The organism is Falseniella ignava, from assembly GCF_002847645.1.
Lineage (GTDB): Bacteria > Bacillota > Bacilli > Lactobacillales > Aerococcaceae > Falseniella > Falseniella ignava.
Genome location: NZ_PKHE01000012.1, coordinates 1 through 53,739 on the forward strand (window position 1 = coordinate 1; position 53,739 = coordinate 53,739).

48 protein-coding genes and 2 other annotated features are annotated in these 53,739 nt (G+C 38.7%); of the genes, 4 read left to right on the forward strand and 44 right to left on the reverse strand.

The window, feature by feature from the left end; translation table 11 throughout:
- Positions 1–112: 112 nt before the first annotated feature.
- The 11 genes from CYJ57_RS05075 to CYJ57_RS05125 form a co-directional block, all read right to left on the reverse strand.
- Complete coding sequence (locus CYJ57_RS05075) at positions 113–313, reverse strand: cold-shock protein (RefSeq protein ID WP_006701084.1); 201 nt, start codon at positions 311–313, stop codon at positions 113–115.
- Between the two features lie 143 nt (positions 314–456).
- On the reverse strand, positions 457–1,152 hold the full coding sequence (gene radC / locus CYJ57_RS05080) for a RadC family protein (protein ID WP_006701083.1): 696 nt from the start codon (positions 1,150–1,152) through the stop codon (positions 457–459).
- A gap of 51 nt (positions 1,153–1,203) precedes the next feature.
- Positions 1,204–2,529 (reverse strand): bifunctional folylpolyglutamate synthase/dihydrofolate synthase, encoded by a 1,326-nt coding sequence (locus tag CYJ57_RS05085; RefSeq protein ID WP_101954330.1) that lies wholly within the window; start codon positions 2,527–2,529, stop codon positions 1,204–1,206.
- A gap of 22 nt (positions 2,530–2,551) precedes the next feature.
- Entirely contained in the window at positions 2,552–5,185 is a 2,634-nt protein-coding gene (locus CYJ57_RS05090) for a valine--tRNA ligase (RefSeq protein ID WP_101954331.1), read from the reverse strand.
- A gap of 40 nt (positions 5,186–5,225) precedes the next feature.
- Positions 5,226–5,422: a binding site (T-box leader), on the reverse strand.
- A 61-nt stretch (positions 5,423–5,483) separates the two neighbouring features.
- Positions 5,484–6,701, reverse strand: a complete 1,218-nt coding sequence (gene thiI, locus CYJ57_RS05095) for a tRNA uracil 4-sulfurtransferase ThiI (RefSeq protein WP_101954332.1) — start codon at positions 6,699–6,701, stop codon at positions 5,484–5,486.
- A 1-nt stretch (position 6,702) separates the two neighbouring features.
- Positions 6,703–7,851, reverse strand: coding sequence for a cysteine desulfurase family protein (locus CYJ57_RS05100; RefSeq protein ID WP_006701079.1), 1,149 nt, complete (start codon positions 7,849–7,851; stop codon positions 6,703–6,705).
- A 97-nt stretch (positions 7,852–7,948) separates the two neighbouring features.
- Entirely contained in the window at positions 7,949–9,673 is a 1,725-nt protein-coding gene (locus CYJ57_RS05105; RefSeq protein ID WP_101954333.1) for a septation ring formation regulator EzrA, read from the reverse strand.
- 240 nt (positions 9,674–9,913) lie between these two features.
- On the reverse strand, positions 9,914–10,519 hold the full coding sequence (gene rpsD, locus CYJ57_RS05110; protein WP_006701077.1) for a 30S ribosomal protein S4: 606 nt from the start codon (positions 10,517–10,519) through the stop codon (positions 9,914–9,916).
- Between the two features lie 213 nt (positions 10,520–10,732).
- Entirely contained in the window at positions 10,733–11,434 is a 702-nt protein-coding gene (locus CYJ57_RS05115) for a 5'-methylthioadenosine/adenosylhomocysteine nucleosidase (protein ID WP_006701076.1), read from the reverse strand.
- A 21-nt stretch (positions 11,435–11,455) separates the two neighbouring features.
- The gene (locus tag CYJ57_RS05120; protein ID WP_101954334.1) at positions 11,456–11,731 is read right to left on the reverse strand and encodes a hypothetical protein; all 276 of its coding nucleotides are present in this window, start codon (positions 11,729–11,731) and stop codon (positions 11,456–11,458) included.
- Positions 11,731–12,297, reverse strand: a complete 567-nt coding sequence (locus CYJ57_RS05125) for an NUDIX hydrolase (RefSeq protein ID WP_101954335.1) — start codon at positions 12,295–12,297, stop codon at positions 11,731–11,733. Before CYJ57_RS05125 ends, CYJ57_RS05120 begins: the two co-directional genes overlap by 1 nt.
- A gap of 129 nt (positions 12,298–12,426) precedes the next feature.
- On the opposite strand from CYJ57_RS05125, the gene CYJ57_RS05130 reads away from it, so the two are divergent.
- From CYJ57_RS05130 to CYJ57_RS05140, 3 genes are all read left to right on the forward strand, one after another.
- On the forward strand, positions 12,427–13,395 hold the full coding sequence (locus tag CYJ57_RS05130) for a 5-bromo-4-chloroindolyl phosphate hydrolysis family protein (RefSeq protein ID WP_006701073.1): 969 nt from the start codon (positions 12,427–12,429) through the stop codon (positions 13,393–13,395).
- Positions 13,396–13,415: 20 nt separating this feature from the next.
- On the forward strand, positions 13,416–14,609 hold the full coding sequence (locus CYJ57_RS05135; RefSeq protein WP_101954336.1) for a toxic anion resistance protein: 1,194 nt from the start codon (positions 13,416–13,418) through the stop codon (positions 14,607–14,609).
- A gap of 116 nt (positions 14,610–14,725) precedes the next feature.
- Positions 14,726–16,291, forward strand: a complete 1,566-nt coding sequence (locus tag CYJ57_RS05140; RefSeq protein ID WP_101954337.1) for an AbgT family transporter — start codon at positions 14,726–14,728, stop codon at positions 16,289–16,291.
- Between the two features lie 70 nt (positions 16,292–16,361).
- Here CYJ57_RS05140 and ileS read toward each other — a convergent pair whose 3' ends face one another.
- From ileS to CYJ57_RS05295, 30 genes are all read right to left on the reverse strand, one after another.
- Positions 16,362–19,145 (reverse strand): isoleucine--tRNA ligase, encoded by a 2,784-nt coding sequence (ileS, locus tag CYJ57_RS05145; RefSeq protein WP_101954338.1) that lies wholly within the window; start codon positions 19,143–19,145, stop codon positions 16,362–16,364.
- Between the two features lie 262 nt (positions 19,146–19,407).
- Positions 19,408–20,172, reverse strand: a complete 765-nt coding sequence (locus CYJ57_RS05150; RefSeq protein WP_232217653.1) for a DivIVA domain-containing protein — start codon at positions 20,170–20,172, stop codon at positions 19,408–19,410.
- A gap of 15 nt (positions 20,173–20,187) precedes the next feature.
- Positions 20,188–20,970, reverse strand: coding sequence for a YlmH family RNA-binding protein (locus tag CYJ57_RS05155; protein WP_101954339.1), 783 nt, complete (start codon positions 20,968–20,970; stop codon positions 20,188–20,190).
- Complete coding sequence (locus CYJ57_RS05160; RefSeq protein WP_006701067.1) at positions 20,967–21,242, reverse strand: YggT family protein; 276 nt, start codon at positions 21,240–21,242, stop codon at positions 20,967–20,969. Before CYJ57_RS05160 ends, CYJ57_RS05155 begins: the two co-directional genes overlap by 4 nt.
- A gap of 62 nt (positions 21,243–21,304) precedes the next feature.
- On the reverse strand, positions 21,305–22,600 hold the full coding sequence (gene ftsZ / locus CYJ57_RS05165) for a cell division protein FtsZ (RefSeq protein WP_101954340.1): 1,296 nt from the start codon (positions 22,598–22,600) through the stop codon (positions 21,305–21,307).
- Between the two features lie 32 nt (positions 22,601–22,632).
- A complete protein-coding gene (ftsA, locus tag CYJ57_RS05170) occupies positions 22,633–24,210 on the reverse strand; it encodes a cell division protein FtsA (RefSeq protein ID WP_101954341.1) in 1,578 nt (525 codons plus the stop codon).
- Between the two features lie 138 nt (positions 24,211–24,348).
- Positions 24,349–25,437, reverse strand: a complete 1,089-nt coding sequence (locus tag CYJ57_RS05175; protein WP_180764399.1) for a cell division protein FtsQ/DivIB — start codon at positions 25,435–25,437, stop codon at positions 24,349–24,351.
- 32 nt (positions 25,438–25,469) lie between these two features.
- Complete coding sequence (murG, locus tag CYJ57_RS05180) at positions 25,470–26,591, reverse strand: undecaprenyldiphospho-muramoylpentapeptide beta-N-acetylglucosaminyltransferase (RefSeq protein WP_101954343.1); 1,122 nt, start codon at positions 26,589–26,591, stop codon at positions 25,470–25,472.
- Positions 26,592–26,594: 3 nt separating this feature from the next.
- Positions 26,595–27,992: a UDP-N-acetylmuramoyl-L-alanine--D-glutamate ligase gene (gene murD, locus CYJ57_RS05185; protein WP_101954344.1), complete on the reverse strand. Its 1,398-nt coding sequence runs from the start codon at positions 27,990–27,992 to the stop codon at positions 26,595–26,597.
- An 18-nt stretch (positions 27,993–28,010) separates the two neighbouring features.
- Positions 28,011–28,964, reverse strand: a complete 954-nt coding sequence (gene mraY / locus CYJ57_RS05190) for a phospho-N-acetylmuramoyl-pentapeptide-transferase (protein WP_101954345.1) — start codon at positions 28,962–28,964, stop codon at positions 28,011–28,013.
- Between the two features lie 8 nt (positions 28,965–28,972).
- Positions 28,973–30,484 (reverse strand): UDP-N-acetylmuramoyl-L-alanyl-D-glutamate--2,6-diaminopimelate ligase, encoded by a 1,512-nt coding sequence (locus CYJ57_RS05195; protein ID WP_006701060.1) that lies wholly within the window; start codon positions 30,482–30,484, stop codon positions 28,973–28,975.
- Positions 30,485–30,505: 21 nt separating this feature from the next.
- On the reverse strand, positions 30,506–32,200 hold the full coding sequence (locus CYJ57_RS05200) for a peptidoglycan D,D-transpeptidase FtsI family protein (protein ID WP_101954347.1): 1,695 nt from the start codon (positions 32,198–32,200) through the stop codon (positions 30,506–30,508).
- Positions 32,187–32,591 carry a hypothetical protein gene (locus tag CYJ57_RS05205; protein ID WP_040442826.1) on the reverse strand — a complete coding sequence of 135 codons (405 nt, stop codon included), beginning with the start codon at positions 32,589–32,591 and terminating at the stop codon, positions 32,187–32,189. Before CYJ57_RS05205 ends, CYJ57_RS05200 begins: the two co-directional genes overlap by 14 nt.
- A 30-nt stretch (positions 32,592–32,621) precedes the next feature.
- On the reverse strand, positions 32,622–33,569 hold the full coding sequence (gene rsmH, locus CYJ57_RS05210; protein ID WP_101954348.1) for a 16S rRNA (cytosine(1402)-N(4))-methyltransferase RsmH: 948 nt from the start codon (positions 33,567–33,569) through the stop codon (positions 32,622–32,624).
- Positions 33,570–33,582: 13 nt separating this feature from the next.
- The gene (gene mraZ / locus CYJ57_RS05215; RefSeq protein ID WP_101954349.1) at positions 33,583–34,014 is read right to left on the reverse strand and encodes a division/cell wall cluster transcriptional repressor MraZ; all 432 of its coding nucleotides are present in this window, start codon (positions 34,012–34,014) and stop codon (positions 33,583–33,585) included.
- Positions 34,015–34,555: 541 nt separating this feature from the next.
- Complete coding sequence (locus tag CYJ57_RS05225) at positions 34,556–34,753, reverse strand: DNA-directed RNA polymerase subunit beta (protein ID WP_006701054.1); 198 nt, start codon at positions 34,751–34,753, stop codon at positions 34,556–34,558.
- 20 nt (positions 34,754–34,773) lie between these two features.
- Positions 34,774–35,838 carry a rod shape-determining protein gene (gene mreB / locus CYJ57_RS05230; RefSeq protein WP_101954350.1) on the reverse strand — a complete coding sequence of 355 codons (1,065 nt, stop codon included), beginning with the start codon at positions 35,836–35,838 and terminating at the stop codon, positions 34,774–34,776.
- A 9-nt stretch (positions 35,839–35,847) separates the two neighbouring features.
- Entirely contained in the window at positions 35,848–37,158 is a 1,311-nt protein-coding gene (murA, locus tag CYJ57_RS05235) for a UDP-N-acetylglucosamine 1-carboxyvinyltransferase (protein WP_101954351.1), read from the reverse strand.
- Positions 37,159–37,223: 65 nt separating this feature from the next.
- Positions 37,224–37,454 (reverse strand): DUF1146 family protein, encoded by a 231-nt coding sequence (locus CYJ57_RS05240; RefSeq protein WP_006701051.1) that lies wholly within the window; start codon positions 37,452–37,454, stop codon positions 37,224–37,226.
- Between the two features lie 139 nt (positions 37,455–37,593).
- The gene (locus tag CYJ57_RS05245) at positions 37,594–39,426 is read right to left on the reverse strand and encodes a heavy metal translocating P-type ATPase (RefSeq protein WP_101954352.1); all 1,833 of its coding nucleotides are present in this window, start codon (positions 39,424–39,426) and stop codon (positions 37,594–37,596) included.
- Positions 39,427–39,523: 97 nt separating this feature from the next.
- Positions 39,524–40,684 carry a hydroxymethylglutaryl-CoA synthase gene (locus CYJ57_RS05250; RefSeq protein ID WP_101954353.1) on the reverse strand — a complete coding sequence of 387 codons (1,161 nt, stop codon included), beginning with the start codon at positions 40,682–40,684 and terminating at the stop codon, positions 39,524–39,526.
- An 8-nt stretch (positions 40,685–40,692) separates the two neighbouring features.
- The gene (locus CYJ57_RS05255) at positions 40,693–42,066 is read right to left on the reverse strand and encodes a hydroxymethylglutaryl-CoA reductase, degradative (protein WP_101954354.1); all 1,374 of its coding nucleotides are present in this window, start codon (positions 42,064–42,066) and stop codon (positions 40,693–40,695) included.
- Positions 42,035–42,673 (reverse strand): uracil phosphoribosyltransferase, encoded by a 639-nt coding sequence (gene upp / locus CYJ57_RS05260; RefSeq protein WP_006701047.1) that lies wholly within the window; start codon positions 42,671–42,673, stop codon positions 42,035–42,037. The genes CYJ57_RS05255 and upp overlap by 32 nt, the downstream gene beginning before the upstream one ends.
- Before the next feature lie 24 nt (positions 42,674–42,697).
- A complete protein-coding gene (locus CYJ57_RS05265; protein WP_101954355.1) occupies positions 42,698–43,924 on the reverse strand; it encodes a serine hydroxymethyltransferase in 1,227 nt (408 codons plus the stop codon).
- Positions 43,925–44,037: 113 nt separating this feature from the next.
- Positions 44,038–45,060, reverse strand: a complete 1,023-nt coding sequence (locus CYJ57_RS05270) for an L-threonylcarbamoyladenylate synthase (RefSeq protein ID WP_101954356.1) — start codon at positions 45,058–45,060, stop codon at positions 44,038–44,040.
- A complete protein-coding gene (prmC, locus tag CYJ57_RS05275; RefSeq protein WP_101954357.1) occupies positions 45,053–45,931 on the reverse strand; it encodes a peptide chain release factor N(5)-glutamine methyltransferase in 879 nt (292 codons plus the stop codon). Before prmC ends, CYJ57_RS05270 begins: the two co-directional genes overlap by 8 nt.
- Positions 45,921–46,994, reverse strand: coding sequence for a peptide chain release factor 1 (gene prfA, locus CYJ57_RS05280; protein WP_101954358.1), 1,074 nt, complete (start codon positions 46,992–46,994; stop codon positions 45,921–45,923). The genes prmC and prfA overlap by 11 nt, the downstream gene beginning before the upstream one ends.
- A gap of 13 nt (positions 46,995–47,007) precedes the next feature.
- On the reverse strand, positions 47,008–47,586 hold the full coding sequence (locus CYJ57_RS05285; RefSeq protein WP_101954359.1) for a thymidine kinase: 579 nt from the start codon (positions 47,584–47,586) through the stop codon (positions 47,008–47,010).
- Positions 47,587–47,721: 135 nt separating this feature from the next.
- The gene (locus CYJ57_RS05290) at positions 47,722–48,408 is read right to left on the reverse strand and encodes a DUF554 domain-containing protein (protein WP_006701041.1); all 687 of its coding nucleotides are present in this window, start codon (positions 48,406–48,408) and stop codon (positions 47,722–47,724) included.
- An 18-nt stretch (positions 48,409–48,426) separates the two neighbouring features.
- Positions 48,427–49,593, reverse strand: coding sequence for an AI-2E family transporter (locus tag CYJ57_RS05295; RefSeq protein ID WP_101954360.1), 1,167 nt, complete (start codon positions 49,591–49,593; stop codon positions 48,427–48,429).
- A gap of 198 nt (positions 49,594–49,791) precedes the next feature.
- Here CYJ57_RS05295 and CYJ57_RS05300 point away from each other — a divergent pair, with 198 nt between their 5' ends.
- Positions 49,792–50,631, forward strand: a complete 840-nt coding sequence (locus CYJ57_RS05300; RefSeq protein ID WP_006701039.1) for an undecaprenyl-diphosphate phosphatase — start codon at positions 49,792–49,794, stop codon at positions 50,629–50,631.
- Positions 50,632–50,710: 79 nt separating this feature from the next.
- Here the strand turns inward: CYJ57_RS05300 and serS are convergent, their stop codons facing one another.
- The 3 genes from serS to CYJ57_RS05315 all read right to left on the reverse strand — a co-directional run bounded on the left by serS (position 50,711) and on the right by CYJ57_RS05315 (position 53,527).
- Entirely contained in the window at positions 50,711–52,012 is a 1,302-nt protein-coding gene (gene serS / locus CYJ57_RS05305) for a serine--tRNA ligase (protein ID WP_101954361.1), read from the reverse strand.
- A 43-nt stretch (positions 52,013–52,055) separates the two neighbouring features.
- Positions 52,056–52,266, reverse strand: a binding site (T-box leader).
- A gap of 37 nt (positions 52,267–52,303) precedes the next feature.
- On the reverse strand, positions 52,304–52,831 hold the full coding sequence (gene trmL, locus CYJ57_RS05310; protein WP_040443010.1) for a tRNA (uridine(34)/cytosine(34)/5-carboxymethylaminomethyluridine(34)-2'-O)-methyltransferase TrmL: 528 nt from the start codon (positions 52,829–52,831) through the stop codon (positions 52,304–52,306).
- Between the two features lie 75 nt (positions 52,832–52,906).
- A complete protein-coding gene (locus CYJ57_RS05315) occupies positions 52,907–53,527 on the reverse strand; it encodes a 50S ribosomal protein L25 (RefSeq protein WP_101954362.1) in 621 nt (206 codons plus the stop codon).
- Positions 53,528–53,739 lie beyond the last annotated feature (212 nt).

Genomic DNA, 53,739 nt, shown 5'->3' on the forward strand with positions numbered 1-53,739 from the left:
GCATTTTAAATTCGTAACTATATTTTTTAGACATAAAATGACCCCCATAAAGTTAGTTTTTAACTCTAACTTTCGGGGGTCACCTCAGTTTAAATGTTTAATGTTTTTAAAATTATTGTTTTACAACGTTTGCAGCTTGAGGGCCACGTGCGCCTTCTTCAATATCAAAAGTCACTTCTTGACCTTCTTCTAAAGTTTTGAATCCTTCACTTTGAATTGCTGAGAAATGAACGAATACGTCATCTCCATCTTCACGTTCAATAAATCCAAAACCTTTTTCTGCATTAAACCATTTTACTTTACCTTCTGCCATGGGCTAATTCCTCCTATTCATGCAATGCATGTTCTTTATTGATATTCTTGCATAGTATGAATTGGAGTTAAACCTCTAACAATCAATCTAATACAAAAACACATTATTATTGTAGCATACTGTCAAATAATTGCAAGTTAAAGCTATTCATCAAATACGTTTGTCTTTTCACGTAAACTTAAATATTTGTCATGTCCGATAATTAAATGATCTAATAACTCAATCCCCATCAGTTCACCGCATTGAATTAACCGCTCGGTAAAATAAAGGTCTGCCTGGCTTGGCATAATATCTCCGGATGGATGATTATGGGCCACAATCATCCGTGCTGTTGGATACTTACATGCTTCTTTAAAAATTTCCCGTGGATGTGCTACGGAACTATTGACGGTTCCAATAAAAATAGTTTTTTTACGAATAATATGATTTTTAGAATTTAGAAAAACAACACTTAAATGTTCTTGGTGCAAATCACCCATCTCACTAATAAACCACTTCCCAGCATCTTGCGTTGATAAAATATGCCCTAACTTAGGTAGTTCTGCGCGGTGAATTCGACCACCTAACTCGATTGCGGCTTTTAATTCCACCGCTTTTACAGGTCCTATCCCAGACACTTCTTGCAACTCTTCGAGACTGGCATTTTTAAGGCCATATAGATGCTCGAAATGATGTAATAATTTCATTGCTAAATGAAATACATTCTTTTGTCGCGTCCCAGTTCGAAGTAAGATTGCAAGCAATTCATGATCAGCTAGGGCTTTCTCCCCATAAGCTAATAACCTTTCACGCGGTTGTGAATTGATGGCAACTTCTTGAATATAATTTTGTTTAAACATATTTTCCCCTCCTGCATAATAAATACACTGGAGGGGAGATAAATACTTATTTTAATTTAAAGTTTCTAAAATAAATTTTCGGACCGCTGAGATAAAGTACAATGAACCTGTAATCAACAACAACGAGTCCTGTTTATTTTCAGTAACAAATTGTTGAATTAATTGTCGCCAATCCGCTACTAAGTGAAATTGTTCGCGCGGTAAGTGATGTGATTTAATAAGCGCATCGAATTGTTCAAGCGACATCGCTTCGAAGTGATCAAACGTCGTTAAATCAACTTCTTCGCTTGAAAATTGTCGTAATATTTCCAGTTGTGCTTCTTGATTTTTTCGTTCAAGTCCCGCATAAAGAACGCGGATATGTTTATCTGAAAAGTTCTCCTCAATCAACTGTTTAACTGCTTCTAAGCCTTGTACATTATGGGCTCCGTCAATATAGATTAATGGCATTTGATGCACGCGTTCCATCCGACCGATCCAATGGGTTTGACTCAACGCTTGTCGTGCGGCATCCCAATTGATAGCACGTTGATGCTGTTGCATCCACTCATAGAACGCGGTTAACGCTACTGCACTATTATCTACTTGATAAGCGCCAAGCATCGAAATGTGCCAATCTCTCCAAGCTTGTCCTCCAAATTGATAAGTGTATTCAGCACCTTCGCCAGGGTTAACTTGGATATCTATTGCATCAAAGTCTTCGTGATAGACACGTAATGTCGCATCTTGCTCGTTAGAAAATTGCTTTATCACACTGAGCGCTTCAGATGGGACATCTCCAACTACCGCAATGGCTCCTGGTTTGATAATACCCGCTTTTTGGTAAGCGACTTCTTCAAAGGTATTACCTAAACGATCTGCATGATCAATACCCACAGTCGTAATAACTGCAACTTCACCATCCATAATATTGGTCGAATCATGTAAGCCACCAATCCCTACTTCGACGATGACAATATCTGGCTGCACTTGTTGGAAATATAAAGCCATCATCACGGTATAATTTTCAAAAAACACCAATCGCCCATATTCAGTAGTCGATAAATATTCATTCACATCATACATCTTTTCAATAATCGCCAATAAATCTTCGTCTGAGATAGGTTGTCCGTTCACCGCAATCCGTTCGTTGATTCGTTCGATATGTGGTGAAGTAAACGTCCCTACTGTAAGTCCTTGACTCATCAGTAAGTCTCTTAAATAACTAGTAACAGAACCCTTACCATTTGTTCCAGTTACATGAATAATTGGAAAAGTTTCGTGTGGATTATTAAAAAAATCCATCGCGACTTTTATTTTTTCGTTGAATCGTTTGGATTCGTTATTATGCTGTGACTCTAACCATTTTAATCCTGCTTCTAACGTCTCAAATTTCATACTTTACTCCTACTGCTTGTTTTTATAACATCGCTTGTAATTTTTGAATTTGTTGAACCACGCCCGCTAACCGAGTCTCATAGTTTTCAAGTTTTTCTCTTTCTTGATTCACTAACTTTTCTGGCGCATTTTGAACAAATTTTTCATTGTTCAGCTTACCTTGTGCTCGCTTCACTTCTTGCTCTAATTTTTGTTGTTCTTTTGTTAATCGCTTAATTTCATCCTCTAAAACAACTAATCCCTTCAGGGGCATATAAATTTGAGCAAAAGCGAGACTTTGAGTAACGACTTCTTCAGGCGTTTCTACTTCAAGGGCAATTTGTAGATCATTTGGATTACAGAATCGGCGAATATACTCTTCATTGGATGTTAAAATTGCTAGACTCTCTTCATTTTTAACTTGTATCATCATATCAACCGGTTTACTCAATGGGGTATTCATTTCATTACGAATTTGACGAACAGCAATAATGACATCCATCAATTGTCCCATCGCTTTTTCACTCGTTTGATCGATAAATTCTGATTGAACTACCGGATAATCTGCGACCACAATCGAACGATCATCACCTGCTAGATGCCCCCAAATTTCTTCAGTTACAAATGGCATAATCGGATGTAGTAGGCGTAAAAATTGGTCTAACACATAAATTAAAATACTTTGTGTCGTTGTTTTGTCAGCTGTCTCACTTTGTAAGACTTCCTTAGTCATCTCAATATACCAATCACAATAGTCATCCCAAATAAAGTGGAATAATAATCGACCCGCTTCACCAAATTCAAATTTTTCAAATAGTCGCGTAACAGATTCAATGGTTGACTGAAGTCGCGATAAAATCCAACGGTCAGCTAATGTTTTCTCACCCGAAAGATCAATTTCATCGATTGTTTTTCCGTCGACGTTCATCAATACGTAGCGGCTCGCATTCCATATTTTATTGATAAAATTCCAAGCAGAGGACAATTTTTCAGGCATATAACGCACGTCTTGCCCTGGAGCGGAACCATTGGCTAAGAACCAGCGCAATGCATCAACGCCATATTCTTCGATGACGTCCATTGGGTCAATTCCATTACCTAACGATTTACTCATCTTACGGCCTTCGCTATCACGAATTAATCCGTGAAGCAGAACATTTTTGAAAGGTGCTTTATCTGTAAATTCCAGCGATTGGAAAATCATTCGGCTAACCCAGAAGAAAATAATGTCATAACCCGTCACTAACGTGTTCGTTGGGAAATAACGTTGATAGTCAGCTGCTGATTCATCTGGCCAGCCCATCGTTGAAAATGGCCATAGTGCACTAGAGAACCAAGTATCCAATACATCCGGATCTTGAGTGTACTCTTCAATATTAGTAGGAGGTTGCTCACCAACGTAGATTTCACCAGTTTCATTATGATACCATGCCGGAATTTGATGTCCCCACCATAATTGACGTGATATTACCCAATCGTGTACATTTTCCATCCATTGGCGGAAAGTATCTTCAAAACGTGGTGGATAAAAATCGACTCGATCGTCTGTCATTTGATTTTCGAGAGCTTGTTTTGCTAATGGCTCCATCTTAACAAACCATTGCGTTGATAAATATGGCTCCACCACTGCGCCAGATCGTTCAGAATGGCCAACACTATGGACCATCTCTTCAATCTTAATAAGGTACCCTTGCTCTTTAAGATCTGCTACCACTCGTTTTCTAGCTTCAAAGCGATCAAGATTTGCATAAGGACCTCCGGCTTCATTAATCACTCCCGCTGTATCCATAATATTGATGCGCGGTAAGTCATGACGATTTCCAACTTCAAAGTCATTCGGATCATGAGCTGGTGTAATTTTAACGACCCCTGTTCCAAATTCCATGTTGACATAAGTATCCGCCACGATAGGAATTTCACGATTGACGAGTGGTAATAAAACTTTCTTACCAATCAAATGTTGATAGCGTTCATCATCTGGATGAACCGCAATCGCTGTATCTCCGAGCATCGTTTCTGGACGCGTTGTTGCGATTTCAACTCGCTCATCTGAATCGACAATTGGATATTCAATATGATAAAAAGCCCCTTGAATATCTTTATAAATTACTTCAATATCCGATAATGCTGTTTGAGCTTCAGGATCCCAGTTAATAATATATTCCCCACGATAAATAAGTCCCTTGCGATATAATTCAACAAATACCTTATTAACTGCTTTATTTAAGCCCTCATCTAAAGTAAATCGTTCACGGCTATAATCTACTGAAATCCCCATTTTTGCCCATTGTTCGCGGATTGTTGCAGCATATTCATTTTTCCATTCCCAAACTTTATCGAGGAATTTTTCGCGACCTAAATCATATCGGCTAATTCCTTGTTCACGTAAACGTGCCTCAACACGCGCTTGGGTCGCAATTCCTGCATGGTCCATCCCTGGGAGATAAAGTGTGTCGTAACCTTGCATACGCTTTTGACGGATAATCATATCTTGCAATGTCACATCCCATGCGTGACCTAAGTGCAACTTACCTGTCACGTTCGGCGGTGGAATAACAATCGAATACGGAGCGGCTTTGACATCTCCTGACGGTTTAAACACATCTTGGTCAACCCATTTTTGATATCTACCTTTTTCTACATCATGCTGATTATATTTACTGGCCATTTCAACCATTGTATCGCCTTCCTTTCTCAATAAAAAAACGTCCTACATAACATAGGACGCTGTGAATCGTGGTACCACCTAATTTAATGACATCTGTCATTCTCAATGTTGATAACGGAAATCTATCCGTAATGCACTCAATTATTCGTACACTATTGCTCCGAGCTACATTCGTCAACGTAAAGACTTTCACCATCCGTCTTCTCTCTAATATTTGTTAACTACTCTTCTCTTCTTCGCTTCAATTATATACGCCTAGTTTAGCAGATGTCACCTCAATAGACAAGTAAGTTTTAAACGGGTGTAATTATAAGAACTGATCGTATTGCTCTATTTGTCTCGCTTGATAATGCTCATCAATAACTTCAATCGTTAAATTATTAATCGCATCTTCAACGAGCGCTTCAATCGGCAATCGTGATTCCAGTTCTTCAATCTTCTCAATTCTCGGCTTAGTATGTGGAGATGCTGGAGCAAAAACTGTACAACAATCTTCAAAAGGCTCATTTGAAATATCATGCGTCCCGATATTTTGGGCAATATCGATAATGTCATTTTTATCATAAGCAATTAAAGGCCTTAAAATCGGTGTGTGTGTCACTTCATTAATCACTCGCATACTTTGAATCGTTTGAGAGGCTACTTGTCCGAGGGATTCCCCATTCACAATCGCATCAGCTTTTCGTAACACAATTAAGCGATCCATAATTCGTAACATCATTCGCCGCATGACCGTCATCGATGCTTGGTCATGAACATGCGCTTTAATCGACTCTTGAATCTTAGCAAAGGGGATATTAATAAATTGGATCGGCATCCCGTAATGTGCTAAAGTGCTCGCTAATCTCTTTGCTTTATCTAATGCTTGTGGACTCGTATAAGGTGGACTACTAAAATGAACGGCTTCAATCTCAAGGCCTCGCTTCATCATCAGATACCCTGCCACCGGTGAATCAAATCCACCTGATAACATCAGTAGACCACGCCCACTGGAGCCGTATGGCATTCCTTGCAATCCTAGATAAGTCACTAAGCTTAAATAAGCATGGTTCCCTTGATCAATTTGAACGGCTAAGCGATAAGTCGGTTGGCGCATTTCAACTTTGAGTTGTGGAAAAGTTTCTCCGATGACATGCCCAACTTCACGCTGTATATCATAAGTATCGTAAACAAAATTTTTATCCGAACGTTTTGCTACAACTTTAAAGGAATCTCCTGGTTCAATAGATAATTCGTTAAATAATTCTACTGCACGTGATTGAATAGCTCCCAGATTTTTTTCGACTTGATAAACCGGTTCAAATCGAGCAATTCCAGGAATTGTTTTAATAATTTCAATGATTGATTCATAAGGTGTTGTTTCCCACTCTAAATACATAAAATCAAAATTAGCTATGATTTTAATTTTTTCGAGTGATTTGGTCTTATAGCGAATTTGTTCGGCTAATTTCTGCTGAAACATTCGACGATTTTTTCCTTTAGTTGACAATTCCCCATAATGAATTTTAAGTCGTTTGGTTGTCATTCTATGACTCCTTCCTGAGCTGTAATTGTTGACTAACTTTCGCAATCGCTTGAATAAGTGAATCCACCTCTTGTGGTGAAGTGTGTTGTGATAGACTAATACGAATAGCCGATTGACTGATTACATCGTTTACACCCATGGCTCTTAGCGTAGCATGCGGTTGATGTTTACGACTTGAGCAAGCGCTCGTAGTAGAAAGGTAAATTTCGTTTTCTTCAAAAGCATGCACTAAAACTTCACCAGGAATTGGTGGCAATGCTGCACAAATAATATGTTCACTACTATGCGTTGGATTAAATAGTTGCCAGCCATACTGAGATAATTGGTGTATAATTTGGTCTTTAAATTGTACCAACGTAGCCTTTGCCACTGCTTGTCTTTCAGCAGTGAGGCGAAGAGCTTTGGCAGTTGCGACAATGCTGGCTAGGTTTTCAGTACTACTTCGCATCCCCATCTCTTGACCTCCCCCGTCCAAGAAAGGTAGGAGATTTACCCGTTGTCGACAAGCTAAAATTCCGGTGCCTCGCCCACTATGGAACTTATGCCCTGATAAAGTTAACATATCAATTCTTGGGTGAAGGATTGAATCTAATTGGGTCGTCAAACATTGGACCGCATCCACATGCCAAATCACTTGCGGATACGGCTCTAGCAACTTCGCAATTCGATCAAAATCTAGTAGGCTGCCTACTTCATTATTGACGCCCATCGTTGATAACATTCCAATCGGTTTATCGGTTAACAACTTTTCTAACGTTTCATAATCACAAGCACCGCTAGAATCAATCGGTAAGTATTCAATCGAGTGGCCCGATGATTGCAAATATTGGACGGATTCACGAATCGATGGGTGCTCATAAGACGTTGTAATTAGAGTTGCTTTTTTTGCACCACTTATATAGGATGGCGCAATCGCTTTAATGACCCAATTATTTACTTCCGTTCCACTTGAAGCAAAGTAAATTTCATCGCTACGATACGATAGTATTTCAGCAACTTGCTTGCGAGCTTGTTCTAATAATTGACGAGCCCTTTGCCCTAGTTCATGCGCACTCGATGGATTGGCGAAAAACTGGGTAGCTACTTGCTGATACGTTCCCATCACTTCAGGTAGTGGCTGAGTCGTGGCACTATGGTCAAAATAATTCACGATGATCCCCTCTTTTCAATAAAAAATTGAACAAAACAGGTGTCTTGTTCAATTTAAAATATTTAATATCAAATTGTCCGAAAAAATGTGCTTTAATTTAATAAATTCGATGTTGTTTTTCTTGTTGATACATACGACGAACTTGAGTTGGTCCTTCTCGATCAACACGATAAAGTGCTTTTTCAATTACATTTAAAGCTTCACCGTAGCGGAATTGCTCATAAAATAGAAACTCTGCTTCACGAATCGCTTGTTCCATTTCTGGAATATCATAACGGAATCGGTTACTATGTTGAATCATATATTCCGTGAGTGTTGCATTATCAATGTATTCTTCCGCCATCTCTTCTAATGTCGCCATATTTTCGGCCAAATCTTGTTCTAATGCTTCTACTTCATTCATATCGACTTGGACCCGATTAAGTTCTTTAGACATATACTCGATTTGATCAGTCACTAAGTAGAACTTATCGTAAAATGATTGCGACAATCCAGGTAGATGTTGTTTTTCCAAACGTCGCTTCATATTTCGTAAATCAAGTTCAAATAAATCTAAATTGCTCTTTGCATCTTTTTCGCGTTGACTCAACGAAGCAAGACTTTGGATAATTCCTTGTTGTTGTGTGAGATATTCATCGATTCTCTTTTCAATACGCTTAAGCCGTTGTAATACCTTAGTATAAATCGCTTCATGTTCTTTAACTTCTTGGATTAATTGAGCAAATTCTTCCTGATCACGTTGGATATTTTCGGTAATATTCGCAATCCGGTCTTCTTGATTATCATGCAAAACATAACTTTGCGCAATCCGATCTACTTCAATAGTCGTATAGCGATTATCATCTTTAATTTGAGCTAATGATTGAGTTAATTGATGCATTAATCCCTGTACAGCCTCTTTAGCATCAATTTCCGCTTGTAAGAAATCATACATGGCATTAATATCACGTTCAGATTTATCCATCAATGTCTGTGCTTCAGCTAAGTCGGCATTCTTAATATGCGTTTTTGCTTCATTCAAACGTTCTTGAATCTCATCTACACGTTCTAAGACATGGACATCATCAAATTTGAACTTGCTCTCTTCCATGCGCTTATAGCCTTGGGCAATATCTTCTAGATTTTCCTCATACTCACTTGTAATCTTCGAATACATCTTAGGTAATTTTTCTAAAATTTCCTCTAGCGTAGACAGATCTGAATCAGTTTTGCCAAGCATATCTTGCGCCTCAAGATAATCTCCTTCACTCATTAATTCATTGTAACGAGTAAAGTTCAACTCTAAATACTGTAAATTCTTTTCTAATGTCTCGATCGCTGGACCGTAGTCGAAAGAATGGTTCATAATATTTTTGCGGGATGTATTGTATCGTTCAAGTAAGCTTTCATAGCGAACTTGATTTGATTCCGTCACATCAATTAACTTCGTCAATTCATCATGCAACTCATTGACTTCAATTTCCGTCGATTCGAGTAAATCGGTTGCTTCATTCATTGCATTTTTGGCTTTAATTAATTTCATTTGATCAATGTACTGTTCAGCAATAATAATCGTAGATTCTATCTCAGTAAATTGATAATTGGTTAAAGTTTGCCATGTCGCTACTAAACTTTCATATTTCCGTTTAGTCTGACCGGATAACTCCATATTTTTTAAGGTAAATAATTGATCCGCTATTGAAACTGTCATCATCTCATCTTTTCGATTCTCTAACTCACGAACTTCTTTTGTTCGTTGAGTTTTCATGAAAAAGACAATTCCTGATATGACCAAGAAGATAACAACAATCGCAAATAGGATATCTGTGAAAGTCACACTCATTGTCTACGTCCCTTCTAACACTCGTACATAATGATTATATAATTCCTTTTAAAGTATACCATTGACCATCGCTAAATAAAAGTATTTCTCATTAATTAAACGTATTTTACCCTAGCTGAGCCTACTTATACCGTATTTTTTGATGATTTTTGACACACAGCGTTTTTCATTCGAATTAACTCAGAAAAAAACCACTTAGAAATCTTGAAACCAACATTTCTAAGTGGTGCGTTTTTGTAATTAACCTAATTTGTTGTAGTATTCAACAACGAATGATTCGTCGATTTCAGCGTTTAATTCGCTACGTTCAGGTAAACGAGTCATTTTACCAGATTTAGAATTTTCATCAAACTCGATAAATTCTAAACGAGTTACTGTGTTTTCTAAGTTATCTTTAATCAATGCTAAGCTTTCTGAACGCTCACGTAAACCAATCACTTGACCTGGTTCTACTAAGTAAGATGGAATATCAACACGTGATCCATCAACTTGAATATGACCGTGGTTAACTAATTGACGTGCTTGACGACGTGTGTTCGCAAATCCTAAACGATAAACTAAGTTATCTAAGCGTGTTTCAAGTAAGATAAGGAAGTTTTCACCATGTTTCCCTTCCATCTTACCTGCACGGTCGTATAACTTACGGAATTGACGTTCGTTAATACCATACATAAAGCGAAGTTTTTGCTTCTCTTGAAGTTGTAATGCGTATTCTGATAATTTTTTACGTTGGTTACCATGCTGTCCTGGTGGGTAGTTGCGTTTTGCAATTTCCTTTCCAGTTTCTGTTAAAGAAATACCAAGACGACGTGATTTTTTCCATGCTGGTCCTGTATAACGTGCCATATTTAAATTCCTCCATTAATTTCATTTTGGAGTAAAATAATTCGATGAAAATCCGAATAAGTACATTCTTCTTATAAGCTTTCACATTTAGCAGCCGCAGTTACTCACTCTCCGTATGGATTCCGAATGAAAGCCTTACTCTATCTTCAATGCTGCATTATTTTACACAATCGCTATTGTATCAGATATATTCAAGTCTTGCAACTTTATTTCTTATTTTGTTAAAGTTCCTATTTGTTCCACTAAATACATAACTAGCGTAGCAGAAGATTGACTCGCAACCTCCAGAAATTCATCAAAGCTGAGATGCGCTTGTCCATCTGCTTGATCTGAAATTGCCCGAATAATAATAAATGGAATATCAAATCGATAGCACGCTTGCGCAATGGCAGTGGATTCCATTTCACAGGCTCGAGCAAAAGGCAGTTTCTCAAGAATTGCTTGACGTTCCTCGGCACCAGCCACAAATTGATCGCCAGAGACGATCATTCCAACATAAGGCTCGATTCCAATATGATGACTCGCTTCTTTCGCTAAGGATTGTAGCTGAGAATCCGGATAATACGCTTCAGGCATCCCAGCCATTTGTCCATATTTATAGCCGAAACTCGTGACATCCACATCATGATATACGAGTGAATGAGCGATGACGACATCACCTATACTTAAAGCTGAATCAAGTGCTCCGGCACTTCCAGTATTAATAATATAATCGACTTCAAAGAGCATCTTGAGTAGCGGAACGACGATGGCTGCATTAACTTTCCCAATCCCGGATTGAACCACTACCACCTCTTGTTCTCCCAATTGTCCTGTATAAAATTGATGCTCGTAATGTTCAATCAATTGACGGTTTTGTAACTGCTCCTTTAATATTGCAACTTCTTGGGCCATTGCCCCAATAATTCCAATCATCTCTATAAGTAACTCCTCTCGTTAAATTAAAAATGCTATTACTAATACTAAAATTAGAAGTACCGCTGTAACGACAATGCTATTGTTTAAAAAGTAATCAATCTTCGCACTATAGTGAAGTCGTTGCTCCGGAAGCTCCTCTTCAAAGTCTTCTTGCAATGGGATTTCCCCCCGTTCTGATTGGGGGTTTGAATCCATTGAGTATGGCATTTCATCTAACGGCGGTTCTGATGCATTCGATTGGTAATCCAAATAATCTTGGTACAGTGAATCTGATTTTTTTTGATTCAATGGCATTATATCCCTCCTAATAGCCATAGTTTAAGAATTAGATGTGTCTTCATATCTGAAATAAGTCTCTCATCCAACATAGATTGAATAGTTGAGCGAGAATATTTTTTAACCGTAATAAACTCATCCTCGTCCCCTGCTATCGGATGTGGAACTCCTTTAACATCTCTAGCAATATAGAATTCCATCGCCTCATTACAAAAACCCGGTGAGCAATCTAACTTGCCATAATACTCCCAACAATCGGATTGCATCCCAGTCTCTTCTTCGAGCTCGCGTTTAGCCGCTATCAATGGATCTTCAGCTGCCAACTGATGAATATCAATCAACCCTGCAGGTAATTCGAGTAATACTTGATCTACTGCTGGACGATACTGTGAGACTAAAATAATTTCATCGGTGTCGGTAATAGGAAGAATTACTACCGCGGTCTGATGGTTAACCAATTCACGCGCCACCACAACTTGCGGATGAATTTCAACTTGATTACGATATAGCTGAATAATTTGCCCGTCATAAATCAGTTCACTCGCACGTAAACGGTCACTTTTCATAAACTCTGCTTCTAACATACTCTCTCACATCCACTCTTATTTTTTAGAATATCAGCCTTGAGTCCGATAACCAGCACCCAAAGCTATGCTACAATTATTATACAATAACTAAGATTATCTACCTACTCGAATAGGAGGAATTTCGATATGGATACAATTATTCTAATGCTAGCGTTAGCATGCTTCATTTACCAAGGATATTACTATGTCCGACTTAACGCCACTTACCCATTAAGTCTATTTGTTCTACAACACTATGGCGCCTACATTATTATAGCATTGATGTTTACTTTTCTAACGGGTCTTTCAGCAGCTCATATTACTGTTTGGTTTACTGGCTTTATCTTTTTAGACTTACTTGCCCATGTTTACCGAAAATATTTTAAAAAAAGCAACGTAAGATTGCGACATCTAATCTACGGAGGGATGGTAGGTGTCGTGACGCTAGCCACGCTATTAGCGATTGAGAATACCCCCTACATGGGCACTGGCCACCTTATGAGTTTAATAATAACCTACGGTACCATCGCTATCCCAACACTATTGATTTTGTGGCTCAACCAAAAAGGTTCAATCGACTTTAATCGTCTGTTTAAACATAACACAGCTAGTTCCTTTAAGAAAAATTCGACATTAACCAAACATTATCACGATGCTGGATTAAGCGATGAAGATATTCAGTATTTCCGACAAGAAATGTCTGTCCTACGAGATTTAATCATTCAATTAGAAGATGAGATGAATCAAGCAGCTAAATTAAAAGCAGTCAATGTACGTCATAATACGATTGATGTTGCGCAAAAATTCTTTCAAGCAATTGTTAAAGACCCAACGCGCATTGTCAATGCTAGTAATACAATTTACCGAACCATTCCATCATTAGCCGATTTAGCTGCAAAATACAACGAGATCAATCATCATATTGCTAAGACTAAGCAGACTTATTTACTACTTGAACGCACCGTTCAAACAATTGAAGAATTATCCGAACAATTGACCGAAGAATATCTAGCTTTCCATCAAGAAATGATTAATGATCTTGATGATGAGATTAAGTTTGCTGAAAAAAATATTCATCGCTCTCAACATGATTTCAACGACACGTCGAACTTATAAAATATTTAGGAGGGGTTCTTATGACACAACCTACATCTAATTCACCTCAAACCATTGAAGATTTAATCCAAAATCCTTTTATCGATCCAACCCACGAATCATCTCAAAAATTTGATGATTTAGGAGTCATTTCAAATAAAGTCATCACAAACCATCAGTTGATTCAACAACTGCCTGAACATCGACAACAACAGGCACGAGAATTAGCGAAACAAATTAATGAAGAAGATATGCAATCCATTATTACTTATGGTGCCAATGCTCAAAGTCAACTGAAAGATTTTTCAAATGCGATGCTAGAGCACATTCAAGTAAAAGATGTAACCGGGATTGGTGATGCAATTGTCGATTTAATGACTCAATTGCAGCAAAACGACCCAAAAGAGTTAAGTGCTCGTCCAAATTTACTGCAAAAGGTATTCGGTAAAGTGAAAACGTCAATCTCTGAGACGACATTGCGGTATCAACAAATTAGTACCCAAATTGATCGCGTGGCGATTCGATTAGAGCGCGATCAAAATGAGCTCCTTAATGATAATGTGATGCTTGAGTCCTTTTATGAGAAAAATCGGGATTATTTTGAAGCACTCAATGTTTACATTGCTGCGAGTGAAGTAAAAATGCAAGAACTCCAAGAAAAAACAATCCCAGCTGCTTTGGAAAAAGCGCAAGCAAGTCAAGACGCGATGGATATTCAAAAAGTCAATGATCTCAATCAATTTCTTGAACGATTGGATAAACGGACCCATGATTTGCGCTTAACACGACAACTGACAATCCAACAGGCCCCACAAATTCGGATGATTCAAAATACAAATCAGCTCCTAGCTGAAAAGATACAAGCTTCTATTATGACGGCTATCCCACTGTGGGAGAACCAAATAACAATTGCATTAGCCATCTTGAGACAGCAAAATGCTGCAGTATCACAACAAATGGTGTCAGATACTACGAACAATCTCTTGCTTAAAAATTCAGAGATGTTAAAACAAAGTACCATTGATGTTGCTCGCGAAGCAGAGCGCGGCGTGATTGATATTGAAACTTTACGACAAACACAAAACAATCTTTTGTCTGCCCTCTCTGAAACATTACAAATCCAGCAAACGGGTCGCCAACAGCGAATCCAAGCTGAAACTGAATTGATTGAAATGGAAAATGATCTGCGTAATCAACTGCTATCGATTACTCAAAATAAACAAGCAAACCATTAAATATAATCTCCTTTGCGATTCGCGCAGGGGAGACTTTTTTTCTACTTTACATTCTTGTTTGAATTAAATATACTGAAAGAGTATAGATTATACAATTTTTTGCAAAGGAGAATGATATGAAAGAAAAAGAGAAAAAAAGCTTTGTCCAGCGCGGTTTAGACTTTATCGAACGCGTTGGGAATAAGTTGCCACACCCTGTCTTTATTTTTATTATTTTAGCACTGATTACCATAGTGGTATCAGAAATTATTTATCGCCTCGGCGTGACAGTGAGTTTCTACGATGCGAAAGAAGAAGCTGAACGAACGGTTGCTGCGATTTCATTAATGAATGCGGAAGGATTACGGCACATTTTTAACACAGCCGTTAAAAACTTTACCAATTTCGCACCTTTAGGTACCGTGATTGTCGCGATGCTAGGGGTAGGAATTGCTGAATGGGGCGGATTAATTGCGACTTCGTTAAAGAAATTAATTACGCGTGTTCCACACTCATTACTAACGACGGTGATTGTTTTTGCAGGTATTATTTCCAACATCGCTAGCGATGCTGGATATGTTGTGGTCATTCCTTTAGGTGCTTTAGTTTTTGCTAGTGCAAAGCGTCATCCAATTGCAGGATTGGCAGCAGCATTTGCCGGTGTATCTGGTGGTTTCTCAGCCAACTTAATATTTGGTCCAACGGATGCCATGCTAAGTGGTATTACCAATGCAGCTTTAGCGGGAACAACGTCAGGGTATACGGTTGATGTGAGTGGAAACTGGTACTTCTTAATTGTATCCACCTTCATTTTAACCATAGCCGGTACGCTTGTGACCGAATGGGTGGTAGAACCTTTCCTTGGAACTTATGAGGGAGATTATTCTGAGCATGAACAAGAAGATATCACTCCATTAGAGAACGAAGCTTTAGCGAAAGCGGGTAAAGCTTTATTAGTGACTTTAGTAGTTTTTGCTATTTTGATGAACCCATGGTTTGGGCCTTTACAAGAAATTGATCCTGAAACACAACAAAAAACGATTCAACCATTTATGAATAATGGATTAATTTTAATGGTATTCTTCCTCTTTGGTATACCAGGCTATGTTTATGGTAAAACAGTTGGAAAATACCAATCAACAAATGATATTGTTGAAGGCTTAACACAAGCTGTAAAATCATTAGCTGGATTTATTGTTTTAGCGTTCTTTGCTTCTCAACTCATCGCCTACTTTAACTACACCAACTTAGGCGTTTTACTTGCCAGTTCAGGAGCAGACTTACTCGAACGTGCTAACTTTACAGGTATTCCACTTGTCTTAGTCTTTATTATTTTATCAGCCTTTATTAACTTATTTATTGGTTCTGCTTCCGCGAAATGGGCTATTTTAGCTCCGATTTTTGTACCAATGTTTATGGCTGTCGGTCTATCACCTGAAATGACTCAAATGGCCTACCGTGTAGCGGACTCAGCAACGAATATTATTTCACCGTTAATGACATATTTTGCAATGGTTCTTGTCTTTATGCAACGCTATGATAAGAAGAGCGGGATGGGTACACTGATTTCAGTGATGTTACCCTACTCAATGGCATTCTTAATTATTTGGAGTATTCTATTAATCATTTGGTTTGCTCTAAACCTTCCATTAGGACCTGGAGCACCCGTATCGATGCAAGCGATTATCTCTATTTTGTTATAATCCATATTGATTCTTATCAAAATAATCAACGCCAGTCACATTAAAATGACTGGCGTTTTTATTGAATATTTTATTGGAAAAACTCTGGCGTTTCTTCTTTAACGATATCGTAGCAGCGTTGACAGAATTCAGGTGCTGCTTCAATTGTTCCTACTTCAGGACGTACCGCACGGCAGCGATCGCAAATATGGCCCTTCGCTGGTTCAACTTTCACTGCAAAATCATCAAAATCAACTGCGGATGTGTCACGTTCACTGAATGGCTGAATTTCCAATTCTGACACAATCAATAATTGATCTAAGTGCTCACTATATTGCTCTAATGCTTGGGCTAGATCTGTATCACAATACAAGGTAACTTTCGCTTCAAAACCTTTTTTAACTGGTGCATGCTCATCGTCTTTCGCTAATTCTTTCGCTTTATCGACACCTTCTTTAACTTTGAAGAATGTTTCCCATTGATCAACAAGCTCTTGATCTGCATCAACATTAACAAAATGTGGCATCTCTTGAAGTTGAATATAATTCTCTGCTCCTGGAATAAATTGCCAAATTTCTTCCATTGTATGCAGTAAAATCGGTGTTAGCATGCGAGTTAAACCAGATAATATTTCATAAAAGACGGTTTGAATACTGCGACGCTTACGATTATTCATTTGTTCAATATAGACAATATCTTTTGCAATATCGGAATAGAAAGCCGATAGATCGACTGTCACGAAATTAATTAATCGTTTATAAACTCGGTTAAATTCATAATGCGTATAGGCTTCATGCATGTCGTGAACCAATAGGCGATATTGACTCATCATATAGCGATCGACCGGTTCCATCTCCTCTTCTTGAACACAATCAACCGCTGGGTCAAAATCAGCTTCAATATTCGATAAGATAAAGCGGAAAGTATTACGAATTTTACGATAAGCCTCAGCAACTTGATTTAATATATCACGCGAAATACGTACATCATTTTCATAATCAACACTTGAGACCCAAAGACGGATAATATCCGCTCCAAGATCTTGCGTAATTTCCTCTGGCGTAATCACATTACCGATAGACTTACTCATTTTTTGAACTTTACCATCCATTACAAAGCCTTGTGATAAGACTGCCTTATAAGGTGGCATATCGCGCGTTGCAACGGAAGTCGTAAAGCTTGAGTTAAACCAACCACGATATTGGTCAGACCCTTCAAGATATAGGTCCGCTGGATAGCTTAATTCTTCGCGCGTCTCTAACACACCCGACCAAGAACTACCAGAATCGAACCACACATCCATAATATCTAATTCTTTAGTAAATTGGCCGTTCGGGCTTGATGGATGTTGGTAGCCTTCTGGTAATAAATCCTTTGGTTCCCATTCGAACCAAATATTTGAGCCATGCTCTTCAACGAGGTCCGCCACATGATCAATCACTTGTCGATCAATAATTGGCTCGCCATCTTCACCATAGAAAATTGGTAGTGGCACACCCCAAACGCGTTGTCTTGAAATAACCCAGTCCCCACGATCACGAATCATATTATAAATACGGCGAAGACCTGATGGGTGATACCACGTTACCTCATTTTCAACTGCATCGAGTAACTGATCACGGAATTTATCAATTGAAGCAAACCATTGTGGTGTCGCACGGAAAATAACCGGTTGCTTCGTACGCCAATCATGTGGGTAGCTATGTTCAATTTCACTTAAATAAAGTAAAGTGCCATTTTCTTCAATGATTTTTAAGACTTCTTTTTGCCCTTTTAGGTAGAACATTCCTTCAAAACCTGGTGCTTCATCGGTAAAATGGCCACGATTATCAACTGGACTTAATACTTCCAAGCCATAACGTTGTCCAATAATAAAGTCGTCTTCCCCATGCCCTGGTGCGGTATGAACTAAGCCAGTCCCAGATTCTAAGGTAACATGATCTCCAACCATAACTAATGAATCCCGGTCGTAGAATGGATGTTTTACTTTAAGCCGATCAAATTCTGCTCCTTGGTACTCTTTGACAACTTGGTAATTTTCCCAACCAATTTCATTTGCAATGGTTTCTAATAAATCTTTAGCAACAATAAATATTCTCGTGCCTACTTCAACTGCGACATAGGTTGCTTCACCCAAAACAGAGATTCCTAAGTTAGCAGGTAATGTCCATGGTGTCGTCGTCCAAATAACAAATTCTGCATGATCAGGTACAACACCAGAACCAGATCGAACTGGAAATGCAACGTAGATTGATGGAGACTTCACATCTTTATACTCAATTTCAGCTTCTGCGAGCGAAGATTCACTCGATGGCGACCAATAAATCGGCTTTAATCCCTTATAAATATACCCACGCTCTGCCATCTTACCGAAAACACGTAGTTGTTGCGCTTCATACTCTGGCGTAAGCGTTAAATAAGGATGGTCCCAATCTCCTGTGACTCCGAGACGTTTAAAGTCTGCTTTTTGATTTTCAACTTGTTTTAAAGCATAGGCTTCACATAGTTTTCTAAATTCTGCCGTCGATAAGCTTTTACGATCTACTTTATCAGAATTAACTAGCGCTTGTTCGATTGGCAATCCATGTGTATCCCAACCTGGCACGTACGGTGCACGATGACCATTCATCGAATAATAGCGCACAATAAAATCTTTAGAAATTTTATTTAACGCGTGCCCCATATGTAACTGGCCATTCGCATATGGAGGACCATCATGAAGAATAAAGGTAGGTTTCCCTTCATTTTTTTGTTGGATTTTTTGATAGATTGATTCTTTTTCCCATTCTTCTTGCAAAGCGACTTCTTTTTGCGGTAAATTAGCTCGCATATCAAATTTTGTTTGACCTAAATGTAATGTGTCTTTTACTTTCATACTCTTCTCCTTTAAATCATCCTGAAAAATAAAAAAACGCCCCGAAAAATCGGGACGCAGTCGGCGTGGTACCACCCAAAATTAATAGAATTAACCATTCTATTCACTCATCTTTGATAACGCTCGTTAGAGCGACTTCACTTAGAAGTGTTTAAATAAAGGTGATATGACCCCTACGAGTAACTATTGAGCTCGCACCCATCTCAATTCGCTTGGAGTATCCTAGGAGGCACTGGTCCTTCATCATCATAATTTATATTATTTAATTTTTTGGATTGATTTGAATTGTTTCGCCGAGTAAATCCTCATCGTCGTGTTCTTGTGAATATTCTTCTTGCAATTTCGTAGCCACTTCCTGCGCTGGATCTACTGCTACATCTTCAAAATTATAAAGTTCAGTTTGCTGATCTTCTTTAATTTGTTCAGCAATTTCATTGATTTGGTTGAACCCTTCAGGGTCTTGTTGTTCCAAATAATCAACACGATCGATTGCACGTTGATTTGCTTCTTTCAGATGCTCATCGTCATAAGTGGTGTCTAATTCTTCATCAAATAGACGGTGGTATTCTGAGCTTGTTACTTCTGCTAATTGTTCACGGATGATTTGTTCTAACTTAGCTCGATAGCTTTTACTTGAGCGGCGTAATACATCTGATTCTTTGACAATATCTTTTGCCGTAGTCGAAGCGCGATCAATAATTAAATCTGCTTCACGCTCTGCTTCAAAAAGAATTAATTCTGCTTCTTTACGTGCATTTTGTTTTAATCTTTCAGCAGCTTCTTGAGCTACTAAAATAGAACTATTTAATGATTCTTGTAATTGAGCGAAGTAAGCATTTTTCTCATGCGCTTGTGCTAATTGTTCCTTTAATCGCTCACTCTCTACTATCAGTTGATCGTAATCTGCCACAATCATATCTAAGAAATCATTAACTTGATTCGCATCATATCCTCTAAAACGTGAATCAAATTCTTTAGTTAAGATTTCATTCGGTGTAATCGCCATACTATCTCCCTTTCTATTCAAACTAAGTCCTTCTAATTATCGTTTCAATACATTAACCGTTAAATGGACATTATCCTTTTTTGTTCTTCCATTAATACTCTCAATCCAGAAACGGCCAAATTTACGTACTGAGATAATATCTTGTTCACTGACTTCAATATCTGGTCGTTCCGTCAACGTAAAGTTAACTTTTATATTTCCTTGTTGAATCAAATCTTTTGCACGCTGTCTAGAAAAATTATAGACATTGCTAATTAAAGTGTCAAGGCGCATCGAGCTCACAACAATGGACTCCGTTTCCCATTCTTCTTGGGATATCAACATTGATTCAGCAGGCATCTCTTCCAATCGAACTCCTACATTGCTAATTTTATCAATTGAATGGATTAAATACGTGCTTATTTCATGTTCAACAACGACTTGCCATTGCTCACCATCACTTATAATATCTCCAATACGGTTGCGATCAACTCCTTGAGACATCAATGTTCCCAATATTTTTCCGTGAGAAATATCTGCAAACTTCACAGGATAATGTAACTGTAAAAGTGTCAAACCGTAATCAACATCGGTTGGTTGATAATAATCTGGATAAATAAGACCTCGACGCCGTTCCGTCGCATGAATTCCACCGTAAAAGGCAATTTTAAAATCGCCATACTCTTCAACAATTTGTTGCGCAATCATTTGCTCGCGTGGTGTTAAAAAATGTAACAAGACAGGAACATAATGGTTATCTACTCTGTGTAACCCATCGTAGACCAAATCAATAAATTCGGCTTCTTCCGGCCGGTAATGTTGATAGACTTGTTCGTTCATCGAATCGACCGACTCACCAAGTTAAAGACCAACGTGATAAAGCCGCGTTGAACTAAATTTAAAACGAACAAGGCAATAATTACGTTAAAACTAATGCCACCAATTGATGGAATATAACGATCGAATATCCCGATATAAGGTTCAGCTAACTTCGATATTAACTTCCCTAAACTACTCTCTCTCGCTCCAGGTAACCATGATAATAACGCATATAAAACTAAAACCATGGAGTACGCTCTAAACAAATAATTAATTATGATCACTAGTTTCATTCGTAACTCCTTTCATTCCATATAAAATGAGGAGGAAGCGAATGCTTCCTCGCTAAGTTAAATTAATTACGGTGACGTTTTCTGAAAAATGGCGGAGTATCTAATTCTTCGGAATCATTCACTTCGCTCGGTTGTTGGTTTACATGAGATGGAGTAGATTCAAACTGGCGCTCTGTTGGTGCTTCAGCTTCAATATCACTAATATCTCGTGTACTTTGCTCTCGGTTAATTTCCCAGTCGCTGAATAAATCACGTTCGGGACGTTTTTCACGAGTATAATTAGTATTCGCATTAGATTCACGTTGTCCTGCTTCACTTGTGCGTTGAGGTTGGCCTGTTGCTTCTTTTGAACCAAATGTTCGACGAGGCTGTTTTATAGAATGACTCGTATCAGACTTTTCATGCTCAATACCCGTTGCGATGACTGTGACAACAACTTCATCTCCGAGTTCTTCGTTAATTGACGTACCAAAGATAATGTTTACATCACTACTTGACGCATTTGCAACAATTTCACTTGCATCCTGTGCCTCATATAGACTTAAGTCTGCGCCGCCCGTAATATTTAATAGAATTTGCTCTGCTCCATCGATTGATACTTCTAATAATGGAGAAGAAATAGCTTTTTTCGTTGCTTCAGCTGTACGATTTTCACCAGAAGCTTGACCAATTCCCATTAATGCGGTGCCTTGATCTTTCATAACAGTTTTGACGTCAGCGAAGTCTAAGTTAACGTAACCTGGTGAAGTAATTAAATCAGAGATTCCTTGTACACCTTGACGCAGCACGTTATCTGCTTCACGGAATGCTTCAAGCATTGGGGTCTTGCGATCAACAATCTCTAACAAACGATTATTGGAGATAGTCACCAGTGTATCAACATTCTCTTTTAAGTTCTTAAGACCTTCTGCAGCTGCACGACCACGTTTTGGTCCTTCAAATGTGAATGGACGTGTAACAACTCCGACCGTCAATGCGCCTAATTCTTTAGCAATTTTCGCTACAACGGGTGCGGCACCTGTCCCAGTACCACCACCCATTCCTGCTGTAACAAAGACTAAGTCTGCGCCTTCAAGTGATTTGCGAATTTGCTCTTCACTTTCTTCAGCCGCTTTCAGACCGATTTCTGGTAGCGAACCTGCACCCAGTCCTTTTGTAATTTTTTGACCTAATTGAATTTTAGTATCCGCATTGGATAAATTTAATGCTTGTGTATCGGTATTCGCTACAATAAACTCGACACCTTGGACGTGTTCTTCAATCATACGGTTAACCGCATTGCCGCCTGCTCCACCGACACCAATTACTTTAATATTTGCGCCATCGTGATTTAATGTTGTATCGAACGATAATTCCATCTCAATAACCTCCTATGTAGTTACTTAACTTATTAATCAAAAAATGTATTGAAATAATTACGAATTCGTGCCATAAAATTATTTTCATCTTTCGGGTAGGATTCTTCTCGGTAGTAGTTATCTCGATAATCATTTGATTCTTCCACCGGACCTCTTACTGAAGATGACGGATAAGCATTATAATCTTGATATGGGTACTGCTCATCTCTAACTTGATTCTTTTCTCGTTGACCAAATAAATTAGGGAAACGATTTGTCAATTGCGAACGGTTATCCTCAGCTGAGTTTCGTTGTTCATATTCAGATTCCGCAGAGAAATAATCATCATCACGCCATGTTTGAGCGTGAGACTGTTGGGAAGATGCCGCTGGTGTCGAACGCCCTACAGGCCCTTCCATTTGTCTACTTTGCGCATAAGGTGGGTGCATCTCTTGGTTTGAGTATGCAAGATTTGAATAAGTTCCTTGAGCGATTCGATGAATATCATCAAGTTGAGCTACGTAATTAATCAACCCTAGGCTCGTTGCATAAATTGGATTACGCATTCCCATCTCATCAGGAATAAAGACGCGAATTTGATTGCCGAAGTAGCGTTTCGCTAACTCAACGACACCAGGTAGACTTACACCACCACCGGTCATTACAAACCCTCCTGGCAAATCTAAGCCATCTACGCGTTGAAGTTCGTCATGTAGCGTTTCGAAGATTTGAACCATACGTGCCTCAATAATTTCAGCTAAGAAATGTTCATCGACACGTACCGGCTCTTTCTTTCCGACCGTTTCAACAGGAAAATACTCTTGATCTGAGGTGTCAGCACTGACTGCATAACCATATTCACGTTTAATGCGTTCAGCACTTTCAATTGAGGTGTTTAAAATAATTGAGATATCTTTGGTAACGAAATCCCCACCCTCTTGATCTACCATCGTGTATTTTAATTGGTTATCATGAATAATCGATGCAGTGGTCTGTCCACCACCCATATCAATAATTACCGTACCGAACTCACGTTCATCGCGTGATAAGGCAACGGATGCAATGGCTTGGGGTTGAACTACCAATTCTGCAATCTCAAGTCCTGCTTTTTGTACACAGCGTCTAATATTATGAATAATTGTGCGGGGTCCTGTTACAAGTCGAGCATATAATTCTAATCGGACACCGAGCATACCTCTTGGGTCTTTAATTCCATTGAAGCCATCCACAATAAATTCTTCTGGAATAATTGAAATAATATCGCGCTCAGGCGGTACTGAACGTACCTTTGCTGCTGAAATAACATTATCCACATCACGATTGGTGATTTCACGGTTTTCGCTAGCCACTGCAACCATTCCATGACATTCTTCAATCATAATTTGGTTACTTGGTACACCTACAATCACTGAACGAATTTGATAATTCGCTTTGCGTGATGCTTGATCTACTGCCCTTTGAATGGAATAGACAGTTTCATCTATATCAACAATAACACCTCGGCTTAACCCGCGAGATTTTTCATTGCCGACACCAATGATGTTAACAGATCCATTAATATATTCCGCTACAACTACTTTAATTGAAGTTGTCCCGATATCTAAGCTCACAAAAGTCTCATGTTGTCGCATCGAGGGAGCCTCCTTAATCTAGTTCATATTCTTATATATCTTAGCATAATCAACATTCCATTAGAAGAAGAAACCATTATCGACATAGAAATCTAATAATAGTTATCTTTATTAATGGAACTTTAGTGTTAATTGGTTTTATTCGAACGGTGTAAAATAAGCGCCCACTTCTAAATTAATAATTCCCGTACGACCTTCCAATTGATTTAAAATTTTGGGGTAATGTTGTACTTTTTGAGCAAACGTTGAAGCAATAGCCATAATGATATTGCCATCTTTCATTTGAACTTCAATCCCCTGAGGTTTATTAATATCCGTGGATGCACGAATATTTTGCATTTGCGCTAAAATTTCTGGCGGTATTTGTTCTAAACTCTCAGCAATTGTTCGTAATTCACCAGTATTATTAAATCCCTCAAGTATCGGTAACTTATCAGCAGCAACGGCTAAATCCAGTTCCGGTCTTTCTGTGCTGATTACCTCGCCACTCGAACTCACTGGATAGAAATTAGAATTAATCTCTGTTAACCCTACGAAACGATGTTCACTTACTTTTATATTTAATGCCGATCCATTAGGACGTTCAAACGTGACGGATTCAACCATTGGATTTTCCGAAACAATGACCCGTTCAATCGCTTCACGTTGACGGAATACTTCTTTCACCCGATCAAAAGGTTCAATTCGTGACGATTGTTGAATTAATGCATCAACAACTAATTCATTACCCGATACCGTGACTTGATTAACAAATTGATAAGGGTTTATTTTAATTCCATTTATCATAATCATTATTAATAAAAATAGGTAAACTGCACCTGCTTTTACAATCCCTTTTGGATAGGGGTCTCGTCGTCCTCGTTCTAATTCTGAGTCGAACCAACGCTTCAACTTTTCTATTTTAGAAATACGTTGCACGTGTGAATGTGGGGTCTTTTTTCGAGAGTTAAACGATGTTGACCTAAAACCTTGCAATGATGCTTCATTGCGCCAAGGTTGAAAATCATCGAAATGATAATGCGTGCGCTCATAAGGATTAAAATTTCGTTCTCGAGGCTGTTGAACACGCATATCCCATTCTTGTCTGCGTGCAGGGTGTCGCATTGAAATTACCTTGTTTTGCGAAGGGCCAGAGGTATTCAATGAGGTACGATGGCCAAAAATAGAGTGATTTCCTTGATTATTGGACGTATTAAAATTAAATCGTTCTTTTGAATCGTACCTCATCTCTATACCTCCTCTCATACTTTCGCATCATTCTACTTAACTAATTTTTCAATTTCAACTACTAGTGCATCAATCGCATCTGGTTTCCCCAAGTTTTTGGCTTTTTCAGACATTTGTTTGAGCTGACTTGGTGATGCCATTAATTCATCAATTTGCTCCTTAAGTGTTTGAGCCGTTAAATCTTTTTCCTCAATCATTACGGCGGCTTGCTGATTGACTAATGCTAAAGCATTTTTTACTTGATGATTATTTGTTACATAAGGACTTGGGATTAAGATACTCGGTAGACCCAAAGCAGTAATCTCCGCTAAAGTTGTTGCGCCACTTCGTGATACAATCAAGTCAATTTGATTCATCAAGCTCGGCATTTGGTCGATATAGTTTATAATTTTAACATTCGCTGGCACCGTCACCTTACGCTCAGCTAAATATTGGATCCATTCATCATAATGGACTTTCCCAGTCCCAATAATGACTTGATATGGTGCAGAAGCAAAAGCTTCTACTGATTCGATTGCTGCTTGGTTAATTGCGGGTGCACCCCGACTTCCACCAAAGATTAAGACCGTGGCCAAATCCGGGTTCAACCCAAATTGTGAGGTTAAACGATCTATTTCACTCACTTTATCCAATACCTCTTGTCCTCGTGGATTTCCAGTATAGACTAATTTTTGCGGATGCTGAGCAAAATCTCGGTGTACTTCTTTAAAAGAAGTCGCGATTTTATCAACTTTACTCGCTAAAAATTTATTTGTCACACCCGCAACACTATTTTGTTCATGAATTAAGGTTGGGACCTTCAGCTGAGTGGCTGCCCAGAGTACAGGTCCACAAACAAATCCTCCAGTTCCAATCACAACGTCGGGATTAAAGTCGCGAATCATTTTTTTAGCTTTATGCGTACTGTTGAGCATTTGGAAAATAACCTTAAAGTTGCTCAATGTTAATTTACGTTTAAACCCAGAAATCTCAATCGTTTTAAATTGAATATCTGGATGTTGTTTTAAAATCTCAGATTCGAGTCCTTTTGCTGTTCCTATAAAAAGGCACTCTAATTCTGGGTAACGTCGTTTAAGTTCTTGATAAACAGATAGACCAGGATAGACGTGTCCTCCTGTTCCACCGCCACTTAGTACAATACGTTTTATTGTCATAAATTAATTCTCCTTTTTATAAGGCTGTTGCTTTAGTAAAGCCTTGACTGTTTTTACAAAGCAATCCCCTCTTTGTTCAAAATGATCGAATTGATCCCAACTCGCACAGCACGGAGAAAGTAAAATAACCTCTCCCGCTTGCGCATCATAGTAAGCTTGTTCTGTTGCTTGTTCAAGGTTATCAAAAAGGCGCACTTTAACCCCTGGGAGTTTATCAAAGGTCTCTTTCATCTTATGCTTTGTCTCTCCATAGAGATATGCACTTTGAATTTTCCCAGCATACGGTATTAATTCATCAAATCCATTACCGCGATCTAATCCGCCACCTATATAGCGAATGGGTTCTTTGAAGCTCTTTAATGCCGTAATTGTTGCTGTAATATTTGTTGCTTTAGAATCATTCACAAATGTACGGCCTGCTACTCGCTCGATGACCTGGATTCGATGTGCAACCCCTGTATACTGATTGATAACATCTGCAATGAGTTGTAAATCGAGATCTTTTAATTTCGCAACAGCAATGGCAGCTAAAATATTTTCCAAGTTATGCTGCCCAGGTAATTGGATGTGTTGAGTAGACATCACATATTCACCTTGATAATAAATCGCTTCATTCTCAAAGTAGACTCCCGTTTTTCGAACGACATCATCAATACATTGGACACTAAATGGAATAAGTATTGCTTGAGTTCCACTTTCTTTAATTAACTGAGTTAATTCACCTTGATCATAACGATAAATTAAATAGTCATTCTCCGTTTGGTTTTGGGTAATTTTTAATTTTGCTTGAATATAATTATCACGCGTTTGATGATAATCCAGATGTGCTTCATAAATATTACAAATAATCGCAATATGTGGGTGGAATTTTTGCGTTCCCTCTAATTGAAAACTCGATAACTCCATTACCAATTGATCTTTTGGGTTAAGATTATCAACTTGTGATAGCACCGGAATGCCAATGTTGCCTGATAAGTAGGTTTCAAATTGGTCACTTGCTTTCAACAAATTGTAAATCAATTGGGTCGTTGTCGTCTTACCATTACTCCCTGTAATACCAATAATATCGCCTGATGCGATCCAACTCGCAATTTCTACATCAGTATAGATTGGAATATTTTTCTTTTTTGCCGCTTGTATAATATCAATTGAATAAGGAATGCCAGGATTCTTTATAATATAGTCCCACGGTTGTTCCAATAACGACAGCGGGTGACCGCCAGTCACGAACTTAACACCTTGTCGAATTAAAGCGTCGACCGATTCGTCTTCAATTAAATTTCCTCGGTCATTGACCGTGACATTGGCCCCTTTTTGAACAAGAAATTCCGCCACAGATTGCCCTGTCATCGCATAACCGATAATTAATATGTTTTTTTGATCAAACAATTCCTGGTTCATTCCGTCTACTCCCTTATTTTATGTAAAAAGAATCAATGAGATAATCGCACAAATCACACCAACACTCCAAAATACGTATACCACTTTCAATTCGCTCCACCCTGACATTTCAAAATGATGGTGGATTGGGCTCATTTTAAAGACCCGTTTACCGGTAGTTTTAAATGAAATTACTTGAATAATCACACTTAACGTCTCAAGTACAAAGACAAGACCGATTAATAATAGGCTCCAAGGTTTATTTAAAACAATCGAGATAACTGCGAGTCCCGCACCTAGCGCCAGAGATCCCACATCCCCCATAAAAATCTTCGCTGGTTTAACATTGTAAATTAAAAATCCACTTAAAGCCCCTACCACAATCAAGCAAATTAAAGCAATATCAAAATAGCCATGCGATTTCGCAATGAAATAATAGGTGAGATAGGCAATAATATTCAATCCGGTAGCTAAACCATCTAAGCCATCTGTTAAATTAACCGCATTTGAAAAACCTGTAATCCAAACAAACATAAAAATTGTAATTAAAAAGTAATTTTGGATATTAAAAGCAAATAGAGGAATCGTTATTAATTGCTGTGTCAGCCAACCTATCAAAGCAATAATCCCCGAGAAGGCAATTTGAGCTAAAAATTTCTGACGTGCGGTCAGGCCTTCATTTTTTTGATGGAAAACAGCAATAAAATCATCGATAAAACCGATACCACCAAATAACAAGAGTGCTAACCATACCATCCAAAAAGAACCGTCAAAATATCGTGATAGTACAGCAAAGATGAGTGATAAAACTAGAGAAACTAGAATAAAAACGGTCCCTCCCATTGTAGGTGTTCCTGTTTTTACTTCATGCCAACTTGGCCCCTCTTCTCGAGTCACTTGGCCAATTTTTTTATTCATAAATAACTTAATAAAAAATGGAACAAAAATAAGGCTTAAAAAGGCACTTGAAATTACTGGTATTAAATCTTTCATCGTTATGTCTACCCCTCACTTTTCGATAATTTATCTTGAATAGTTTGCCGGACTACACTCGCTTCATCATATGGTAAATACTGGTTTTCAATTACTTGATATGGTTCTCCACCCTTACCTAGAAATACTAAGATATCATTCGTTTGGGCTTGATCCACAGCGAATTGAATGGCTTCTTTTCTATCAACTACAATATGATAGGCTTTATCATTGTGAGAGCCAATCATCTCCTGACAAATTTTCGTCACATCTTCATAACGTGGGTTATCAGCTGTTAAAATAACAAGGTCACTATACTTAAATAGTATATTACCCAATTCAGGCCGAGCTTCACTGTCACGATTCCCTCCACTGTGACCCATCAACGTAATAAGACGTTGATTATCCGATTTATGTGCTACTAATTCACTAAGTACACGTTCCAAAGCATCGGTCGTATGGGCAAAATCAACAATCACCTCATAAGGTTGACCCTCTTGAATGGATTGCATTCGACCAGAGACCCCTTCAAAGTGTTGCATCATTTCAATCACTTTAGTGACATCATAATCATAATAATACACTAAGCATAAACAACTCGCTAAAAAGTTTGAAACATTATAGCTCCCTCGCACTGGAATCATCACTTCGTAACTTTCTCCTTGGAATTCCATCACAAAATCTGTGCGTCCCGATGAAGAAGTAATCGAGTGCGCATAAGCTGTTGCACCCTTATCTTGCAAGCTATACGTTACAATATCCGCCGAAGTTACAGCGCTCATCAGTTCACCCGCACCATCATCTTGATTAATAATTGCCAGAGGCGCTCTACCAACATTAAATTGTTGACCTAATTGACTAAATAGAAGACTTTTCGCTTGAGCATAGCCATCCATTGTTTTATGGAAATCTAAATGCTCACGTGTTAAATTCGTAAAAATAGCACAATTAACCGATGTATACCATAAACGTCCTAACATTAATGCGTGAGAAGAAGCTTCGAGTAAAACATCTTGACATGATGCTTCAACCATTTGATGATACATCTGTTGTAAACTTAATGAGTCGGGTGTCGTATTAATCGCTGGTAAAATTTGCTGATCAATCTTATATTGCACCGTCCCAATTAAGCCCGTCCGATGTCCTATTCGCTCAAGCATAAAATTAATCATATGCGTAATGGTCGTTTTACCGTTGGTTCCGGTAACTGCCACCACATCCATTTTCTTTGAAGGTTCTTGATAAAATTGATTCCCCAAAATTGCCTGAGCCTTTACCGTTGATGGAACATGAACGATGGTCGCATTTAAGCTCTCAATATTTTTAGGTTTCTTTTCAACAATTATCAACCGTGCGCCTGCTTCAATCACTTCTGCTAGAACTCGATGACCATCAAATTGTTCTCCTTGAATCGCAATAAAACCACACCCTGGTGTTATTTTTCGGGAATCATTCGTTAATGATGTCACCGATTCATCTAAAGCAATATCTTTTAATATAGTATAGTTATAAAGTGGCTTTAATAATTCCGTTTGATTCACTATCAAGTCTCCTTATCTGTCTTAGTTATTTAATAACACATAATCTACGAACGGTTTAAAGACCTCGGCTAAAATCTGACTTCCCATACGTCCTTGGTTATTCTCGGGACGCTTCAAGGTCAAATAAAGCATATATTCTGGTTGTTCTGCCGGGAAAAATGATACGACCGAAAAATAGTAATCATTAGGCCCCGCCAAATAGCCTGCTCCCGTAGGATTAGCAATTTGAGCGGTCCCAGTTTTAGCCGCGATACGTACATTCGGCATTTTAAAATCTTGTGCCGTACCATACGGTTGTTCTACAGCGTCCATTAAAATATCCAAGATATGCTGCGCGGATTCTGGGCGGATCATTGTTTTTATTTTCTGCGTTTCATAATCCGACGTGTCGCTGCCATAGGCATATTGAATTTTTATAATGTCTCCTTGGTTACCGATCATTGAATAAGCTTGCATCAATTGAATCGGAGTGGCAGATATTGCTTGTCCAAAGCCTGACATATAGACAGAAACTGGATTATCAAAATCGATAAAGCCAGTATTTTCACCTGGCAAATCTGAATGTGTTGATTGTCCAAAGCCTAATTCTTCTAAAGTTTGCTCCCAGCTTTCCAATCCCATTCGGCGGACCAATTCCACCATAGACACGTTACTTGAGCGCGCGAGCGCTTCATCGAATGGAATTTCTCCCCAACCATATAAATTATAGTCTTTGACGACGGTATCTTCAATCTCGATTGATCCAGTCATAACAAGCTCGTTAGGTTGATAAATATTTCGGTCATAGGCGATACTTTGTGTCAAAATTTTCAAAGTAGAACCTGGCTCATAGGCTTCACTCACAAATTGTCCTTCCCAGTCTTGGTCAATGCCTTCTAACGTATTTAAATTGTAAGAAGGGCGCTGTCCAGCAGAAAGTAATTTGCCTGTTCCCAACTCGACAAGATAACCACTTATCAGTTCGGGTTCATATTTTTCATAAGCCGTCGTTAACAGTTGCTCAAGGTGATTTTGTAACTGACTATTAAGTGTTAAATAGACATCGCGTCCGCGCAATAGCTTTTCATGAGTCTGCATCAAATAAAAATCATCAATACCGCTCAATTGATCATTAAAAGCAGCTTCTACACCACTTTTACCGACTCGAGTTCGGACAGCCTCACCATTATACAAATATTGCTCGTCTTCGGATAAATAACCAATAAGATGTGAGGCAAAATAATTATTGATATATTTCCGTTGCTGATTCTCATAAAAGCCTAGTCCCGAAAACCCTTCGGATTCGATTGATTCCTTCAACTCTCGTGAAATGTTTTTTCCAGCAGGACCAAACTCTACTTGAACAACATCTTCGGTTTGTAAAATATCATAAATCTCTTGTGCACTCATATTTAAATGTTCACTCAACATGTTTGCCGTTTCTATCGGACGACTAACGGTTGATAACCCCTCATTATCAACAATTGCAAAAAGCGAATAGGAAGTAGCATCAATGGCTAAAGGAACCCCATTTTGATCATAAATCGTTCCTCTAGGTATATCATTGATACTACTTCCTACTATAGATGACATCGATAGTTCCGTTAAATCGATTCCATTTGTACTTTTAAATATCCCGAGTTGCACAAAACGTCCCATCACGATAAGTGCCATTACAACAACGATAAAAATATGGTTTAATAAAAACTTATTTGAAGTATTGTTATCTATTCTCATAATCTAATTCCTTAACTCGTTCGCTACTAATTGACATTCCTTCGCTTTCGGCAGATGCTTTAATCGCTTCGTAATTGTATTGATCCACCATTAAACTTTGATAATGTTTAATTTGAGAAATCTGTTTTTCATTTCGAGCTTCAATTTGCTCAATCGCATGATTTATTTTACGAACTTCGAATTGGGTGGTCATCGCAAGGACTAATAACACCCCACAAATTAAAGTTGTTAAAGTATAAATAAGATACAACCAGCGCCGTTGCAAAGATAGGACGTCGCTTGATGAAGGTATCGTGTAATCGTCATTGGCTGGTATCGGTTTTCTCGCTAAACTCCCAGAATTCGTATATTCTGGCGTTTCATAATGCGAATATTTTTTTACAGCAGTCATGACTTTCACCTACCTTCCTTCATAACTCTTTTATGCTCGAATACGCTCGAGTACCCGTAGACGTGCACTTCTTGCCCGTCGATTTTGCTCTAATTCATCTTGTGTCGCTTCAATGGGTTTTCTTGATACCATTCGATATTTTGGCAACAATTCTTCTGGAATCATTGGCATATTTGGCGGTGTCTCAGGCATCGCACTCAATTCTCTGAAATAACCTTTTACAATGCGATCTTCTAACGAATGGAATGAAATAACCGATATACGTCCGCCCTCTTTGAGTAATTGAACAGCAGCTTCTAGTGATGCTTCTAAGACACCCAATTCATTATTTACCGCAATGCGAATCGCTTGAAATGTTCGTTTCGCAGGATGCCCGCCTTTACGTCGCGTCGCAGCAGGAATCGCTTGTTTAACAAGTTCACTTAACTCTAATGTTGTATCAATTGATGCATTTTTACGTGATTCGACAATTTGACGTGCAATCCGCCCTGAAAATCGTTCTTCTCCATATCGACGAATAATCCGACTCAATTCCGACTCTGACCATTCATTAACAATTTGATGGGCATCTAGTGCTTGTGATTGATTCATTCGCATATCCAATCGGCCTTCGTGTTGGTAACTAAAACCACGTTCAGCAATATCAAATTGTGGAGAAGAAACACCTAAATCGTAGTAAATGCCGTCGACTTGATTGACACGATATTTTTCTAGTTCATCTTTTAAATTTGAAAAATTACTATGAATTAGCGTAACACGCCCTCTTTGAATGTCGTCAGCTAAGACTTGCTTTGCATTTTCTAATGCTGTCAAGTCTTGATCAAACGCATAAAGATGTCCCTCTTCATCCAGTAGACTCAATAAATATTGGGCATGACCACACCCGCCCAAGGTGCAATCCACATAAATCCCATTAGGTACAACATTTAATGAATCAATCGTCTCGTGTAATAGGACTGTCTCATGATTAAAAGTCATTAAAACTCCTCCATTACAATCCAAAATCAATCATATCTTCAGCTAATGATTCAAAATCATCTTCCATATCTGCCGCAAAAGCTTCCCAAACTTCACTGCTCCAAATCTCGATTCGATCTGATACGCCGATCACGCGACAGGACTTATCGATTTTAGCGAAATCTATGAGCGTTTGCGGTAAATTAATTCTTCCTTGTTTATCGACTTCTACCTCAGTGGCAGCTGAATAGAAAAATCGAGTAAATTTTCGTGCATCTTTTTTAGAGAGAGGTAATTGTTCAAGTTTCTCTTCAACTTTCGCCCAATTTTCTAAAGGATAACCGAACAAGCAGCCATCCAATCCTCTCGTTACAATAAAACTATAACCTAAATCTTGTCTGAATTTGGCCGGCATAATTAAGCGACCTTTCGCGTCAATATTATGCTGATATTCCCCGATTAACATCGCTAATTATACCTCCTCCAGTTTAAGATACATAAAGTATACCACATCCCCCCACAATCTACCACTTTAAATCCATTTTTCTCCACAAAAAAACACTTCGCATTTCGCAAAGTGCTTTTCGAATTTTTATACTATAAAATAAGTGATTACCCTCAAGATAATTAAGGATATTAAAAATATCGAGAGTAGAAAGAAGGCTAGTTTACTCGCTTTAATACTATATTTTTGCAACGAAAAATAGTCAATAAATCGAACATAATCATACAAGTGAATCGCCAAAGCAAAAGATACCATCAACAAAACATAGTGGATAATACTAAAGCCATAAATCAATTTTGATAACAGTACAATATTCACGATCCAAATTGGAATCAGTAACATGGCTAAAGTCACTTTAAACGGAAGTCCTGTCGCTAATTCTCGGCGAAAATAGGAATGAACGATATAAATAATAATAGGGGGCAACAGATAAATTAGTAGCTCAGAAAGCTTAAATGGACTGGTCACGTTATTCCCTCATTTCCTCTTAGAGAGACTAACATTACTGGACAAAGTCAATAATATGACGCCAAGTATCCGTATTAACAACTTCCCAGAAATGTCCATCCCCGATGCCAGCATACCCAATAAACAATCCTACAATGAAAAAAATAATTACCAGCAACAAAATTAATATTACAAAGAACGTTACTTTCGATATATTTTTCCAAACAGAATCTTTCAACGTAGTCTGTTCCATTGGTATCACCTCATTTTTAATTATTTTACAATTCGTCTAAAGCTAGATTGGATTGTTTGCTTCAGACGTTGGATTGGAGAAGGATTCCGTCGCATCAATTTATTAGTTCCAATTGTATCTAACATCACACCCGTACCGATAGCCACGCATTGCATCGGCTGGTCTGAAGCAATCACTGATACTTCTAATTCATTTGACAAATAGTCATCGAGTGACCGAATCAATGCTCCACCACCCGTTAAGATAATACCTCGTTCCATAATATCCCCCGCTAACTCGGGATTGACTTCTTCAATTAGCATTTTTGCATTGCAAGCAATTTTATCAATAATCGGTAAAATAGCATTGTATAAATCATTTGACGTTGCATTAATTGACATTGGTAATCCCGTTAATAGGTTGCGCCCTTTTACCGTCGCCGTAACGACCTCACTTTCCGGCACTTCGATTGCAGAAGCAATTTGAATCTTCAATTGTTCTGCAGAGCGTTCACCAAGCAATAATTTTCGCTGTTTACGAAAATAATCGCATACGGCTTCGTCCATATCTCGACCTGCCAGGGGTAATGTTTCACTCACGACAACCGAGCCATTTGAAATAATCGCGATATCAGTCGTACCACCGCCAATATCAATCACCATATGTCCCTCTGGACTATCAAGCGAAATGCCTGCTCCAATCCCAGCGACCTTCGGTTCAATATCCATAAAGACGCGCCCTGCTCCAGCACGTTCTACCGCTTCAATCAGTGCGCGTTCTTCAACTTCACTAATAACAGAAGGACGAGAAACTAAGACGTTTGGCTTGCTAAAGAAACTCGGACGATAAATACGTTGAAAGAACATGACGAGTAAAGCTTCCGTCCGCTCATAATCAGCAATAACCCCGCGTTCCAGCGGATAGACAATTTCATAGGCATTTCCTGTTCGGCCAATCAAATCATATGCATCGCGCCCAACAGCAACAATCTCTTGAGTATAGCGATCTACCGCTATTACGGAAGGCTCGTTTAAAACGACGCCACGACCTTTCAAATGTATCACAACATTTGTGGTCCCTAAGTCTATTCCGATTTCTTTTGCCATGGTAATCTCCTATTTAACCTCAGCTAGCGTGCGTTCAGCATGACGACTTCCAATTGGATTGATTTCAACACGCTCGATATCGGCTCCTAAAGCTGCTAATTTTTCATGGAACTTATAATATCCACGATCTAAATATTTCAATTCTGAAACACGCGTCAAACCTTTTGCAGTTAATCCTGCAATAATTAAGGCTGCAGCAGATCTTAAATCGGACGCTTTAACACTAGATCCGCTAAAATCAGCCGGACCGTACATAACGCATGTTTGACGATCAATCGTAAAACGTGCACCCATGCGTCGCAATTCTTCAAAATGCATAAAACGATTTTCAAAAACTGTTTCAGTAAGCACACTTGTTCCATCTGCAAGAAGTTGAGCAATCGACATTGGTGATTGTAAATCTGTTGGGAATCCTGGATAAGGCAGTGTCTTAACATCTGTCGCTTTTAAAGTTTTAGGACCCATTACACGAATGCCTTCAGCGTATTCTTCGATTTCAACGCCCATTTCGATTAATTTACTTATGAGTGGTTTATTATGTTCACGTAATGCGCCTTCTACAAATACATCTCCTTGTGTAACAGCTGCTGCAATCATAAAGGTTCCGGCTTCAATACGATCTGCAATAATCGCATGATCCGTACCATGGAGACGTTCTACACCTGTAATTTTTAGTGTTTCAGTTCCGGCACCTGTAATTTCCGCGCCCATTTTATTTAAGAAGTTGGCTAGGTCTACGATTTCTGGTTCACGGGCTACGTTCTCAAGAATCGTCACACCTTCTGCTAAAACAGCTGCCATCATAATGTTTTGAGTGGCACCTACACTTGGGAAGTCTAAATAAATGCGCGCACCTTTTAGCCGGGTCGCTGTCGCTTCGACATACCCAGCTTGATTATTGATTGTTGCACCGAGTGCTTCAAATCCTTTTAAGTGGAGGTCAATCGGACGTGTGCCAATTGCGCATCCACCTGGCATTGCTACTTTTGCATGTCCATAACGCGCTAATAATGGTCCCATTACAACAATTGACGCGCGCATCTTGCTAACAAAATCATAATCCGCAACCGTTCTCAATGTCTCAGTTGCGTCGATAGTAACGGTGTTTTCCGTTTCATTAAAGTTTACTCCAGCATTTAAATTACTTAATAATTCATTCATCAAGGTTACATCTGAAAGTACTGGAACATTCGATAATTCAGTTACACCTTCCTCTGCCAAGAGCGATGCAGCTAAAATCGGTAATACGGCGTTCTTCGCACCTTCAACTTTGACAGATCCTTCCAGGCGTTGCCCACCTTGAACAATAATCTCTTGCATTACAAAAAATCCCCTTTTAATCCCCTGTCGTTTTGGAGCGGACGAGAGAGTAAAATGTATAGTAGTTAATTGAGATAGGTTAACGTAATATTTTGAACCGTCTCAATGATCGATAATAAGAAAGTTGCGAGCCCTGATCCAATCGAAATACTAATCAGCCAGATCGCATATTGGGCGAATTCTTCTTTCTCCATTGGATAGAAGTGCTTTAAGTTAAAGTCTTTAAACACACTATAACTTAACAGGATACATACGAGATAAACTAAAAGTACTGCCATACCATATAGTGTTGTCATCGTTGCGCCCCTTTCTAATATATTTTCATCATAGCATAATTTACCCATCATGCAAACAAATAACTAGACTCTCATTGATTCCTAATCATTCAAAAAACCGTATTGATTCATTAAAATCAATACGGTTGATCAATACCCTCTATTTTTTTGTTTTTAAAATTCTCAATCCGTTGAGAATTACTAAGATTGTTGATCCCTCATGGAATACAACACCGGTTGGAAGATCTAACCAGCCAATTAAGTTCAAGACAATCAGAGCGATAATCACGCCGACTGCGAAAATAATATTTTGACGAATAATCCGATTTAAACGATGACTCAAGTCGTAACTATAGAAAAGTTTAAGTAAATCATTTTGCACAATCACAACATCAGAGGATTCCATCGCAACCGATGAACCACTTCCCATAGCGATACCAATATCTGCATTAGCTAACGCTGGCGCATCATTGATACCATCACCAATCATTCCTACAACGTGTCCTGCTTGTTGATCTCGTTGAACAAACTCTATTTTGTCTTCTGGTAAGCAGTTAGCATAATAATGTTCGATTGCAACGTGTTGCGAAACTTCTTTAGCAACCGATTCATTATCCCCTGTCACCATTTGGACATGGACACCGCTATCCGTAAATAGACGAATTGCTTCTGCTGATTCTTCACGGACTTGGTCTTGCAAGGTTATGAACCCTACTACTTGCTTTCCTTTTGCTACAAATACTGTCGTAAAACTTGATTCTAAATGTTCAGCAAAATGATCATAATCTTTATAATTTAAGAAGCTGCTTGGCTTACCAATAAGAATATCACCTTTTTTTAAGCCAGATCCTGCCACCTCTTCAACTTCTTGTGTCGTATTAACTTGGCTCAATGAAATATCTGAGAACGAATTTACAATTGCTTCTGCAATCGGATGGTTAGATTGCTGTTCCATATAGACTACTTCCGCTAAGATTGAATCCGCCAACTGGTATTCAACAACTTTAAAAACACCTTCCGTGATTGTTCCGGTTTTATCAGAGTAGAGAATATCCATCGTACTGAATGCTTCCATGGCTGCCCCACCTTTGAAGAGCACACCATTACGCGCACCATTCGAAATAGCTGATAGTGTAGCAGGTGTCGCCGAAGCAACCAAAGCACATGGGCTCGCTACCGTTAATAATACCATTCCCCGATAAAATGCGTCTTGGAAAGAATATCCTCGCCAGAAATAAAGTAAGGCTATAAAAAGCGGAACGACGGTCAATGTTGTAATAACGTATTTTGACTCAAAACGATCAATAAAACTTGAAATTTTAGAAGGACGTCCTTGGGCTTCCTCAACCATCCGAACAATATTTGAGAAGACGGTCTCATCATACGCGGTCGTCACTTTAAGATAAAATGCGTTCCCTTCATTGATAGTCCCAGCAAAAGCTGCATCTCCTTTTTCTTTCTCAATCGGAATCGATTCTCCGGTCAGAGCCGCTTCGTTTAGCATCGCACTTCGGTCAATTTCACCATCAATTGGAATTTGATCACCCTTCGAGACAACAACTACATCTCCAATTTCAAGCGAATCTGTTGGAACTTCTACCACCTCACCGTTGTCGAGGAGTTTCTGGGCCACTGAAGGAACATGTGACATCAATCCTACAATCGCACTGGAAGTTTTGTTCATTGCGTATTCTTCCAACATTTCTGCCGTTGCAAAAATAAAAAGTAGCATCGCACCTTCTGATTCATACTGAATCGCCATCGCACCAACGGCCGCTAATATCATTAGTAAGTCTACATTGGGTGATTTTTGTTCAATCGTCTCCACTAATGCATTCTTTGCGGCATAGTAACCTAAGAAAAACATCGAAACAATAAATACGGGTCGACTGAGACTAGAGTTCATCCCCGTTAAGATAAATCCAATTATCATCAGCACCGTTCCAATTAATAAAAATCGGCCTTCCTTATTTTTTATGATATAGCGAAACATAAAACGCACTCCTTATTTGTAATTGTTATAAATAATTATAGCATACAAATTAAAGGAGTGCATACAAAATACAAAGTTTCTTAAAGTTATTTTCTAATTATCTTGACTGATAGATCCGGCGTCCTTCTTTAATTTCCGCTAAATAAAAACCAGAAGAAGTTGGTAAAGACTGCCATGAAGCATCTTCTAATGATGCATCGTAGACCGCTTCATAGTCCTCAATCGATAATTTTTCTCTTTGGTTTAATTTTTGTTCAATTGTTAAATCCGCTATCATGTCAAGTGGTGGATTTACTACTTCTGCTGTAAACATTTCAGCAACGGCACCCGACCCATAACTGAACAAGCCAATTTTGTCATGAACGTGCAAATCTCCATGAATCAAAAGCGAAATTAAACTTAAAAATAATGACCCAGTGTAAATATTACCTACTTGTCGATTTAACCTTACAGATGCATCGTAACGTTCCAACCACTGATCAATTCGAGATGTCCACGGCTCAGAAAGTTGCGATTGCGCAGCTACCATCGCTTTGCGTCCCATTTTAGTAAATGGCGTATGGCAGATAAGCATCTGATATTGACTTACCGTATCTGGATAGCGTTGAATAATCTCTGCTAAGACTTCATGGAACATTTGTATATAGAGTTCTGTAGAGTATTTGCCATCTACGAGTGGATAAGGCTGGTCGTTAGGTCGCCAAAAATCATGTTCATTGTATGATTTTGCCACCGTTTCACGTTCAATATTTAATAACTGCGGATTCGCAGAAACGAGCATGGCGACGGCACCGGCCCCTTGAGTCACTTCTCCCCCTGTATTCAGTCCGTATTTAGCAATATCACTTGCAATAATTAATACTTTGCGATCGGGTCTTAATGCCACATAGTCACAAGCATTCAACAGACCTGCTGTGGCACCATAACAAGCTTGTTTAATTTCAAACGCACGAGCAAAGGGTTGGATTCTCAATAACTCCATTAAGAAAGTAGCTCCAGACTTGGAATAATCCACTCCAGACTCTGTCGCAAAAATAACTTGATCAATTTGTTCTTTATCTTCCGAAGTAAGTATTGGCTCAGCGGCATTCGCAGCCATCGCAATCGCATCTTCATTCGGCAATGCATAACTCATGCGATCTTGCCCTATCCCAATCGTAAATTTATCTGGGTCAACACCGCGTGTCTTGGCTAATTCAACCATATCGATATAATGATGTGGGACTGCTAAATTTATTTTATCAATTCCTACTCGCATTCTATCACCTACTTATTTTTTCTTATTTTATCTAAAAGTTGTGCTGCAACACGTTGATTGATTTCAGACTGTTGCATTAATAAGTGTACCATATCTGGTAGCTCTTCGGGTAGCGTACCTACTTGTAGAGCTGTCGAACGTGCTTGTAGTTGCATATGACCTGCTTGTATCCCTTCACTCACGAGTGCTCTTAATGCTGCAAAGTTTTGAATCAGACCGACGCTAACCATAACATTCGCTAGTTCTTTCGCCGAAGTAACATTGAGTGTTTTAAGCACTTGTTGACTTTGTGGGTGACTCGATAAAGTCCCCCCAACCGTCGCAACAGGCATCGGGATTGTTAACTCCCCTTTCAGTACTCCTTCTTCCGCATCATAGTTCCATTGACTTAATCCACGATATTGCCCGTCCCGACTCGCATGGGCATGAACTGCTGCCTCGATTGCTCGTGTATCGTTCCCCGTTGCTAAAGCGAGTGCCGTGATACCATTCATAATCCCTTTATTATGGGTTACTGCTCGGTACGGATCCAATTGCGCATAATGACTGACCCATTCGATTCGCTGCGCTAATTGTTCAGGTGAATATTGTTTTGATTTTAGCCGCTCGACGGGCACTTCCACCATCGCTTGCGTCAATGCTAAGTCTTGGTAATTCGACAAAATTGCCATAACAACCTCTGTATCAATTATCCGACTAACGTCCGGTGCCAATGCTTCAAGTACCGTATTTAATTGATTCGCCCCCATTGCATCCACCGGATCAAATGATAAATAAATCGTCGCGAATTCTGGTAAATCGTCCGGATATCCTTTGAGCCAAATATCAACTGGCCCTCCTCCATATGAGCGAATCGATTCACAGTATTGATTAGCTACTTCAACTAAATGGTCTTTATTTTTTTCTATTTGCTGTGTCATTTGTTCTAGATTATTTTCAGGGTGACACTTCATAATTATTTGACCAATAATTCGGCGTTCCTTTGTGGTCGCATCAATATTCCCTAAAATTTTACCCCCATTGCTGAGAGCCGCTACTACAGAAGGTTCCTCCGTAGCAAGTGGGACAAGATAGGCTTGATGATTGACCTGCACATTTAATCCCACTCCCAGAGGAACTGCATAATTGGTCAAGTAATTTTCAATCAGTTGACTCCCTTGCTCCTCACTTAACGTAGTGCTTTGAAAATCCTGGTGGGTAAGTTCTTTGATAATCTTGTTTCGCTCTGCGGTCGTCTTTTTATAGAATTTTGATAATAATTCACTCACGCTAGCCCTCCTTATCATCGTTTCGAATAAAAAACGAGCCACAAATAAATTATGGCTCGTTGTATCAATGATTCGTTTTATATTATTTTGTACCAAAGATACGGTCACCCGCATCACCTAGCCCAGGTAAAATATATCCATGTTCGTTTAATTTTTCATCCAATGCTGCGGTATAGATATCAACATCTGGATGAGCTTCCTGCAATGCTTTTACACCTTCAGGAGCCGCGACTAAGCAACAAAATGTAATATGTGATTCTGGAACTTGGTACTTATTCACTAATTGATTTAATGCAGCAATAGCAGACACACCTGTTGCTAACATCGGATCAACGACGAATACTCGACGCTCTTCAATATCTTGAGGGAATTTGGCAAAATACTCCACGGCTTGCAATGTCTCTGGATCACGGTACATTCCAATGTGCCCTACTCGAGCCGCAGGAACTAATTTTAAAATACCGTCTACCATTCCAAGACCTGCTCTTAATATTGGCACAACCGCCATTTTTTTACCGGCAATTTGTTTTTGTATACATTTTACCAGCGGGGTTTCGATTTCAACTTCTTCCAATTCTAAGTCACGTGTGATCTCGTATGCCATTAGCATCGCAATCTCATTTGTCACTTCTCGGAAATCTTTAGTTGATGTGTCCTTATCACGGATAATTGTCAATTTATGTTGAACCAGTGGATGATCTACTACTTGAAACTTTGCCATTTTAAATCCCCCTATAGTATTAAATTATTGATTGAACAGTGGGCGTCCATCCATCATATCGTGAACGCGCTGCTTAATTGATTCTAATTCAGATTCTTCTGCTTGTAAAGCCTCAATAATTAATTTTGCAATAACACGTGCTTCATCTTCTTTAATACCACGTGTTGTAATAGCTGGGGTACCCACACGAATACCACTTGTTTCCACAAATGATTGAGTATCGTTAGGGATTGAGTTTTTATTGACTGTAATGGCTACTTTATCAAGACGTTCTTGAGCCCATTTACCAGTGATACCCATACCAGTTACATCGATTAACATTAAGTGGTTATCAGTACCATTTGAGATAATATGTAGTGGGCTATCTTCAAAGACTTCAGCCATTGCTTTCGCATTCGCTTTAACTTGTTTTGCATAATCTTTAAATGCTGGTTGTAATGCTTCGTTAAACGCAACTGCTTTAGCTGCAATTACATGCTCTAAAGGTCCACCTTGAATACCAGGGAATACTGTTTTATTTAAAGCTTTCGCATGTTCTTTTTTCGCTAAGATTAAACCACCACGTGGTCCGCGCAATGTTTTGTGTGTTGTAGAAGTGACGACGTCTGCAAATGGAACTGGGTTTGGATGTTCACCCGTTGCAACAAGTCCTGCAATATGCGCCATGTCTACCATGTAGATTGCGCCGACTTCTTTAGCAACTTTACCAATACGCTCGAAGTCGATCTCACGAGAATAAGCACTTGCTCCTGCGATAATCATTTTCGGTTTAACTTCTCGAGCAATTTCTTCTAATTTATCGTAGTCAATCTGTTCTGTTTCTGGATCCAATCCATATGCGTACATATCATATGATTGACCTGAGAAGTTAACAGGTGAACCGTGTGTTAAGTGACCACCTTGAGATAAGTCCATTCCTAGTACTTTATCACCAGGCTCTAAGAATGTGCGATAAACAGCCATGTTGGCGCTTGAACCAGAGTGAGGTTGTACGTTCGCATATTCAGCTCCAAATAATTCTTTCGCTCGGTCGATTGCTGCTTGTTCAATTTCGTCAACAAATTCGCAACCACCATAATAGCGACGACGCGGATAACCTTCAGCGTATTTATTTGTTAAAATACTACCTTGAGCCTTCATCACTTCTGGAGATACGAAGTTTTCTGATGCAATCAGTTCAATCCCGTGAAGTTGACGGTCGTATTCCTTATCAATTAAATCAAAAACAAATTCATCTTTTTTAAAGCTCATTAATGTGCCTCCTACAATTTTTTGATACTCATAGTATACCACTTAATAAACCGTTTACAACCAAATCGCAATTCAATGCGTATTTTTTAGACAATAATCATTTTAATTTAATTTTATTTTAATGTTTCGGCAGGTTGCCCTGCTCGATTTAGTCGATTTAAGTAAGCATGTGTCCGCTCGTCATCTTCAAATGATTCCACAAAAATAATTTTTGCATCACTTTGATCCAACGCTCTCAATCCTCGATATAAATATTGCGATACCGTATCCATGGTCCCGAGCGTTTCATATATAATCGAAAGTTTAGCCATACGAAGTTTCAACGCTTCAATTGTTTTCTGTGTTGCTAACACACCAACGTGACTCGTTGACGAAATCCATTCTTCCCACTGCTCAAGCGTCGCATCGGGTGGAATAATGTAGACAGGCTGTTTAGGACTGTAGTGCTTATATTTCACACCCGGGCTTGCAATCCGCTCCTCTGATAATTGTTCTTTTGCTGTTTTTTCAATGACCTTTGCACCCGTTGCTTGGTGAAGCATCTCTGCAGTAATTGCACCCGGTCGAAGAATATAAATGATTTCTGTATCGAGCGCGACAACTGTAGACTCAACTCCAATGGATGTTAGCGGCGTCCTTGGTACAATTACTCCCGCAATTTGATCTCCAAAATCATCTAGTACATGTGTATATTGTGTAGGGCTCGGTTTACCCGATAGATTTGCACTCGGACCGACTAATGGAAAATCAACTTGTCGAATAAGTTCAAGAGTTAAGGGTTGATCAGGCATCCGAATTCCTACCGTTGGAAGACCACTTACTAAATTCGATACAATCCCTCGCTTGACTGGGAAAATAATTGTCAATGGCCCTGGCCAGAATGTTTGCATCAATTGCTTTGCAATCGGACTAATCTCACTGGCTAACTGTTCCACACGTTGAATCGAATCCACATGCACAATCAATGGATTGTCACCTGGACGTCCCTTCACTTGGAAGACGCGCTGAATCGCTTGATCATCATTTGCCAGAGCACCTAGCCCAAAGACGGTCTCGGTTGGAAATGCAACCAATTCGCCCGCGCGCAATAACTGTGCTGCCTCAGGTATATCCGAACGATAAAATAATTTACTCATCTTTTCCCTCCTCTCCGGGTGTTCCAAAATCTACTACTACATAACGGTCGAGTTGATTAAAATCTTGGTGAACCGATACTTCAGCTGTTGGGCAAGCTTCTTGGAAGATTGTCCTCACTGCCTCCCCTTGACGATAGCCTATTTCAAGAATCGCAATCCCCTCCGACGCAATATAAGAATGGAGTCCTGACGCAATGCGTTGATAGATGGCAAGTCCATTCGATTCCGCAAATAATGCTTTAGTGGGTTCATATTTTAAGACACTGGCATCCATGACCGACTGTTCATCCTCGCTAATATAAGGTGGATTCGAAAGTATAACATCATAACGTTTGGATGGTACTTGATCCCAGACATCACTTTCTATCCAACGAATAGCGACTTGGTGTTCTGCAGCATTTTCTCTAGCAACTTCGAGTGCACCTTCCGAAATATCCGTGCCTATCACCTCTGCAGCTGGATAATATTGTGCAGCGCATATCGCTAGAATACCCGTACCCGTTCCAATATCAATCAATCGCTGAACTTGCTCTTTAGAACGATGCTCAATTAATAAATCTAAGATTCCTTCAGTCTCTTCTCTCGGAATTAATGTGTGGGGATTCACCTTAAAGCATTGATCTTTGAAATAACTTCGTCCCAAAATATAAGCTAACGGTTCGTCAGCCACAAATCGGTTTAAAATCTGTTGAAATGTTATATGTTCATCCGAAGTAAGGTGGGTGTTCATACGAGATACCAATTCTGTTAGTGTCCAATCTTTCCACTGAAGAAAAATAGCTTGAGCTAATTGAGGGTCTTTCTTATGCTGACTTAAAAAAATAGAAGCTTTATGCAAAGCTTCATAAATCAAAATGGTATTATTGACCATTCAGTTCCTCCAATTGTTGTGTTTGATCGTATAAAATCAAAGCATCTATAATCTCATCGATTTGCCCATCCATAATCGCATCCAATTGTTGAATCGTTAGACCGATTCGGTGATCGGTTACGCGATTTTGTGGGTAATTATAAGTTCGAATTCGCTCAGAGCGATCCCCCGTACCGACTTTTAATTTCCGTTCTGAATCGTACTCAGATTGTGCTTGCGATTGTAGTAAGTCATAAACACGCGCTCTAAGAACTTTCATCGCTTTTTCACGGTTTTTAAGCTGTGATCGTTCATCTTGCATTGCGACAACCGTATTCGTAGGAATATGCGTTAAACGAACCGCAGAGGCAGTCTTGTTAACGTGTTGCCCACCAGCGCCACTCGCATGGTAAATATCAACGCGAATATCATTTTCATCCAAATCAAAATCAATTTCTTCAGCTTCAGGCATTACAACAACCGTCGCTGTCGACGTATGAACTCGGCCTTGTGATTCTGTCTCAGGAACACGTTGAACACGATGGGCCCCATTTTCAAATTTTAATTTTGAATACACTTTAGAGCCAGTAATCATGAGCGATACTTCTTTATAGCCACCAATTCCTGTAATATTGGCATCCAATAATTCGACTTTCCAACCTTGATTATTCGCATACTTTGTATACATATCTAATAGATCTTTCGCAAATAATTGTGCTTCGTCACCACCTGCTGCACCGCGGATTTCCATAATAATATTTTTGTTATCATTTGGATCTTCAGGAATCATCATTAACTTAATGGTTTGTTCTAAAGATTCACGTTCATCTTTGAGTTCATTTAATTCTTCTTTCGCTAATTCGATCATTTCATCATCGGATGAATCATTCAATATCTCTTCCGCTTCTTCAATTTCTTGAATAACGGTCTTAAAACGTTTGATTTTTTCAACTTTTGGACGGAGCTCACTCTCTTCAATCGTCAATTCACGGAGTCGTTCCGTATTTGAAATCACATCTGGGTCACTTAGTAACTCTGTAATTTCTTCATAGCGTATAATTAATGAATCTAATTGTTCAATCATTTATGTACCTCTCTTAATTCTCTATCGTACCAGGATTCTTATAGCATTTTCGACAGACAGGAATATAGGATTCATTCCCCCCAATTTGAATTTGCTCTCCATGATAAACGGGTTTTCCATCCGCAAAACGTAAATTCATAATCGCTTTTTTATGACAGAACCAACAAATCGTCTTTATCTCTTCAATTTTATCGGCATAGAGCAACAAATATTCTGAGCCTTCAAATAACTGATTTGAAAAATCATTTTTCAAACCGAATGCCATCACCGGAATATCCAATTCATCTACCACGCGAGCCAGCTGCAAGATATGTGCTTTACTTAAGAACTGCGCTTCATCAATTAAGATACAGTACAATTTCTCCTTAACAGACGCAATATCCTCAAATAAATCAGTATTATCATAAATAATCTCAGCTTGCCGTTCAAATCCCGTCCGACTTGCGATATAACCTACTCCAGAGCGGTGATCTACAGCACTTGTATACAAGCGAACAGGTTTTTTCTGTTCTTCATAATTATGGGCTACTTTAATAATCTCGATTGATTTCCCACTATTCATCGCACCATATTTAAAGTATAGCTTGGCCATTTCATCGCTCCTTAGATAAGTTCTCAATCTATAATAATAGAAGATTCCCTCATTTTAGTCAATCCACAGACCCATTAATGAGACAAAAAAAGCTGCTTACTTTGTGAAAAATGTAAACAGCTTTAATTTCCATGATTAACCTAATAGTGGCACTAAAATAACCGGCATAATCATTGCAGGCGTGAAGTTCATCACCTTTAGCTTAGTAATATTAAGTAAGTTTAATCCCATTCCAAATAATAAGATCGAGCCGACGGCCACAATTTCAGTAATCACAACAGGTGGCAAATATGGAGCTACTACACGGGATAATAGAATAATCGCACTTTCAATTACTACAACAGGGATGGCCGCAAAGACGACCCCAATGCCAAGTGAAGATGCTAATAGAATCGAGGTGACCGAATCGAAAATACTCTTTAAGTATAGAGTCGTATTACTTCCTGTTAAACCACTTTCTAACGGTCCAAGGATGGCTAAAGAACCTATACAGAAAATCATTGTGGCGCTCACAAAGCCCGTTGAAAATTTATCCGCTCCTTCTCCTCCACCACGAACAAATTTACGACTGACGACATTAACACCTTTTCGAATATGTTTATCGATATCAATCATTTCACCGATGAACGTCCCAATCACTAAAGATAAAATCATCACCAATTGATTTTCATTTTGAATGATTCCAGCAATGGCAATACCAAAAACAGCAATCCCAATCGCTTCCATCAATCGTTCATTCAGATTGACTGGAATACCCGAATGAATCAATAGGCCAAGCGTGCCTGGAACAACAATCAATATAAAGTTTACTAATACTCCCATATTCCACCTCTACCTTTACTAATTATCTGGATATAGCTTAGAATACCGACGAAAAGCGTAATAAATTTCTTTTACTATGACTTTAACGACCGCATAAATTGGTACAACTAAAAGAACCCCTGTTACACCAAACACACGTCCCGCTCCTAAAATAAGGAACAATATTGTTAAAGGATGAATACTTAAACTGCCGCCAATTATAAATGGTTGCAGCAAACGGCTTTCAACCAACTGCTCAATCATCAATACAATAATCACTTTAACAAACATCATAGGTGACGTTAAAATCGCAATAATCAAAGCCGGTATGACTGAAACAATCGATCCGATATAAGGGACTAAATTTAATAAGCCCGATAAAAATGCCAGCGACAATGCATAGTCCAAACCAATGATTTTGTAGCTAATCCAAAAGAAAATTCCAACTAAGACTGCTAAAGTAATAATACTTCGAACAAATTGAGATATATAATAGTTTGCTTGAAGCAATACCCGTTCGACATAGGGTTCAATTCTTGGCGGAACAAGCCTTAAAATATTGTACGGCAACTTCTCACCTTCCAACAATAAGTAATACAATATCACCGGAATGGTCACCAGACCGACCGCAATTTGGGTGACCGAACCGATAAAGGTCGATAATCCACCGAAAGTCGATGTAATTAAGTTTTGCAAATTGTTGGTAATATTATTCCAATTAATGCGACTGACAAAACGACTCAAAGGCTCTTGACTGAGTGCCTTTTCAACGTTAAATGGTAAATCACCTAACATTTCATTGAGTCGAGTATTATATTCTGGCATATTCGCTAGAAATGCTTCTGCCTGCTTGGCTAAGACGGGATATAGCGAGAAAATTCCCCAGACAATTAACAAGATTAACAAAATAAAAATCCCAATAATTGGAATATGACGTGAAACGCCCATCTCTGAAACGCGTTCAACAATTGGCGAGAATAAATAATATAAAATACCTGAACCAATAATCGGAAAAGAAACAAACCGAATAAATAGCCAAATCGGCTGAAACACATATGCTACCTGAGTAAATACGAGGATAATTAATAAAATTAATAAGATCGTAGTTAACGTCGTTAAAGCTCTTGAATTAATAAAGCTTACCGGCATCCCAAGACGTTCTCGTTCCGACTTTTTACGTTCTGGCGTTGAGTCTATATTTTTCACTTTACCCCTCCTATCTATCTCCAGTGTAACATATTCACTTATATTAAGAATACAGTGACTTGCACCAATAACCAATAAGAATACGGTTACATTTTAATGAGAGTACCTTAACCATTTAGTATCTGCTTTGAATACTTCATTAATGCCATAAAAAATGATAAGATAGTACCAACTTATTTGTGAAATGAGGCTCACCCAATGGAACAATTAATTGATCTCGTTGAATTATTAAAAATAATTATTTTAAGCGTCGTTCAAGGCATTACTGAATGGCTGCCGATTAGTAGTACAGGGCACATGATTATTTTAGAAGATTTCTTAACACTTAATCTGCGTCCAGAATTCGTTGAATTCTTTTTTGTTGCAGTACAACTAGGGTCTATCCTAGCGGTCGTTATTTTATACTTTAGCAAATTAAATCCCTTTAGCTTAAGGAAAACGCCTGCCCAACAAAAAAATACTTGGATGCTATGGTTCAAGGTTGCTTTTGCAAGTATCCCGGTAGCGATTTTAGGTGTCGCGTTGAATGACTATATGGATGAATATTTCTATAATATTTTCGTTGTTGCGATTGCGCTAATTGCTTATGGAATTATCTTTATTCTTATTGAGAACCGCCAAACAGGCCGGCATCAACGACAAATCCGATATTTTAATGAACTAAGTTTTTCTAGAGCTTTCAAAATTGGAATCTATCAAGCTTTATCCATTATTCCAGGAACTTCACGCTCTGGCTCAACGATTATCGGTGGACTGTTAGAAGGCACTTCCCGTAGTTTAGCCACAGAATTCTCATTCTTTCTAAGTATTCCTGCTATGTTTGGGGCAACTGCCTATAAATTCTTGAAATTGAGTATTGCTCTCACCCTTTCTGAAGTCATTTATTTAGCAGTAGGGTTGCTTGTCGCATTTGTAATTTCAATTATTTCCATTAAATTTTTACTCAACTACATTAAACACAATGACTTCAAATCTTTCGGTATCTATCGAATCGTTTTAGGAATTATTTTGATTGCTTACCAAATGTTCTTCAAATAAATTTTTTCATTACGAAGGCCCTATCTAAGTTGGCATAAAGCCAAATAGATAGGGCTATTTTAGTATAGTCTCGGTTCGGTTAACGGTAAATTGAACGTGCGTTATCTGCCGTAATTTCAGTGATTCCGCCCATATATGGGACTAAAACGTCTGGAATTTTCACTGAGCCATCTGCTTGTTGGTAATTTTCTAAAACGGCCACAACTGTTCGCCCTACTGCGAGTCCAGAACCATTGAGAGTATGGACGTAGTCCACCTTTTTGTCCTCATTACGGAAACGAATTTTAGCTCGGCGAGCTTGGAAGTCTTCACAGTTAGAACATGAGCTAATCTCGCGATATCGATCTTGTCCTGGAATCCAAGCTTCAATATCATAAGTCTTCGCAGCAGAGAAGCCCATATCCTCAGTACATAACACAATCGTACGATAAGGAATGCCTAAGTCTTGTAGAATTTCTTCCGCATTTTGCGTCATCAGTTCCAACTCTTGGTAAGATTGACTTGGGTGGGTCAACTTCACTAATTCCACTTTGTTGAATTGATGCATACGGATAAGCCCTCGTGTATCGCGCCCCGCACTTCCTGCTTCTGAACGGAATGAAGGAGATAGCGCTGTTAATCTAATCGGTAAAGCATCCTCAGGAATAATTTCATTTGAATAGTAATTGGTTAGAGGCACTTCCGCAGTTGGAATTAAAGTAAAGCCACGGTGGTCATTTAATTGAAAGACATCTTCAGTAAATTTAGGAAATTGTCCCGTCCCAAACATTGCCTGCTCATTGACGATATAAGGTGGAATCACTTCTTGATAACCATTTTGGGTTGTGTGTTTATCGAGCATAAAGTTGTAGATGGCACGCTCTAAACGAGCCCCTAAACCTACATAATAAACAAAACGAGATCCTGCCACCTTACCACCACGTTCGAAGTCTAATATCCCTAATTTCTCAGCAATATCCCAATGATTGAGCGGTTCAAAGTCAAATTGTGGCAATTCACCCCAACGACGAATCTCAACATTATCGTCTTCATCTTCTCCCACAGGAGTTGATTCATGCGGTACATTTGGAAATCGATGTTCAATATGTTCTAATTTACCTTCTACTTCGGATAATTGATGTTCAAGTTGGCCGATTTGTTGACCTAAGGCTTGCATTTGTTCAATTCTTTCTGTAGCATCTTGTTTTTCACGTTTTAGAGCTGCAATTTCTTGACTTGCGGTATTTCGTGATTGTTTTAGTTCTTCCACTTGAACTAATAATTCACGACGTTCTACATCTAATTGACGATATTCTTCCAGCGTTTCGCCAGCAACACCTCTCGTTTTTAATAACTGACTTGCAACTTCATAATTATTTCTCAAAAATTTACGATCCAGCATAATACTTCCTCCTTTTGTATAATAAAAAGAACCTTCCATCCTGGAAAGGGACGAAAGGTTCAGTCGCGGTACCACCCTAATTCAAGATTCATCATAAATCTTGCACTTAACCAATAACGGATGGGACCGGCACTACTTGATGATTTTCATAGGCAGAATAAGATGTGGATTCATTATAGGCTAACGATGATTCACACCTACCATCATCTCGCTGAAGTTTGCACTATAATTACTAGTCATCTCTCTTTGTTTCTCATTATAATTTAATCTTATGAGTGAGTCAAGCTTAATTTACCATTTTAGCTGTTGAGCCTTTTCAGTATCTCGATATTGATGATATGTTTCAAGATTCGCCCAATTTTGTTGTCTTAAGGCTTCGAATAAGATAATATTTGCCGTATTTGAAAGATTTAACGAGCGAACATGTTCGTCATTCATCGGAATACGCAATGTTTTTTCTTCATGCGCCTCCATAAACTCAATCGGTAATCCGGTAGTTTCTTTCCCAAAAATAAAATATTGGTCGGGATAAGTTTCATCAGCTAAATTGGCTTCACTATAGATATGGTGGGCAAATTTAGTAATTAAGAAAAGTTGTTCCGGTTGAATATCTTTCATAAAAGTTGCTAAATTATCGTGTTCATAGATTTCAACTTTATCCCAGTAATCCAATCCCGCTCGCTTTAACATCCGGTCCTCGGTAGAAAATCCTAACGGATGAATTAAATGCAAGGCGCTATTTGTTGCAGCACATGTTCTAGCAATATTTCCTGTATTAGCTGGCATCACCGGTTCAAATAAGACAATATGGTTCTTAATCAAGCTTAGTAACCTCCTAAATAACAAAACCAACAAGTAATAAAACTTGTTGGTAAAAGAATGTGATAATAATGATTATTCTTCTTCAGATGCTGCAGCTTCTTCACCAATAACTTCTGGTTCTGGAGCTTCTTCGTCATCTTCAACTGGTTCTGCTTCTTCAGTTGGAGCAGATACAGTAATAACCACTTCTTCTGGATCTAATAATACTTCAACGCCTGCATGTTTATCAAGGTCCGCAACCGTCTTCGTATCACCAATTTCCATTCCTTCTACATCGATTTCAAAATGAGATGGAATTGAATCTGGTTTCGTTTCAACTAAGATGTCGTTAATAACAACTTCTACAATACCAACTTTAACAGTATCAACATTCACTGCGTGAAGAGGTACTTCAACTTGTAATTTTTGATCTGCTGAAATAGCGTTCAAGTCAACACTGTATACTTCGTCTTTTAAAGCAGCGCGTTCATAATCATGTAAAATTACTTTTTGGGTCTTACCATCGTATTCAACATCGAATACCGCGTTCGTCCCTTCAGCTTTAAGTAACGCTTCAAATTCACGACGATTAATTAATAGTGATACAGCTTCAGTATCTTTTCCATATAACGAAACAGGGATCATTCCTTCGCGACGCGCTTTACGTGCTGCGCCTGTACCTGTTTGAGTTCTTAATTCTGCTTTTAAACTCATATCTTTACTCCTTACTTCATATTTTGCATTTCAATGCCAAGTATTTTCGCACATACTCCATATTACCAAAGTTTCACAGAGAAATCTAGCAGAAACCAACAAAAAAGCGACTTTTTATTCAAAACTTGAGTTGTAAAGTTAAATGCAACACTTTCTGTTACATGATTCGATGAACTTAAAATCTCTTTACTTCTTCCCCTAGGAGAAGAAAA

Coding starts and splice junctions, on each gene's coding strand:
- CYJ57_RS05075 (WP_006701084.1), bottom strand. CDS start 313: ATGGCAGAAGGTAAAGTAAAATGGTTTAATGCAGAAAAAGGTTTTGGA.
- radC (WP_006701083.1), bottom strand. CDS start 1,152: ATGTTTAAACAAAATTATATTCAAGAAGTTGCCATCAATTCACAACCG.
- CYJ57_RS05085 (WP_101954330.1), bottom strand. CDS start 2,529: ATGAAATTTGAGACGTTAGAAGCAGGATTAAAATGGTTAGAGTCACAG.
- CYJ57_RS05090 (WP_101954331.1), bottom strand. CDS start 5,185: ATGGTTGAAATGGCCAGTAAATATAATCAGCATGATGTAGAAAAAGGT.
- thiI (WP_101954332.1), bottom strand. CDS start 6,701: ATGACAACCAAACGACTTAAAATTCATTATGGGGAATTGTCAACTAAA.
- CYJ57_RS05105 (WP_101954333.1), bottom strand. CDS start 9,673: ATGAGTGTGACTTTCACAGATATCCTATTTGCGATTGTTGTTATCTTC.
- rpsD (WP_006701077.1), bottom strand. CDS start 10,519: ATGGCACGTTATACAGGACCAGCATGGAAAAAATCACGTCGTCTTGGT.
- CYJ57_RS05115 (WP_006701076.1), bottom strand. CDS start 11,434: ATGATTGGAATTATTGGGGCAATGGCCCAAGAAGTTGCAATATTAAAG.
- CYJ57_RS05120 (WP_101954334.1), bottom strand. CDS start 11,731: ATGCCATTGAATCAAAAAAAATCAGATTCACTGTACCAAGATTATTTG.
- CYJ57_RS05125 (WP_101954335.1), bottom strand. CDS start 12,297: ATGTTAGAAGCAGAGTTTATGAAAAGTGACCGTTTACGTGCGAGTGAA.
- CYJ57_RS05130 (WP_006701073.1), top strand. CDS start 12,427: ATGGATACAATTATTCTAATGCTAGCGTTAGCATGCTTCATTTACCAA.
- CYJ57_RS05135 (WP_101954336.1), top strand. CDS start 13,416: ATGACACAACCTACATCTAATTCACCTCAAACCATTGAAGATTTAATC.
- CYJ57_RS05140 (WP_101954337.1), top strand. CDS start 14,726: ATGAAAGAAAAAGAGAAAAAAAGCTTTGTCCAGCGCGGTTTAGACTTT.
- ileS (WP_101954338.1), bottom strand. CDS start 19,145: ATGAAAGTAAAAGACACATTACATTTAGGTCAAACAAAATTTGATATG.
- CYJ57_RS05155 (WP_101954339.1), bottom strand. CDS start 20,970: ATGAACGAACAAGTCTATCAACATTACCGGCCGGAAGAAGCCGAATTT.
- CYJ57_RS05160 (WP_006701067.1), bottom strand. CDS start 21,242: ATGAAACTAGTGATCATAATTAATTATTTGTTTAGAGCGTACTCCATG.
- ftsZ (WP_101954340.1), bottom strand. CDS start 22,600: ATGGAATTATCGTTCGATACAACATTAAATCACGATGGCGCAAATATT.
- ftsA (WP_101954341.1), bottom strand. CDS start 24,210: ATGCGACAACATGAGACTTTTGTGAGCTTAGATATCGGGACAACTTCA.
- CYJ57_RS05175 (WP_180764399.1), bottom strand. CDS start 25,437: ATGAGGTACGATTCAAAAGAACGATTTAATTTTAATACGTCCAATAAT.
- murG (WP_101954343.1), bottom strand. CDS start 26,591: ATGACAATAAAACGTATTGTACTAAGTGGCGGTGGAACAGGAGGACAC.
- murD (WP_101954344.1), bottom strand. CDS start 27,992: ATGAACCAGGAATTGTTTGATCAAAAAAACATATTAATTATCGGTTAT.
- mraY (WP_101954345.1), bottom strand. CDS start 28,964: ATGAAAGATTTAATACCAGTAATTTCAAGTGCCTTTTTAAGCCTTATT.
- CYJ57_RS05200 (WP_101954347.1), bottom strand. CDS start 32,200: ATGAGAATAGATAACAATACTTCAAATAAGTTTTTATTAAACCATATT.
- CYJ57_RS05205 (WP_040442826.1), bottom strand. CDS start 32,591: ATGACTGCTGTAAAAAAATATTCGCATTATGAAACGCCAGAATATACG.
- rsmH (WP_101954348.1), bottom strand. CDS start 33,569: ATGACTTTTAATCATGAGACAGTCCTATTACACGAGACGATTGATTCA.
- mraZ (WP_101954349.1), bottom strand. CDS start 34,014: ATGTTAATCGGGGAATATCAGCATAATATTGACGCGAAAGGTCGCTTA.
- CYJ57_RS05225 (WP_006701054.1), bottom strand. CDS start 34,753: ATGGAACAGACTACGTTGAAAGATTCTGTTTGGAAAAATATATCGAAA.
- mreB (WP_101954350.1), bottom strand. CDS start 35,838: ATGGCAAAAGAAATCGGAATAGACTTAGGGACCACAAATGTTGTGATA.
- murA (WP_101954351.1), bottom strand. CDS start 37,158: ATGCAAGAGATTATTGTTCAAGGTGGGCAACGCCTGGAAGGATCTGTC.
- CYJ57_RS05240 (WP_006701051.1), bottom strand. CDS start 37,454: ATGACAACACTATATGGTATGGCAGTACTTTTAGTTTATCTCGTATGT.
- CYJ57_RS05245 (WP_101954352.1), bottom strand. CDS start 39,426: ATGTTTCGCTATATCATAAAAAATAAGGAAGGCCGATTTTTATTAATT.
- CYJ57_RS05250 (WP_101954353.1), bottom strand. CDS start 40,684: ATGCGAGTAGGAATTGATAAAATAAATTTAGCAGTCCCACATCATTAT.
- CYJ57_RS05255 (WP_101954354.1), bottom strand. CDS start 42,066: ATGCGGGTGACCGTATCTTTGGTACAAAATAATATAAAACGAATCATT.
- upp (WP_006701047.1), bottom strand. CDS start 42,673: ATGGCAAAGTTTCAAGTAGTAGATCATCCACTGGTTCAACATAAATTG.
- CYJ57_RS05265 (WP_101954355.1), bottom strand. CDS start 43,924: ATGAGCTTTAAAAAAGATGAATTTGTTTTTGATTTAATTGATAAGGAA.
- CYJ57_RS05270 (WP_101954356.1), bottom strand. CDS start 45,060: ATGAGTAAATTATTTTATCGTTCGGATATACCTGAGGCAGCACAGTTA.
- prmC (WP_101954357.1), bottom strand. CDS start 45,931: ATGGTCAATAATACCATTTTGATTTATGAAGCTTTGCATAAAGCTTCT.
- prfA (WP_101954358.1), bottom strand. CDS start 46,994: ATGATTGAACAATTAGATTCATTAATTATACGCTATGAAGAAATTACA.
- CYJ57_RS05285 (WP_101954359.1), bottom strand. CDS start 47,586: ATGGCCAAGCTATACTTTAAATATGGTGCGATGAATAGTGGGAAATCA.
- CYJ57_RS05290 (WP_006701041.1), bottom strand. CDS start 48,408: ATGGGAGTATTAGTAAACTTTATATTGATTGTTGTTCCAGGCACGCTT.
- CYJ57_RS05300 (WP_006701039.1), top strand. CDS start 49,792: ATGGAACAATTAATTGATCTCGTTGAATTATTAAAAATAATTATTTTA.
- serS (WP_101954361.1), bottom strand. CDS start 52,012: ATGCTGGATCGTAAATTTTTGAGAAATAATTATGAAGTTGCAAGTCAG.
- CYJ57_RS05315 (WP_101954362.1), bottom strand. CDS start 53,527: ATGAGTTTAAAAGCAGAATTAAGAACTCAAACAGGTACAGGCGCAGCA.